This is a genomic window from Silvibacterium bohemicum (assembly GCF_001006305.1).
GTDB lineage: Bacteria > Acidobacteriota > Terriglobia > Terriglobales > Acidobacteriaceae > Silvibacterium > Silvibacterium bohemicum.
Genome location: NZ_LBHJ01000012.1, coordinates 212182 through 269852, shown reverse-complemented (window position 1 = coordinate 269852; position 57671 = coordinate 212182). Strand labels below are relative to the sequence as shown.

The following is a 57671-nucleotide window of genomic DNA, read 5'->3' as shown; positions in this document are numbered from 1 at the left end:
CGACAACGATCTCTGGCCGGTCTTCGCCGACACGCTGCAATGGCGCGAAGTGCTCCTGAATCTGGCCATGAACGCACGCGATGCCATGCCCAACGGCGGAGCCTTTGTAGTCTCGACCCGGCGCGCGCTGCTGGCCGCCGATGACGCCGAGCTCGGCCTGCCTCATGGGCGCTACGTTCATCTCGTTATTCGCGATACCGGCATCGGCATGTCCCCGGAGACGCGTCTGCACGCCTTCGAGCCCTACTTCTCGACGAAATCGCGCGCCAAGAACAGCGGCCTGGGCCTGGCCTCCGTCTACGGCGTGATACGCCAAAGCGGTGGCGGCGTTCGCCTCACCAGCTCTCCCGGCGAAGGCGCCCGCTTCGACATCTTTATCCCCGCGCAGGACGGCGCCTGGTCCGAGGCCGAAAGCGGCCTCGTTCTCCTCGTAGAAGACGCCGACGAGCTGCGCAAGCTCATCCAGGACTTCCTCACCGGCCGCGGCTACGAAGTCATCTCCTGCGGCAGCGCGGAAGCTGCCATGCAGTGGGCCCGCTCTCTCGCCCGTCGCCTGGACCTGATTATTTCGGACATCATCCTTCCCGATGTAACCGGAGACATCCTGGTCGAGCAGGTGAGGCTGCGCCATCCCGCCGCCAAAGTAGTGCTGATGTCCGGCCAGGAGCAGACCCTGATCCACGGTCCCGCAACGGAATACGCCGTGTGCCTGCAGAAGCCCTTCAGCCTCCATCAGCTCGCAAAAACCATTTCGCAGCTGCTGAAGACGTCTCCCGGCCGCCCGATCCTGGGCAAAATTTAAAGCAATTACCTCCACAGAACAAGGGCAGGCACCGTCACTTTGTCGCTGCTCGCTTCGGGAGTTTCCAGTAGTCGCGCTTTTCGATTGCCGCCTCGACAGGAATTAGCAAATCCTCGTAACTAAAGTCGTAGACGTGTTGATCGACTCCCATCACCATCTGGTGCCATATGTTTCCATTTTGGGCACTTCGATTACTGTGACTAAATGCGAAAAGATCAGCCAGCTGTAGACCGGGAGTCTTTCGCATATTGCCCTTGGTAATCGAGCAATCGTTGAGCATAGGGTATTCTTTAAGCGCTTTAGGATTTCGCTTCCAGTCACACACATACCCGCGATAAGGCTCTAAGTCATCGAAGATCAAATGGTATTCACGAGCGCCTATTACCTTACTCCCCCATTCGACACATCTGAAAAACACTTCCCGTATAAGTATGTCGTAGGCGTCTACGGGCACTTGCGGATTATCGTTGCGTGCTTTGTTGTAGTCGTCTAAGGGTATCGTGGCACTGAATATGTAAAGGCCATGGCGGAAAGAATCGCGATTTCCTCCGCGCCGGGAATGTTCGTGAGCTACCGAAGCGAAGTCCTCCATAAGATCGGTTTGGTTCTTGTGCTCGGTGGCGTGGAAAAATGCCATGTGGTATTTGGGAAAAAGCGCAGTCCAATCTCGCTCAAATTTCTGCCATTGTTTCGGAGTGCCACAGGCTGCCGTAAGAGTCACGTGGCTGTACTGTGTGCTGTCGGCTTGGTTCCCTTCGTCAAAGTAGCAATGAAGATCAAGAGCCATAATTAAATGCTCCTCATTTAGTGATTGCGAAGAGTTTGAGAACCCTTAGCCATGAACACATATTCTCAAAACTCTTACTTCTCATCAGGAGATAATTGCCAATTTAAAGTTTGCCGGGCATGGCTTTCGGTTGACAGCATCCAACCGAAGCGATAGGTTTCTTACAGATGCAGATTCACCTTCATCATCGTCAGCACCATCATCATCACGTGACGAGCGTGTCGGCGGATCTGTTCGGCTTGAGTTAGCAGCCAGAATCACAGAATCCTGAAAAAGCCCGCCGGCGCGCAAAGCCCCGGCGGGCTTTTTGCGTTCAGGCCACAACCGAACAGGAAGATGAGGATATGACGGATACAACGATCGATTTCGCGAAGATGGATGGGCTGGTCCCGGGCATCGTGCAGGACGCCCGATCCGGGCAGGTGCTGATGGTGGGCTTTCTCAATGACGTCAGCTACCGGAAGACTCTGGAGACCGGCTTCGTGACCTTCTGGAGCCGCACCCGCCAGAAGCTCTGGATGAAAGGCGAGACCAGTGGCAATCGCCTGCGCGTCGTAGACGCCTCCACCGATTGCGACAACGACACGCTGCTCTTCCGCGTGGAGGTGGAAGGCGATGGACTGGTCTGCCACGAAGGCACGGTAAGTTGCTTCACCCGGTCCATCTCTCTGCCCGTCGCGGCGACCTCCGCCTCTCAGGAGGCACGGTAATGGCCAACAAGCTACGGCTGGGGATTCCCAAAGGCAGCCTGCAAGACGCGACCATCGCTCTCTTCGAACGCGCCGGCTGGCGGATTTACGCGAACGGCCGGTCCTACTTCCCGACCATCGACGACGCCGAGATCGAGTGCATGCTCATCCGCGCGCAGGAGATGTCGCGCTACGTCGAGAAAGGCGTCCTCGACGCCGGCCTGACCGGCATCGATTGGGTCGTTGAAAGCGGCCTCGACGTTGAGAGCGTAACCAGCCTCGTCTACTCCAAGCAGAGCCGGCAGAAGGTGCGCTGGGTGCTCGCCGTGCCCGAAGACTCGCCGTATCAGAAGGCCGAAGACCTGGCCGGCAAGGTGATCGCCACCGAGCTGGTCGAGGTTTCGAAGCGCTACTTCGCCGCCAAGAATGTCGACGTCAAGGTCGAGTTCAGCTGGGGCGCAACCGAAGTGAAGCCGCCCACTCTCGCCGACGCCATCGTCGAAGTCACCGAAACCGGCAGTTCGCTGCGCGCCAATCGCCTGCGCATCATCGATACGGTGATGGAAAGCGAAACCCGCCTCATCGCCAACCGCTCCGCCTACGCGGATACATGGAAGAAACACAAGATCGACAGCCTGGCGCTGATGCTGAATGCCGCAATCTCCGCGCAGGGACAGGTCGGCCTGATCCTGAATGTAGAGAAGGTGAACCTGCCCGCAGTGCTGAGCGTGCTGCCCGCACTGAACTCCCCCACCGTCTCCGAGCTGAGCGACCGCAACTGGGTAGCGCTCAACACCATCCTCGAAGAAGGAGTAGTCCGCGAGGTAATCCCCAGGCTCAAAGCAGCCAAAGCCACAGGGATCGTCGAATATCCGCTCAACAAGGTGGTGCTGTAGAGGAAGCGCGGTGCTGCAGAGGGATGTGGCTGTGGGGATTTGCTGCTGCACAACGATGTGCGCAGGAGAGGGACGTGGGGCTAGAGAGAGGATGTGGTGCTGCTGACATCCCGCGACACAACAACTTTGTCATCCCGACCGGAGCGTAGCGAAGTGGAGGGACCTGCAGTTTTTCACGACGCTCAGTGCAGGCTTTAGCCGGTCCACAAAGAAGCGATTTTGAAGGGGACGGGCTTCAGCCCGTCCGTTAGACTCCCGCGAAAAAGGGGCTTTAGTCCCGGAGGGAAAGACTCGAACAATGAAATTGCTCTCCACCAAAACAAAACTCGCCAGGCAGCGCATCGACGAGCTCATCGCCCGCCGCAGCACCACCTACGAACGAGCGCTGCCCACAGCGAAGCGCATCGTCGACAGCGTGCGCAAAGGCGGAGACCGCGCTCTCCGCCGCTACGCTGCCCAGCTTGACGGATATTCGCAACAGACACCGTTACGAATATCCGAAGCCGAGATTCAGGCAGCCTGGCAGGCCGCTTCCTCCGAACTAAAAAAGGCCCTGGCAACCGCGGAGAAAAACATCCGCAGCTTTGCCCAGCGGCAGCGCCCGAAGGAGTGGGACTTTGCGCCCGCTCCCGGAGTGAAAACCGGACAGCGCATTCGCCCCCTCGGCGCCGTCGGCTGTTACGTGCCCAGCGGACGCTATCCGCTGCCATCCACGCTGCTGATGACCGTGATCCCCGCGCAGGTAGCTGGCGTGGATCGCATCGTCGTGGTCTCGCCCAGGCCCGCGCCCGAAACCCTCGCGGCAGCCGCCATGCTCGGCGTCACCGAGATGTATCGGCTGGGCGGCGCGCAGGCCATCGCGGCCTTGGCCTACGGTACGGAAACGGTTGCGCGAGTCGACAAGATCGTCGGCCCCGGCAACGCCTTCGTCACCGCGGCCAAGAAGCTCGTAGCCTTCGACTGCGCCATCGATATGCTGGCCGGACCAACCGAAATCGTCGTCACCAGCGAGAGCGGCGAAGCAGCGGAGATTGCCGCCGACCTGGTCGCGCAGGCTGAGCACGATCCCGACGCGTTGGCCATCCTGGTAACGACGCAAACTGAACTCGCGCGAGCGGTCATCGCCGAAGTAAAGCAGCGCGTGCGATCCAACAAGATTGCTCGCGAAGCCATCGCCCCCAACGGAGTCGCCATCGTCGCCCAATCAACCGAAGAAGCACAAACCATCACCAATGCGCTGGCCCCGGAGCACCTGACCGTCGACTCCGCGGAAGATCTCGCATGGATAACGAATGCAGGCTCGGTCTTCGTTGGACGCTACTCGGCGCAGCCCCTGGGCGATTATGTCTCCGGCCCCAATCACACCCTGCCCACCAGCGGACTGGCGCGCGTGCGCGGCGGCCTGAGCGTGATGGACTTTTTGAAAATTGTCACCGTGCAGGAATACTCAGTCGAAGGATTGCAGCGTCTCGGCCCCGCAGCCATCGCGCTGGCCGAAGCCGAAGGATTGCTCGGCCATGCCGAAGCAATTCGTGTGCGCTCCACATTAAGGAGAAACAATGCCTGAGCTCACAACGAACAGGCTGGCCCCTCAGCCTCGCGAACTGATTCAGCGCATGAAGGAGTATCACCCGCCTCTGGGCGATCGCAGCGGCGTGCGCCTCGACTTCAACGAGAATACTTTCGCCTGCTCGCCGAAGGTTCTCGAGGCTCTCGGACAGGTCTCGCGTGCGCAGCTCACCATGTATCCGGAGCGCGAGCACGTAGAGGCCATCGCCGCGCAGCATCTGGAACTCAAACCCACGCAGGCGCTGCTCACCAATGGAGTCGACGAGGCCATTCACGTCCTCTGCCAGACCTACCTCGGCGCAGGCGACGAGATGCTGCTCCCCGTCCCCACTTATTCCATGTACGCCGTCTATGCCTCAGGCACCGAAGCGAAGCTCATCGAGGTCCGCGCGGAAGAGGATTTCCGCTTTCCGCTCAACGCGTTATTGGCCAGCATCACTCCGGCCACGAAGATCATTGCCATCGCCAATCCCAACAGCCCCACCGGCCAGGCGGTTCGACGCGACGAGATATTGAAGATCGTCGCAGCCGCGCCACACGCTATGATCCTAATCGACGAGGCTTATTTCCACTTTTACGGCGAGACGGTAATGGATCTCGTCGGGCGCGTACCAAATGTAATCGTGGCGCGCACATTTTCAAAGGTCTATGGCCTCGCCGGGCTACGTCTCGGCCTACTCGCTGCCGACGAAACGGCGATGAAGTGGCTGCGCCGCGTGATCTCGCCCTACAGCGTGAACTCGCTCGCTCTCGCCTGCCTGCCGGCGGCCCTCGAAGATCGCGCCTATCTGGATTGGTATGTGGGCGAAGTGCGAGCTGCGCGCGAGGAATTCACCGCCGCGCTCGCACGGCTTGGCGTAAAGTATTGGCCCTCCGAAGCGAATTTCGTTTTGACAAAGATCGGGGCTAAGCATGCCGCTTTCTCTGCCGCGATGCGAGCGCGAGGCGTGCTGGTGCGAGATAGATCGAGCGATCCGGGCTGCGACGGATGTGTGCGCATCACCATCGGCACGCGCGAACACACAGCCGCGGGCATGAAGGCAATGGAAGCAGCGCTGCGGGAGATTGGTTGGACAGGAGACGAGGCTTGATGGCAACGAAGACGGCGACGAAAACAGGAAAAAAACGCGTAGGCGTGATTGACCGCAAGACAGCGGAGACGGAGATTCATCTCAAGCTCACCATAGAAGGCTCAGGCCGATACAAGGTCTCGACCGGCATCCGCTTCTTCGATCACATGCTCGAGCTCTTCACGCGGCATGGCGCCTTCGATCTCGAGCTGACCTGCAAAGGCGACCTCGATGTCGATCAGCACCACACCGTCGAAGATGTGGGCATCGCACTCGGCGAGGCCGTCGATCAGGCGCTCGGCGATAAGCGCGGCATCCTGCGCGCCGGATACTTCCTGATGACCATGGACGAGACACTTGGCCTCGCCGCCATCGATCTCAGCGGACGCGTGGCCTCCGTGGTAACGACAAAAGTAAAAACGCGATTAGTCGGCGATCTGCAATCCGAGCTGGTCGACGATTTCTTCGAGGGCTTCGCGCGCGGCGCGAGAGCCAACGTGCACTTGAAGACCATGTACGGGCGCTCGAACCATCACAAGGTTGAGGCGCTCTTCAAAGCCTTCGCGCGCGCCCTCCGCGTGGCCTGCTCGCGCGACAAGCAACTCGGCCAGATGCTGCCTTCGACGAAAGGATTGCTGTGATTACGGTCATAGACTACAAGGCCGGCAACCTGACCTCCGTGGTGAAGGCGCTGCGCGCGGTGAGCGCCCACGTCACCGTGACCGAAGATCCGGAAGTGGTGCGCCACGCCGAAAAAATCGTGCTGCCTGGGGTTGGCCATTTCGCCGCGACGGAATTTCTGGAGACGCGCGGAATCAAAGCAGCAATCGTCGAAAGAATCGCTGCGGGCGTGCCGTTTCTCGGCGTCTGCGTGGGTCTGCAGTGGCTCTTCTCCGGCAGCACCGAGGCTCCTGGCATGCCCGGATTGGGAACCTTCGATGCGGTATGCGAGCGATTCGCCGAAGGCCGGAAGATTCCCCATGTCGGCTGGAATTCTCTCAGCGTGCGCGGCGATTCGCGCCTGCTGGCGGCCGTTCCGGATGGAAGCTTTCTCTATTTCACCCACTCATACCGCGCCCCTGTGACAAATGGCACCGTAGCAGTTACAGAATACGGCGGCCCGTTCACGGCAGCCGCCGAAAAGGGAAACGTGATGGGCGTGCAGTTCCATCCCGAGAAGTCCGGCGTCACCGGCCTGCGCATCCTGCGCAATTTTGTGGAGCTGCCATGCTAACCAAGCGCATCATCGCCTGCCTGGACGTGAAGGACGGCCGCGTCGTTAAAGGCGTGCAATTCATCGATCTCGTCGACGCGGGTGACCCTGCGGAGCTGGCTGCGCGGCACGCTCTCTCCGGCGCAGATGAAATCGTTCTGCTCGACATCACCGCCACGCACGAAGAGCGCGGCACCCTCATCGACACCGTGAAGCGCACCGCCCGAAGGCTATTTGTGCCCTTCACCGTCGGCGGCGGCATTCGCACCCTCGACGATGCGACAGCGGTCTTCGATGCGGGCGCGGACAAGGTGAGCGTGAACTCCGCCGCCCTGCGCAGGCCGGAGCTGATCGACGAGATCGGCTCGCGCTTCGGCGCACAGGCAGTGATTGTCGCCATCGATGGCAGGCGCAGCGGCGAAGGCGCCGAGGTCTTCATTGAAGGCGGACGCAAGGCTACCGGCCGCGCCGTCGTCGAATGGGCGCGCGAGGCCGAGCAGCGCGGCGCGGGAGAGATTCTACTCACCTCCATGGATGCGGACGGCACACGCGCCGGCTTCGATTGCGAACTCACCGCGCAGGTCAGCGAAGCTGTGTGCATCCCCGTCATCGCCTCGGGCGGCGCGGGCAACGCGGCACACTTCTCCGATGTGTTTCTGCGCGGCAAAGCCGATGCGGCGCTGGCTGCAAGCATCTTTCACTTCGGCATCGCCGACGCGCGCGTGCTCAAAGAAGAGATTGCGCGCGCCGGGGTAGCGATGAGGCTGCCATGCTGATTCCTTCGATTGACCTGATGGGGGGACGCATCGTGCAGCTGGTGCGCGGCGAAAAGCTGAAGCTGGCCTTCGACGATTTCGAATACTGGATCGAGCGTTTCTCGTCGTATCCCATGGTTCAGCTCATCGATCTCGATGCGGCCATGCGACAGGGCAATAACGCCGCGCTCATCGAGAGGATCGCACGCCGCCTTCCCTGCCAGGTGGGCGGCGGCATTCGCGACGCAGCGCGCGCGCAGGCCCTGCTCAGCGCGGGAGCGCGGCGCGTCATTGTCGGCTCTGTTCTCTTCGATTCTGATGGCGTAAACACAGCGGCCGCGTCTGCCTTCACAGACGCCATCGGAAGCGAGCAGTTCATCGCCAGCATCGATACCAAAGGCGGCCGCATCGCCGTAAAGGGCTGGAAAGAGCAGGTCGAGCTCACTCCCGAACAGGCCATTCGCGATCTCGAGCCCTTCTGCAGCGGCTTTCTTTACACTCACGTCGATACCGAGGGCACCATGCAGGGATTCCCCCTCGAACGCGCTAAAGTCTTGCGCGCCCTCACGCAGCGGCAGTTGATTGTTGCGGGCGGCATCCGCGAACAGGCGGAGATCGATGCGCTCGATGCCATGGGAGTCGATGCAGTTGCCGGAATGGCCGTCTACACCGGCCTGTTGGCTACTTGAGCTTGCGGAAAGTAGCCGGCTTCGCCTCGCGAGCGCGCTGAGCGAATCCAATGACGAAAAACACGCCCGTGATCAGCCCAGGCAGCCATGCCTGGTGGGCGTGTCCGCGTGCAGCGGTGATTAAAACATCGATCAGCCACAGGCATGCGATCAAAAACCAGATGGTCGAGCGGCGCATTTCTTCGCAGAATAGCATCGTATTGGTGCAGATGAGCTAAGCTGGTGGGTCCGCCTGGGCCAAGCGGACGCATTCACGAAATCGAGATGCGACCATGACGACAAAAAAGAGTTCGATACAGCTTGCGAAGCGCCTGGATGAAGTCGGCTTCTCCGACATTGTGCAGATACGGAATAAGGTTCTGGAACTGCGCGCCAGCGGGCAGACCGTCCACGCCTTTCACGGCGGGGAGCCATTCTTCGATACGCCGGAGACGGTGAAATACGCAATGATGAAGGCGCTCGTCGAAAACAAAACTCGCTACGCGCCATCCTCCGGAATCGAGCCGCTGCGCGAGGCGATCGCCAAAAAGCTGCAGATGAAAAATCACATCGACGCCAAGACGGACGACGTCATCGTCACTGCCGGCGGCGCTCATGCGCTCTTCGTCGCCTTCCAGGCCCTGCTCAACCCCGGTGACGACGTGCTGTTGTTTTCTCCCTACTGGACGCCGATCCGCGACATGATCACCGGCGCAGAGGCTCGCGCGCTTCTGGTCCCTACGGGGCCGGCGCGACGCAACGGCCTCACCAAAACCCTGGAAGAGTTTTCCACTCCGCACACCAAGGCCATCTACTACAACACACCGCAAAACCCGTCCGGCACCGTCTTCACGCGATCCGAGGCCGAAGAGGTCGCGGCCTTCGCGAAGAAGCGCGATCTCGTCGTCATCGCCGACGAAGCCTACGAAGACCTGGTCTATGACGGCGACCACGTCTCCATCGCCTCGCTTCCCGGAATGGCCGAGCGCACCATCTCGACCTACACTTTTTCGAAGACCTACGGCATGACGGGCTGGCGCATCGGCTATGCCGTCGCCAGGGAACCTTTCATGTCCGGCCTGCGTAAGCTTGTCTTGTATTCGGTAAACGGCGTGTCGACATTGACGCAATGGGCCGCGCTTGAAGCACTGTCCATCCCGCAAAGCGCCATCGATGCGCGGCGCGACGAGTACCGCATGCGGCGGGACATCCTCGTGGAAGGACTGAATGACGCCGGGCTGAAATGTGAAATACCGGCAGGCGCGTTTTATGCCTTTCCTGAAGTTACAAATCTAAACAAGGACAGCCGGAAGGTTGCGTCGATGCTGCTGGATAAAGCGCATGTGGCAACCATTCCCGGCGTGGTCTTCGGCGCGCAGGGCGAGGGTCATGTGCGTTTTGGATACGCGATGCCCAAGGAAGCGATTGTGACCGGATTGAGTGCGGTGAAAGCCTATTTGAAGTCGCAGCCGAAAGGCGGCCGCTGATTTACATTTTTCTGACGTTTTCTTCACGCACCGGGCCAGGGAGAGAAAGATTCGCGTCTAAATTAGGTCTCCTGCGTCCAATCTTGTGTTCTCCTAGCCATATACGTGCAGCGAAAATCAGTCGAAGAGAATCTTTAATCACATGAATTTCTATTTTCTTTCTTCCCGGATGGCCGCAGCGATCGTTTGCCTGCCTCTAGCTTTAGGCATCGCGCAGGCGCAGGACACTTCCGCGACCGTGCAGACCGCTGCGCTCACGGCAGATGCAATCGGCGCTAATCATCTTCCCGATGCGCCGGACTCCGCCCAGCAACAGGCCCCCGCTCCCACCGCGCAAACCACTACCGACACCAGCCTCGAGGGCAAGCAGACTAAGCGGATCCTGGGCATCGTGCCGAACTTTCGTTCCGTGTCGGTCAACGCCAAACTGAAACCCATGTCCGTGAAAGAGAAGTTTATCGGGGCAACGGAAGACAGCTTCGATTACTCCTCCTTCATCTTTGTCGGACTGCTGGCCGGCGAAGCCCAGGCTGAAGATTCCTACCCCGCGTTTCATCAGGGCGCAGCCGGATACGCGCGCTACTACTGGCATACCTTTGCCGACCAGACAGACGAGAACTACATGGTCGAATTCATCTTGCCGACCGCGTTTCATCAGGATCCCCGTTATTACACGCTGGGCAGCGGCGGCTTTTTCAAGCGCGTCGTCTACTCCTTCTCGCGTGTCGCAATCACGCGGCAGGACGATGGGAAGGAGATGTTCAACTTCTCCGAAGCCATCGGCGCAGGCGCGGCCGCAGGCATCTCCAGCCTCTATTACCCGGGTGTCTATCGTGACTGGACGAAGGTGGGACAACGCTGGGGAACCAGCGTGGCGCTGGATGGCGCAACCTTCGTCTTCAAAGAATTCTGGCCCGACATCAATAACAAATTCTTCCACCAGAAAGACTAGCTTCGTTTCTGTTCGAAACCGCTTCCCCAACTGAAGAAAGCGGCCAATTGATGAAACCCAAAAATCTGTTCTTCGGAGGGAGCGTGAGGCTTCAGCCTCACGAATAGGCCGATAGAATTCAGCGGGCTTTAGCCCCGGACCTTCCGCTTCCTCACACGAGGAAGCGGTTTTCTTTTGCAATTAAGATCATGAAAAGCAGATTGAAGGAGCAAGGCAGGATGCTGAAGGTCGGAGTGCCGTCGTGGATCGATGAACACCTTTTTGCGAAATTTCCATCGGGCGTCTCGATCCAACGCATGGAATCGAACCTCACGCGCGACCTCGAGGTGGAGTTCCTGGTCGCGTATCCATCGGTAAAGGGATTCCAGCAGGCCCTCCCGCATCTTCACGGCTTGCGCGTCGTGCAGGCCATGACCGCCGGCGTGGACTGGTTGAAGAAGCTGGTTCCCGAGGGCCTCGTCCTCTGCGACGGCCAAGGGATGCACAACATTCCGACTGCGGAATGGACGATCACCGCAATCCTGAGCTCGCTGAAGTTTTTCCCCTTCTATCGCGACCTTCAACACACGGGAGAGTGGCAGCGGCTGAGAGAAGCCGACACGACCTATCGCCAGCTCCATCGCAACGAACAGCTCACCACGTTCAAGGTCTTGCAGGAAGAGCTCTACGGCAAGCGTGTGATGATCGTGGGCTACGGGTCGATCGGCAAGTCGATCGAGGAGCGCCTGCTCGCATTCGGCGTTGACATCGTTCGCGTCGCACGCAGTGCGCGCGACGGTGTGGAAGCCATCGAGCGTCTTCCTGAACTACTGCCGCAGGTGGATGTAGTAGTGCTGATCGTCCCGCTCACCGAAGAGACGACGGGCATGATCGGCGCCAGGGAGCTGGCGCTGATGAAACAAGGCGCACTTCTCGTCAATGCCGCGCGCGGGCCGGTGGTGCAGACCGATGCGCTTGTCGAAGCTCTGCAGAGTGGGCGTATCCGCGCCGCGTTCGATGTGACCGACCCCGAGCCATTGCCTCAGGATCATCCGCTCTGGTCGGCTCCCAATCTGCTCCTCACGCCGCACATCGCCGGCTCTACCCCGCGCTCGATGGAGCGCGCCATAACCTTCGCCGCGGAACAGGCAGGACGCTACCAGCGCGGCGAACCCCTGCAGAACGTAGTCACCGGCAACTATTAAAGTTGCTCGTATCTTTTGACATCTTCAGGCTCACTCACAAAAAATTGTCATCCCGAGCGGAGCGTAGCGAAGTCGAGGGACCTGCAGTTTGCCTGTGCAATCACCAATCTTTGCGGTTACAGCCTACATTTTGAATTCAAAAAGAAGTATGTGAACAGAGCCAAGCCGTCTTCTAGATGACTCGCATCAAGAACGGTTTCGTATCACGGCACGGCTTCAGCCCCGGAGTATAACCTCTGCTGGCAGTCATAAATCATCTACCAGACCAGCTCTAATCTCCCGAGTTCAGTGATTGTTTACATAAATTGTCATCGTCATGCATTGCGTGAACGGCTCCTGGTCAGGAAGCGGTCTAACGTTGCCAAACTTACGCCACCGGCATTACTCTTCCGCCATGCGACCCCTTCGGTATTCCATCAACGTCACATTGGACGGGTGCTGCGATCATCGGGCAATGATCGCGGACGAAGACTTGCATCGTAACGCAGTCGAGAACATCAACCGGGCCGATGCCCTCCTCTTTGGCCGGGTGACTTACGAAATGATGGAGGCGGCGTGGCGGCCGGCGGCACAGACGGGAGTGAGGCCCGACTGGATGGTCGAGTGGGGGCTTCCCTTCGCCCGGACGATCCACGCGGCAAAGAAGTACGTCGTATCGAGCACCCTGGACCGGGTCGATTGGAACGCGGAGCTCGTGCGCGGAGATCTGGAGAAGGCCGTTCACCAGCTCAAGCAGGAGCCAGGTAAGGAACTGTTCGTGGGAGGCGTGAAGCTCGCGCAGGCGTTGGCGGAGCTGGGATTGATCGATTTGTACGAGTTGGTCGTGCACCCCAGGCTAGCCGGACACGGGCCGACGTTGTTCGCGGGGCTATCGAAGCATATCGACCTGAGGCTCGTGGACCGGGTGGAGTTCACCTCCGGGGCAGTGGCGATGCGGTATGAGCTGAAAAGATAGCTCTTGGATTTGTTACCCGGGCCGGCCTACTCCTCAGAATTCGCGGCCGGCACAACATGGCTGGGCACCACCGAAGTCAGCTCGGGCGCCGCGTCTACGGGATAGAGAAAGCGCAGCGGTGATTTCACCGCCTGCCCCAGCACATACTTCAGAATTGAAAGCCGCTCGCTCCGCTGCACGTTGTAGGCGCGCAGCGCCACCACCGAGGCGATCGAGAAGCTCACACCCAGATTCAAGACGAATGTGATGCCGATCCCCGCGACAGCCGAGTAAAGCCAATCATGTCCGAAGGCCGCAGTCCCGTAGCGCGCCGCCGCCAGGGCCAGCATGCCGGTGCTGAGCGTAACGTGGCGAACATCGAGCGGCAGGCCGAAGAAGCGGGCGATCTCCGGTGTGAAGCCGAGCAGGAAGCCCAGCACGATGCTGGTGCTCCAGCTGGCGATGTTGTTCTCGAACCATGCTGCGCCGCGCTGCATGCGGCGAATGCCCACACGCTGGCCCACGGGATGCGCGGCAATCGCAGCCGGCAGCCGGTGATAGACAGCGAAGTTTTCGCACCATCCTCCGATCAGCGCGGCCAGCCACAGGATCACGCCGGTCAGCGCCGCATCGATTGCCGTCGCCGAGCTGAAAGGGTGCAGAGTCTCATAGACGTGCCGCGCGGTCTGGTCGGGAAGATAGTGCGCGCTGAACATCTTCTGCCACAGATGCTCGAAGGCGATGGCTCCGGCGCAAACCGCGAAGACATTCCCGATAGCGGCGGCCAGCTGCGTGCGGCTGATGGATGCGGCGAAGTCCGCGATCTTGCTGCGCCGCGAGGCTCCCCGATTCTGTCGAATAATACCGGCGAAGGTTGCCGCCGTCATCGACGGCTGCTTGGTGGCCAGCGCCAGCCCAAAGATCTGCAGCAGCAGAAAGCTGATCGCGTAGTCGATCCCGATTAGAAAGCCTTCCACAAACGGCGGCCAGTGGCTTTCCACCACGCGCAGCTTGAGTGCAGCGGTAAAGACCGTGAGCAACCCTCCGCCAATCGCCGCGAGCCACATCTGGCGATATTCGCGCAGCGAGTGGGCGATATAGTGTTCGCCGCCGTGGCCGGTGCGCTCCACCGTTTTGCGCGCCAGCAGGTTCAGGTTCTGCCGCACCAGCGCCGAAATCCGTGTGTCTTCGAGCAAGCCGGTCACCAGCGTGTTGAGCAGCTGGCGCGCGGCAAACGACGGCTTCGGCGCGGCCTCGTCACCCTGCCGCAGCTCCGGCGCATGATCGACCAGCGTGGCAGCCAGCATCTCCATGCGGTCCAGCGCCGCCTCCATGCTGGTTACGTCGAACATCAGTCCGGTACTGACGCCCGAATCCTCCATGTGCAGGCGCACCTGGTTCAGCTCGTTGCGGCAGGCGCGAATCGACTCCTCCCAGTGATGGAAGTGCGCGCGCTGCTGCTCCGAATTCTCCGAGCGCACAAAGGTGTCGGTGGCGAAGACCAGGCGATAGAAAGGCGGCTGATCCAGATTTTGCGTGCTGCGCTGGCGAATAGCCGGTGTCGCTCCGCGTCCCGCGATGCGCGACGCCAGCAGGCACAGGGACTGATGGATGTTCTCGCGCACCCTCGGCATCGCATCGAGGCCCAGCGAGGGCCACAGCAGCCTGCCCAGGCGCGTAAAGACAAAGCCATCGATGGAGCGGAAGCGCTCCACAGCCTGCGGCGAAGAGAATACCGCCGCAAACAGCCGCGCCGTATCGACATTCTCGCGCGCCGTAGGCAGCAGCCGCTGGAAGATGCGCTGCGTGGTCTCGTGCCAGAGCGCATGCTGCGCGGGAATTCCGGAGTCGGCCAGGAAAGAGATCGAATCCAGCTGCAGCACCACCTCCCGCAGAGATTTCTGGAAGCGGCCGCGCAGGTCGGAATCATGCTCCAGCAGCCTGATCCATCGGATCAGTCCCGCAGTGAAGGCGCGCTCCGTCGGCAGCGTCCAGATCGACGTGAAAAGCACGATGAGGCGGCGGGTCTGGGCGGCCAGGTTATTCGCAGCGCAGAAAGATTCCGTGCGCTTGCGCAGCTCCGACTCCGGACGAGCGAAGACCGGAGTTTGGCGGCGAAACCGGAGTTTGCGAAATGGCTTAAACGTCGGCATTCGGCCAGGAACGGGGCTCCAGAGGTTGAAATGCGTTCTCGACGATATTGTCCGCCACTCCAGGACAACTGTGACAACTGTTAAGCGCCGCAAGGATGAATTTCGGCCGAACCCCGGCGCCAGTCCCCCCGAGCCGCCAGATTACGCACACAAACTTGTCATCCCGACCGAAGCGGAGGGAAGTAGAGGGACCGGCAGTTCTCAACCACTGGCGCTCCAGCCGCCAACGCTTTTCAAACCTGTGCAGACGCCCCCCGCACCCGCCCAGACAGTCTCGTATCGGGGCATGGCTTCATGCCATGCCATAAAACGCCCCACTTTCGGGAGGCGTCAGCCTCTGACGCAGCCGCACCCCCATAACGTTTGCGTTAAAAGATGACTGAAGCGTATCAATCAGATGCAAACTCGGGGCCCGAAGGAGGCGCATCGCCTCGGTTCCACCGCTACCGGATGCTAAACTTGGAATTCCGGCCTGAGTTTCAGCCCCATTTCACCTCGTCGAGATCTCCCTTGCCTGAAGCTAAAAAGAAAGCAGCCTCCGTGAGTTACGCCGATGCCGGCGTCGATATCTCGAGCGGCGATCGCGCCAAGCAGCGAATCAAATACCTCGCCCAGCGCACCTTTTCCAAAAATGTCCTGAGCGAGATCGGCGGCTTCGGCGGCCTGTTCAAGCTGGACACCGCCAAATACAAGCAGCCGATTCTGGTCTCGAGCGCCGATGGCGTCGGCACCAAGCTCAAGCTGGCCTTCGAGCTGGGCATTCACCACACCGTGGGCGCCGACCTGGTCAACCACTGCGTCAACGACATCGGAGTGCAGGGCGCGACGCCGCTTTTTTTCCTCGATTACCTGGCCACCGGCCGCCTCGATGGCGAAGTAACGGAGAAGATCGTCAGCGGGCTCGCCGATGCCTGCCGCGCGAATAGCTGCGCGCTGATCGGCGGCGAAACCGCCCAGATGCCCGGCTTTTATCAGGATGGCGAGTACGACCTGGCGGGCTTCATCGTAGGCGTGGTGGATCGCGACAAGCTGATCACCGGAGCCGGCATCAAACCGGGCGACGTGCTCATCGGGCTGCCCTCCACCGGCCTGCACACCAACGGCTACTCCCTGGCGCGGAAGCTCTTCTTCGAAATCGCCGGCTATAAGCCCGAGCTGTACATCAACGCGCTCAAGGATAAGGCAGGCGCGGCGCTGATGAAGACCCATCGCAGCTACCTGAGCGTGATCCAGAAACTCACCGCCGGCGAGCTGGTCGAGGGCATGGCTCACATCACCGGCGGCGGCATCACCGAGAACCTGCCCCGCATCCTGCCCAAGGGCCTCGCCGCAGTCGTCGACATCGGCTCCTGGCCGGTGCTCCCCATCTTCGAGCACCTGCGCGAGCTCGGCAACGTAGAGCAGGAAGAGATGCTGCGCACCTTCAACATGGGCATCGGCCTCATCGCCGTTGTCAAGCCGGAGAAGTTCAAACGAGTAACCGGACTGCTCGATCGCGCCAGCGAAAAATTCCACGTCATCGGCCGAATCGTAAAAGGCGACCGCAAGGTGATTTACGGCTGAGTAGCGGGCAGCTGAAGTTCGGTCAGCTAAAAAGCGGTTAGCTAAAGGCCGGTCAGCGATAAAGCGGCTAGCAACAGCCAAACCGGGTGCCCCACATCTCGCGTTTGAGATGTGGGAATTTTCCAATCGGGTACTGCGCAGCTAGTGTTCAGTCACAAAACGGCCGGCAACTTAGAGAGAAGAAATCCTCGATCTTAAGGCCGGATGGAGCAGGGACCACCGGCCGCCAACCGTTTCATAGCGAACCGCTTCTTTAGCGAACCGCGTCACCGCCGACCGCTTCTTAGCTGCCCACCCTGCTACCCTGAAAACGATGAGCTCCACAAGCAAACTCGGCATCCTTCTCTCCGGCCGCGGCTCCAACTTCCTCGCCATCGCCGACAGCATCGCGAACGACCAGTTGAAAGGCTGCGAGATCGCCGTAGTCATCTCCAACAAAGCCGACGCACCTGGCCTCGCCGCCGCACAGGAGCGCGGACTGAAAGCCGTCGCCATCGAAGCCAGGGGCCGCAAGCGAGCCGAGCACGATGAAGAGATCGTCGCCACGCTGCGCGCCCACGGCGTGGATTTGGTCTGCCTGGCAGGCTACATGCGCCTGCTCTCGCCCGAGTTCGTGCAGGCCTTCCCGCAGCGCATTCTGAACATCCATCCCTCGCTGCTGCCCGCCTTCCCCGGCCTCGACGCCCAGCAACAGGCCTTCGATTACGGAGTGCAGGTGGCCGGATGCACCGTCCACTTCGTCGACGAGCAGCTGGACCACGGAGTTATCGTGCTGCAGAAGACCGTCACGATCCTCGAAGGCGATGACGCGCACGCACTCTCCGAGCGCGTCCTCGAGCAGGAACACATCGCCTACAGCGAAGCCATCGCCCGCGTCGTCAGCGGCCAATACACAATCGAAGGCCGCAGATACATCAAGCGATAAACCGCGCGCCCCACATCTCGCTTTTGAGATGTGGGAAATCTCAAGGACCGGTAAAAAGTGCCGAAGGCGCAAAATGCCTGGACGGCCAGTCCCATCTCGCTTTTGAGATGTGGGAAATCTCGAGCACCGGTAAAGAAGTGCCGAAGGCGTAAGCCTGGACGGCCAGTCCTCACCGCACCTCCAGCTCACCCTCCAGTTCCTCTACTGACTCCGGCTCCGCCTCGATGACTCCTCCAGCTTTCGATCGCCACGCGTAAACCGCTCCGCCCACAACCCACACCGCAACGACGTACGGCCACAGGTTCGCCGGGAACGCCGGAACGGGATACAGGTTATTCCAGAGCGGCCACAAGAGAAGCGCCGCTCCCAGTCCGGCCAGTAGCATCCATCCGATCCTGCGTTCGCGAAACGCTTCGACACACTCGGCAACGGTCACGCCGAAGTACACCAGCACGATAGCCAATGTAGCCATCGTCGCCAAAGCCAAAGCATACGGAAGGGGACCTGTGCGTGTGATCAGCGCCCAAATGCAGGTTCCCGCCGCGCACAGCCCGGAAACCACCGCCACTGCCGTCCGCGGCGTGCCGTGTTTCGGGTCGAGAGCTGTAAACCATGGCCACCTGTTCCCCAGGCTCAGCGCACGCAGCATCCGCGCTGTTGCCGCCGCACCGCCCAGCGTACCCGCAGCGGTGCTCACCAGCAGGGCCACATCGATGCACAGGGAATAGCTGCGCGACATATACCGCACGGCAAGTACGCTCAGCGGAGACTCCGCGCTCGCCAGATCCGCCACATGGCCAAGCCCGTATCCCATCACCTCCGCATAAGTCACAAACACATAGAATGATCCGGAAAGAACGAGCGTCAATGTAAGCGCCAGCGGGATAGCGTACCGCGAGTTTTTTGTCTCCTGGCTGAGCGTTGCCGCGCCTTCGAAACCTCCGAAGGCCAATGCGGCGAAAACCATCGCATAGCCTATGCCTGCCCAGCCATGCGTCGCATCGGGATGAAACGGAACCCACGACAACCCGACGGAATACAGGATCTTCACCGCCAGCGCGACAATGATCGTCATCGAGAGACCCTCCATCGCCAGCATCACCCGCACCGCGGCCTTTGTGTCCCTCCATGCCATCCAGCCCGCTCCTGCAGTCACAAGCAGCGAGATCCACAGCCATAGATTTGTTCCGTGCACCCCAAGCTTCTCCAGCAGGATGGATCCGGAGATGCCCGAGAGAACCGAAATCCCCGCAGTCGCCGCCATGTAGGCAAAGAGCATCGTCCATCCCGCGGTAAATCCCCACTCCGCTCCAAAGGTATGCGCCAGGTAGGAATAAACGGAGCCGAAACTGCGCACGCGCCTCTCGAATGCCGCGAAACAAGCACCCACGATGAGCATCGCGATCATACCGATCAGGAACGCCAGGGGTGCGGCTGTCCCCGCCGCCTGCACCGCGAAAACCGTATTGAACGACATCGCAAGCGTTGGCGTCAGCATCGCTGTCGACAAGCTGATTGCTTCGATTAAGCCCAGATCTCGTTTCAACGGCACTTGTATCTCCATCTCGATCGTTTGCAGAGCAGGGGACGGCTCAGGGCTTCGCAGCCCGCTGGTCGCGTCTTTTTAGTTTGTTTGAGAAGTCTCAGGACGATGCGGCGTATCTCCGAAGAGCCTTCGGGGATACGCCGGTTTTGGGGCTATTCCTGCGGAAACGCCGGAGCATAGCTGGTAAATTTCGCAACCGGCTCATACCCGATGCGCTTGTAGACGGGATAACCATCCGCGGTCGCGTGCAGCACGGTGCGGACAAGACCGGTCGCCTCGTACGCCTTCTGCAGCGAATACCTCACCACGGCCGAACCGTATCCCTTGTTCCGCACGTCTTCTGCGGCCGCTACCAGGGCCAGGTAAAGCGTGTCGCCCGTCACCATCGTTGTGGCCGTCGCCACCGGACGATCGCCGATGTAACCCACATATGCGTAGGAGTTCTTCCACATCGCCTCATCCAGGATGGACGCGTAACCCACCTCTCGCGGCATATGATAAGCGTCGCAGTTGAGCTCCGTGATGACATTCCCATCTTCCACGCGCTCCATGCGCAGGTCAGGATGGCCCGTTGCCTGCAGCGGAAAGATGTTTCCTGCCATGCCTGTTGTCCCCATCAGAGGCCCGTATCCCCGCTCGGCAAAAATCTTCTCCACTTCGGACTTCGCCGATCCGCTCAGCAGATCGTGGCATACGGTGATCATCCCCGGGCACTTCTTGCCCCTGGAATGCGCGACGGCCTCATCCACGGCGGAGGTCAGGCCCTCTCGGCTGTCGATCTCGCCCACAACGAAGATGTTGTTGTAGACGAGAAGCGGCACATCCGGCCAGCCGATCGCCAAATGATCGCTAACCGCGATCCCCGGGTTGGGAAAGGACTGAGCAAACATCGCCCACGCCGCGATGAACTGCTCATTCGATTCCTGTAGTTCTGTTTTACTCGTCACCTGCACTTTTAATTCCTCCGCGCCACAGCATAAGATCGCAAATCCGGAGCCGTATGCGTCCCGGCAGCCGATTCCGCTGTGTGATTAAAACTCCGGGAGGGTTCGTTTTATTCCTCGGAGTTTGGGAAACTACAGACCTTTCACAAATGCCTGTTCACGACGCGAAAAGACGGCGCGGGTGCCCGATCCTTCGCGGCCGAGATCTGGGGTCACCTGCAAGCTGAAGGGGCTGCGAGATCGCCCGCGTGCTGTCAAAAGGATTGCCGGCAGAAGAAATGGCGAAAGACCGCCAACCGGACTTAAGCGAACCGCCTCTCAGCCACCCGGACCTTGGCCATTCGCTGCCCTCAGGCCGCCTGATCCCGAGCCTCGCCCAGCGTCACCTGCGTGGTCATCTTGCGCCGGCCGCGGTAGAACGTCACCGTGATCGCGTCTCCCACCTGGTGGCGATTCATCACGTCGGCAATGTCCTGGGTGTTCGTCACATCCTGGCCATCCATGTTCACGATGAGGTCGCCGCCGAGATAGATCTGCATATTGCCGAGGTACGCGGTCTGATTGCCTCCCTTTAGGCCGGCGCGATCTGCCGCGCCATTCTGTACCGTGCGCTGAATCAGCACGCCGTAGTCGGCGGCCAGTCCCATCTGCTCGGCAAGGTCGGGACCGATAGGCAGCGACACCACGCCCAGCGACGGACGCCGCACCCGGCCATACTTCTGGAAGTCGCCCAGCACCGCCTTGGCCGTATCGATAGGAATGGCGAAGCCGATGCCCGCGCTCTGCTCCACGTTCTCGTTGGGATTGGTGGCGATCAGCGAGTTGATGCCGATCACCTCTCCGCGCGAGTTCAGCAGCGGGCCTCCCGAGTTGCCGGGATTGATGGCGGCATCGGTCTGGATGGCATTCTCGATAGGCGAGCCCTGCGGATTATGAATCGAGCGAATCGCGCTGATGATGCCCGTCGTCATGGTTCCGGTGAGACCGAAGGGATTGCCGATGGCATAAACCTTCTGCCCCACCACCAGATCATGCGACGAAGACGCAAGCACCGCAGGCACCAGATTCGGAGCGCCGATCTGCAGCAGCGCCAGGTCATGCACCTGGTCGCGCCCGATCACGCGCGCCTTATAGCGATGCTTGTCGACCGTCGTGACCTCGATCTGCTGCGCATCCGCCACCACATGGTAGTTGGTGAGGATGTGCCCTTCCTTATCGAGGATGAAGCCCGATCCCTGCCCCTGCTGCGGCACTACCTGGAAAAAGAAATTCACCGCCTGCATCGACGAGGTGATGTTGACCACCGACGGCAGCGCCTTCTTGTAAACGGAGATGTTGCTGACCTCCTCCGAGTCGTATTCCGGCGCGGCATCGGCCTCGGTCAGAGTCAGCGGCGAGCCGCTGTGCGTGGCGCTTTCCAGCGTGTGCCGCTCCAGGCTCCGCAGGCTGCTGGGAGCGCTCGAGTTGGTTGGCTTGGGTCCACGCGTGGTGAGGTACCAGAAGCCGCCGACGATAAACAGCACGATAACGATTCTGCGGAAGGTCATGGGATTCGCCTATCTCATCTCAACCCTGTCGTTCGAGCGAACGCGCACGACGAAATTTACTCGACGACCAGGGCAGTCTCTTCAATTTTAGCCATTCGCACCGATTTCTATCGGCATCTACGCATTCGATGCCCTGCGCGTTCAGACCCCTCACGTTTCAGACCCCTTCGCGTTTCAGACACGGGCCGTGGCCGCAAGTTCCGCGTAGATCCCCTCCACCTGGCGGCGAGTGGCATCCATCGCTCCGTCATTGCGGATCACGTAATCGGCAAGAGGAATCTTTTCGACCTCAGGAATCTGTGCGGCGATGCGGGAACGGGCGTCCGCCTCCAGCTCCGCGACAGAAAACGGACTCGATTGCCGCTGCATCCGCTCCACATAACGCGCGATCCTTAGATCCTCAGGAGCAGTCACCAGGATGATCCGGTCGAAGCGCTTCCGCCATCCCGGCACCGTACCCTCCCTGTCCGCTTCGAAGATCAGCGCCGACTCGACCATCGCGATTGCGGCGGGATCTTCCGCGAAGATGCGCTCGGCCCACTGCTGCTGGGCCGCGATCACTGCCGGATGCACGATGTGGTTCAGCTCGGCGAGGCGGTTCTGCCCGAAGGCCAGATCCGCCAGGCGACGGCGATTCAGCGTGGCATCAGGATTCAGAACCTCCGCGCCGAAGCTGGCTACGATGGAGTCGTAAACGTGTTGCCCCGGCTCCATGAGCTGGCGCCCCAGAGAATCAGCTTCGACAACATGCGCACCGAGCGAACGAAAAATGCCGGCGACCGTGCTCTTGCCGCTTCCTAAACCTCCGGTCAGCCCCACCCGCAGCATCTTTCTCCCCGTCTCTCGGTACACTGAATCTATGCAGTCGTTGCAGCGCATTCGCGAAGTTCTGGAGCTGATTGTATGCCCCGTGTGCCACGCACGCCTCTCTCTTCCCAGGGCATCGCTCGAGGGTGGAACATCGATCGTGGATGAGACGCCGCTCGTGGAATGTACCGGCTGCGGACGCCGCTATCCGATTGAGGACGGCATCCCCGTCCTGCTCGAAGCACGCAGCTCGATGCAAGAATGATGCCCCGGCTTAATGATGCCGCCCGTGGAAAAACGGGTAGATCATCCGATAGGCAATAAGAGCCGCCGCCAGGATAGCAATGGCCAGCACCACAAGCGTCGAGCCCCAGCTCAGGCCGGATGACCCTTCGTTCTTCGCGTCTTGATTCGATGACATCCTCTTCAAGTTTACTCATGGCCGCGGCATGCCACTTTTGTGGGAGAACTGGCAGCGGACGAAAACCGTATGTTCACTTCCTGCGTACTTTCGTCATAAGCATTGCGAATGGAATAAGCAACCCGTCAAGCCGATAAGTCTCTAACCATGCAAGGCAGCATGGGCCCGGCGAGTTAAAGGAGAGAACCGATGGAAAACAGCAAGATTGAAAAGTTCGGGCTCAACGAATTGACGAATTTACGGAATGAGCTGATGGAGTCCGGGCTCGACTCGTTCCAGGGTGCTCAGGTGCTTTCCAGTTTCTTGAGCGGCCGCGGCTATGGCATCGGCACCGAACAGGCGCGCGCCGCCGTGTTGCGCCTCGAGCATAACGGGTTCTCGTACGACCGCATGCAGCAGGAGCTGGAGCGGGTCGCGTTGGTGATGTGATGCGCGCTCTGCTTCGCTCGCGAAAAAATTTGCGAGCGAGGTTTGCCCCAGCACGCAACTTAGATCCCAATGAAATGCGTTAGTTGCAGCCGCAGCCGCGCTATTCGCGACTAGCTTGGCTCCTGGTATCTCGTAATTATTTGCGACCTTTGCCTAGTTCGCTTCGTCTCATCTACTAAGTCGAGCCATTTGGCCGCTGGCCGGAACCTTCCGGCGTTCGCCCTTCCTTCTATCTATAAACCTAAAAGCTGGCACTACGTTCCCAACGTATAAGAATTATTATCTGCACAGGAGATTTGTCTTTATGAAGCGATTTCAAGCGGGTACCCTCGCATTTGCTACTGCCGTTGTTGCATTTTCAGGTCTTGCAATGGCGCAGGAACAATCCCAAGGCGTAAAGCTTATAGCTGGAAACACGGAATTGATTCGCGCGTTGAGCACCAAGTCGGCCACGCAAGGTCAGGCTGTAGCGGTGAAGCTTACCGGAACCATCAAGACTGCAGAAGGCGTAGAACTGCCGCGCGGCACAGAGCTGCTCGGACGCGTCGACGAAGTCAAGGCTTCTGACAACAAGGGACCATCGACTCTGACTCTCACCTTCTACCAGGCTCACTTGAAGGACGGTAAGACCATCGCCATCAAGGCCACCGTCGCCGCCTTTGCGGCCGCTGGTGACACAGAGCAGCTGCCTGCCGCCGTCGATCCGCACGCCACCTTCGATCAGGTAGCTGGCGGAGCAACCGGCGTCGCGCTGCACAGCTCGGTGCAGGATAAGTCGTCAGCAACGTTCACCGACAGCCGCAGCAACATCAGCCTCGGAGCAGGAACGCAGCTCCTGGTCGCCGTCGGCGCACAGTCGGCGCAGGCCTCAACCTCGGCCGAGTAGTTTGGAACTGGATCACTCGAAGAGCCCGCGAAAGATCGCGGGCTCTTTTGTTTTTACGGAAACCCCGTGTGATTGAAGAAGTACGCAATGTGTTTGAAGACAAACTCACCTTGTTTGAAGAAGAACCCAACGCTTTGTTTTCCGGAGGGAGCGTGAGGCTTCAGCCTCACGAACAGGCCGCTCAAACTCCGCGGGCTTCAGCCCCGGGCCTTTTGCTCCCTAAACTCGATATAACTTTGTCAGCAGTCTGAAGAGCCCTTTGCCCGCTCTTTTTTTTGCGATTGCTTTTAACTGCAGCCTCACAATCCATCACCACGCTTTCCGATGAAGCGCATCACCCACGCCCTCGTGGTGTTTTCCCTTCGCCTTTCCACAACGCCCCTTTAAGATCGCTATGTTCCAATCTCCAGTTCAGGATGGACCATGCGACGTCTCAAAAGCGCTGCCCCATTTCTCGCCGCTCTAGTGCAACTCGCAATCACCTGCGCAGCATTGGCTCAACAAGCGCCGCCGATTGTGCTGCACGCAGCACGGCTTCTTGACGTTGCCGGCGCGCGGATCGTCTCTCCAGGTGAAGTGCTGATTCAAGGCGACCGCATCGTTGCCGCAGGATCATCCGTCGATCACCCTGCTGGCGCGCAAGTCCTCGATCTCGGCGACGCCACACTGATGCCTGGCCTCATCGACGCGCACGTCCATCTCTTCCTGCATCCAGGCGCGGAAGATCTGCAGACGGTCGAAGAGTCTGTGCCGCAACGCACCATCCTCGCGACCCTCGCGGCCAAAGACGATCTAATGGCCGGCTTCACCGCCGAGCGCGACATGGGCACCGAGGGCGCAGGGTCCGCCGACACCGCCGTTCGCAATGCGATCAATCAGGGATTGATACCCGGACCACGCCTGCGCATCAGCGGCAACGCCATCGACATCCTCGGCGGCCACGAAGATGCCAACCGTTACAACCCCGCGCAGCACGTGCTGTCGAATGCGACGTACGCGAATAATCCGGATGAGATCGTGGAAGCCATCCGCGAGCAATTCAAAGAAGGCTCCGACTTCGTGAAGATGTACGAGACCGGACCGGACTCGCTGCACAACGACACCTTCTCCACGCCATACCAATACACCGCTGCCGAATTGAAGGCCGGAGTCGAAGAAGCGGCGCGCGTCGGCAAGAAGGTCGCTGTCCACGCCACCGGCGAGCCCGGCACGCTCTATGCAGCGCAGGCCGGCGTCTCCTCTATCGATCACGCGCTGCAGTTAAGCGCGGAGACCATGCGTATCATGCGCGAGAAGCAGATTCCCGCGGTGCCTACCTTCACCATCTTCGAATACTTCGCCGACCACGCCGCTTCTCCCGCTGCAGGCAAACGCGAACGAGCCTTTCTCGACTATCACGCCGCCGAGTTCAAGAAGCAGATGGCCGCAGGCATCCCTTTCGCAGTGGGATCGGACGTGGGACCTTTCCCACACGGCACGCAGGCTCGCGAGCTGGTGCTCATGGCGCAGTACGGAATGAAGCCCGCAGATGTGCTGAAGGCCGATCTATTGAACGGAGCAAAACTGCTGAGCTGGGAAGGCCAGATCGGCGAGCTCAAGCCGGGATACTTCGCCGACGTGATCGCAGTTCCCGGCAATCCGATCGAGGATATCAGCGTGACTCAGCACGTCGCGTTCGTGATGAAGAACGGAACCATCTACAAACAGAACTAGGGACTCGCCGTCCAGGCGACCGCACTTCGCGCCTCGACAACAAGAATGAAGTTGTCATCCCGACCGGAGCGTAGCGAAGTGGAGGGATCTGCAGTTTGCACGCGCGACAGCCGCGTTTCTCGGACGTAGCCGTCATCCTTACGACCAAAGGGACGAAGAATCTCGACGATGATGGCTACACCACGTCGCTGAGAGTCTTAACGTCGTTCAACACGACGACCCTACGACGCGAATCAACGCACACGGCCGCCAGCCACCTGCGCCAATGCCAGCGTCTTCGTCTGCACCTTCGCCGCCTGCACCGGCACAGCATGCGAAGCCAGCTGCTTCGCCACCGCCTGATAGCAAAACTGCAGTCCCAGAGCCAGCAGCACCACCGAGAGAGCCAGCCGCAGCTGCCGATTCGGCACGCGCGGCGCGACGATCGACCCGGCCACCGCGCCGATGAGTCCGCCGATCACCAGCCGCAGCAGCAGTCCCTTGTCGATGCTGCCATCGGCGAAGTGCAGGCCGCTGCCGATCAGCGTTACGCAGAAGGCGAAGGCTAGATCGGTGCCCACCACCTGCGCCGCGTTCAGTGGAGACAGGCTCATCAACGCCAACGATCCCAGCGCGCCCGCGCCCGACGACGAGAAGCCCACCTCGGCGGCAATGGGAAACATCAGCGCGCCGATGCTCTTGATGCGCGCCGGCTGCCGCCCCGGCAGTGCCTGCGGGCGGAAGTATCGAAAGAGGTGCCACGCCGAAGAGAAGACGATCACCGTGCCCAGCGCTCCGAAAAAGAACGCGTGGCCCCTGAGCGCGCCGAAGCGTTTGAACAGCAGCGTGCCCACGATCACGCCCGGCAGCCCGCCGATCAGCATCACGCCCAGCACCCGCCAGGCAATCTGCCGCCGCCATATCTGCAGCGGAACCACCACCGCCTTCACCGCGGTCGAGTAGGCCAGCGCCGTGCCCACGCTCACCGCAATCGGCACATGCAGCGCCAGGATCAGCAGAGGCGCAGTGATGGTGCCGGCTCCGACGCCGGTGATGGCAATGACAAACGCGATGAGGAAGCCGATCGCCAGTTCCATCTTGTGAGCCTAGTGTCCTTCCGCGTGGCTGCCGGCTGCGGGTTGAATATGAATGCCGCACTCGACCTTGTTTCCACCCCAGCGGCCGGAGCGCGGATCGTCGGAGCTGAGCGGCAGGCTGGTGCAAGGCTCGCATCCGATGCTGGAGTAGCCGCGATCATAGAGCGACAGCAGCGGGATCGCGTGGCGCTCGGCATACTGCCACACATCGCGTGTATGCCAATCGGCAAGCGGGCTCAGCTTGAGCAGATCCTTGCCTGTCGGCAGCGTAAAGCTCTCCGCCGCCTGCAAGTTGGCGCGCGTCTTCGCCTGCTGACGGCGCAGCCCAGTGAACCAGAGAGCATAAGGCTCAAGCGCAGCGAAGAGCGGACCAACCTTGCGCAGCGCGCAGCAGCGGTCGGGTGCAGTTCGATTGAGGATGCCGAACTCCGCCTCCTGCTCCGCGACCGTCTTCACTGGCAGAATGTTTTTGAGATTCAATCGCCACTCTGCCGCAATGCGATCGCGATATTCGTAGGTTTCACGAAAGTGGTAACCGGTATCGAGGAAGAGCACGGGAATCTCGGGAGCAATCTGGCGCACCAGATGAAGAACGACGACATCCTCCGCCTGAAAACTGCTGGTCACGCAGGCGTCGCCGCTATGAGCCTGCAGCTTACTGCGAATCAGCGCGGCTGCCTCCGCAATCTTCTCGTCCAGTGTCGATAACGGCGCGCTCACAGTGCTCATAGCTCCTTCTCCTCGACCTTCGCTGCAAAGCTCAGCGCATCCACTATGGTCTCGATCGATTCGTCTTTGATCTCTCGGCGAGTGAAGTCCGCATCGACGATTTGAATCGTGGGTTGATCGCTCTCCACCAGCACCGTCACACCCGCATGCTGCAGGGCGCGCCATACTTTTTCATCCTGAACACGAGTCCGAACGACGGCATGGCCGAGATCGAGAATGCGCTGTTCAAGCTGTTTAAGGATTTCAACCTTCGCGATAACGATGCTGGGCTGTTCTGAGTTGGTGCTCGTCCGCGTAAGGATGTGCCGGATCATTCCCGCGCCCACGGTCGCATTGCTCGCGGGATCGATGAGGATGAAGCTGCCGGTCGCGCGGCTCTCGTTGTACAGATCGGCGAGCACCGGGCGATCCGTCTCAACTTCGATCAGCCCGATGGCGTTGAGATCGAGCGTCGACGCCGCTTTAGGATCGAGGCTTGCGATATCGATCTGATGGCGAATGGAGCGGACGCGCGCCGGAACCGTGTGGCTGGTGTGCTTCAGCAGATAGCGGCGGTTGATCTCCAAAGGCTGCGCGTGCAGCCACACAATCGCGGCCTCGAAGTGATTCGCGACCTGCGGCGGTGCATCGGCAGCGGCGATCAAATCGCCCCGGCTGATGTCGCGCTCGTCTTCGAGCGTCACCGTAACCGAAAGCGGAGCAGATGCCGACTCCAGTTCGCCATCGAAGGTCACGATGCTCTGCACGCGGCTGGTATGTCCCGACGGCAGCGCGACAATGCGGTCTCCGCGACGCACAGTGCCTGCGGCAATCTGCCCGGCGAATCCGCGAAAGTTTTGATTCGGGCGAATTACGCGCTGCACGGGCAGGCGAAACGCCAGCGCAGCACTCTCTCGCAGAACAGGCGTGGACTCGAGATACTCGAGCAGCGCCGGGCCGTGATACCACGGCATACGGCTGCCGGCGTGGACCACATTGTCGCCCTCCAACGCGCTGATGGGAATCGCATCGACGTTGCGCAAACCCACGCGCGCTGCAAGGTCGGCGAAGTCCCGGCTCAGATCGCGAAAGACTGCTTCGGAATAATCCACCAGGTCCATCTTGTTGATGGCCGCGATGACGCGCGGAATGCCCAGCAGCGATGCGATGTAAGCATGGCGGCGCGACTGGTTCAGAATGCCCTTACGCGCGTCGACAAGTATGATGGCCAGGTCCGCCGTCGATGCGCCGGTGGCCATGTTGCGCGTGTACTGCTCGTGGCCCGGCGTATCCGCGATGATGAACTTGCGGCGCGCAGTCGAGAAGTAGCGATAGGCCACGTCGATGGTGATGCCCTGCTCCCGCTCGGCGCGCAGGCCGTCCGTAAGCTGAGCGAAATCGATAGCCGCGGCAGAAGAGCCCTGGGTGCGGGTAACGGCGCGCACGTGATCTTCGTAAACATTCTTCGAGTCATAGAGCAGGCGGCCGATCAGCGTGGACTTGCCGTCGTCGACGGAGCCCGCGGTGGTGAAGCGCAGCAGGTCCTTGCCCTGTTCGATCGTGAGGAAGTCTTCAATCGAGAAGCTATCCAGCTCGGTTTCTCCCGGTTCTAATACTCTCGCCTGGAATTCTATGGCCGCCGCTACGCTCATCAGAAGTAGCCCTCGCGCTTCTTGATCTCCATCGAGCCTTCCTGGTCATGATCGATGATGCGGTTCGCTCGTTCAGAAGAGCGGAACGAAACCAGTTCGGCAATGATCTTCGGCAGCGTGTCGGCATCGGACCGGATCGCTCCGGTGCAAGGGCTGCAGCCCAGCGAGCGCAGGCGGCAGCGCACCATCTGCTCCTCACCCGGAAGGCCCTGCACAAACGGCTGCTCCACCGGGATCAGGCTGTCGCCGCGCACCAGCATGCGGCGCTCCTTCGCAAAGTACAGCGGCACGATAGGAATCTTTTCGAGATGGATGTAATGCCAAATGTCGAGCTCCGTCCAGTTCGAAAGCGGAAAGACGCGAATGCTTTCGCCCGGGCCGATGCGCGAGTTGTACAGGTTCCATAGCTCCGGCCGCTGCGCCTTCGGGTCCCACTGCCCGGCCTTGTCGCGGAAGGAATAGATGCGCTCCTTGGCGCGCGATTTCTCTTCATCGCGGCGAGCGCCGCCGAACGCGGCATCGAAGCCGTAGTAGCGCAGCGCGTCGAGCAGCGCCGTCGTCTTCAACAGCCCGCAGCAGCGCTGCGTTCCCAGCGCAATCGGATTCGCGCCATCGGCCAGCGCGGCCTCATTGCGCCACACCAGCAGGTCCAGCCCCAGCTCGCGCGTCAGCTTGTCACGGAACTCGAGCATCTCGCGAAATTTGTAACCGGTATCGACATGCAACAGCGGAAACGGAATCGGTCCCGGATAAAACGCCTTCTGCGCCAGCCGCAGCATCACCGACGAATCCTTGCCGATCGAGTACAGCATCACCGGCTTCTCGAATTCGGAGGCGACTTCGCGAAAGATCTGAATGCTCTCCGCTTCCAGCAGCTGTAGATGGCTGAGCGGCGGTGCTTGTTGTTCTGCTACATCGGTAAGAACTGCTGGAGCCATGAGGTTGATATCTCGCTACGTTGATATGCCGTCGCTATCTGTGACGGCCGATTGCCCTACGAGTTGCACTTTCTGCTGCAACAGAAAAAACCCACTCGCCTGGAAGATAGGACGGTGGGCTCGGGGACTGGATCGCTTGAAACTACGATGCGTCTAGAAGGTCAGATACAGAGCTCACAGCCTCGCGGGCACACAACACTCCCGACAACAGGAGTGGAGCTGGCAGCAAGACGGAACTGGCATCACAAATTGCATCTACTGAAAGCTTCGCCCACTCCGGGCCGCTTGTCAATCGATAGCTCCGCCAGGCAGCGGTTCATCCGAATAGGTTTCGTGAATCCGGCTCTGTATCAAAACATGGCTCCTGGCTGACGCGAGCTTCGTATCAGGGCATGGCTTCAGCCATGCCGTAAACGACGCCGAACAAAAGGGCTTCAGCCCCTGAGAAACGCTCTCCCCATCGAGCTCTCGAAAGCCTCAGACGTAATTCGAAATCTCAATCAGATTGCGGTCGGGATCGCGGAAATACACAGACCGCATCTTCCCCATAGCCCCATCGCGCTCGACTGGCCCCTCCTCGACATGCACCCGCAGCTCGCTCGCGTAGCGGATCACCTCATCGAGCGGCGTTTCGGTAACAAAGCAGAGATCGCCGGAACCAGGCGTGGGGTGGCAGGCCTTGGGGTTGAATTCATGCCCGCGCTGATGCAGCTTGATGGCCTGCACGCCGAAGGTGAGCGAGGTGCGGCCGTTGGTGACAACCGCCTCCATGCCCAGCACCTCCGTGTAGAAGACGACGGTCGCGTCGATGTGCGCGACGGTGAGAACGAGATGATCGATCCGATCCAGAGTAAAAGCCATGTGGAGAAGTCTAGTGCGAAAGCTATATTGAAGCTATATTGACCAGCAAATTGAATCTATATCGACTTAGAATGCTACTCTCGCGGAGCTTGACGGGAGCAAATACCCGCTCTATAGTCAGAACCACGATGCGTCTCGCCGCCAGCATGCCTTGTACCTGTTGTACCCGCGCATGTCCGTGTCCGGTGATCGACCTCTTCTAAGCTCTCTTTCTACGTTCCTAGAAGCCTATCCGCCGGAGCCTACTTGGCCCGGCTTTTTAGTTCTCCGCAGACTTAGCCATATGATCTCTACCCATCCATCCCGGCCCACCATCGCGCGCTCCTCGCGCTGTTCTTGTTGTTGATCGCTCGCCAACGACGGCCGTTCCAACCCTCATAACTCATACTTTCGAACATAGATTTCCCGGCCTGTTCCGCTTCTGGAGGTTATCGTGCACTCTCTCTCACGTTCTCTTTATGCTTTGGCTCGTCTTGGGCTATTGAGCCTCGCCTTCTCCGGCTACGCATTGAGCCAGATCGTCGGAGCGTCGATCACCGGCACCGTCCGCGACACCACCGGAGCCGCCATCCCCGCCGCCAAGGTCGAGATTCGCAATACTGAAACTGGTGCCACGCGCGTCATCACCAGTGATGCAGCAGGCCGCTACGCCGCTCCCTCCGTGCCGGTGGGCCCCTATTCGATCAGCGCGGCCAAAGATGGCTTCAGCACGCAGACCCAGACCGGATTGCGGCTGGTGATCGGCCAGAGCGCGGTCATCGATCTCTCGCTTGCCGTCGGCCAGGTACAACAGGAAGTGACCGTCGCGGCTGCTCCGGCAACCGTTGAGCTATCGACGCAGCAGACCTCCGGGCTGGTCGACGAGAGGCAGGTGAAAGAGCTGCCGCTGAACGGCCGCAGCTATGACGAGCTGATGACGCTGAATCCAGCCATCGTGAACTACTCGACCCAGCGCTCGGGAGGCATCGGCACATCGAATGCAGCCGTCGGCAACATGTTCGCGGTCGCCGGGCACCGCCCGCAGGACAATATCTTTCTGCTCAACGGAATCGAATACACCGGCGCGTCGGAGATCAACGTAACGCCCGGTGGAACCAGCGGGCAGCTCCTCGGGGTCGACGCGGTGCGCGAGTTCAACGTAGTCACCGACACCTACGGCGCCGAATACGGCAAGCGCACCGGCGGCCAGGTGAGTATCGTAACCGCATCAGGCACAAATTCTCTGCACGGCTCGGTCTTCGAGTTTCTGCGCAACAGCGCCTTCGACGCCCGCAACTACTTCGACCAGGCAGACATCCCCGAGTTCCAGCGCAACCAGTTCGGCGGATCGCTGGGCGGCCCGCTCAAGAAGAACAAGGTCTTTCTCTTCGGCAACTACGAAGGCTTCCGGCAGAATCTCCATCTGAGCGACGTCACCCTGGTCCCCGATAACCAGGCCCGCCTCGGATACATCCCCAACTCCAGCGGCAAAGAGACCTTCGTCGGCCTCAACGCCGCCTCCCAGGCGCTTCTGTCACTGTGGCCGGCACAAAATGGACCGGACCTGGGCAGCGGCATCGGCGAAGCCTTCAGCAATCCCCTGCAGGTCATCCGCGAAGACTTCGGCACCGCGCGCGCCGATTACAACATCTCGGACAAGGATCTGCTCTTCGGCGTCTACACCATCGACGACAGTGATGCGAACACGCCATCGGCGAATCCGCTCAGCTCAGTCGTTGAAGCCCTCCGCGAGCAGGTGGCCAGCATTCAGGAGCAGCATGTCTTCTCCCCTGCGCTGTTGAATACCGCCCGCTTCGGATACTCCCGCGCCGCCTACGTTTTCACCGGAACCACGCCCGTCGATGTCCCCGGCTGGATCGCCGGCCGGCCCATCGGAGCCATCGTGATCGGCGGCGGCACCGCGCTCAACGGCGCGTCGCAGATCACCGGAGCCGGCACCAACGCCGGCAGCAATCTCTCCACCGCTCGCAACCTCTACACCTACGACGATCACGTCTACTGGACGCGGGGCATTCACCAGATCGAACTGGGTGGATGGCTGCAGCAGATTCAGTCCAACGACAGCCTCGCGCAGGATCAGTACGGGCAGGCATCCTTCACCACGCTGACCACCTTCCTGCAAGGCACGGTCGCGACCTTCACCTCGGTTCCATCGCCCACTGAGCTCGGCTGGCGCTCGCTCGAAGGCGCGGGCTTCGCCCAGGACACGGTGAAACTCCGCCCCAACCTCGAGCTGCGCGCCGGCTTCCGCTTCGAATCCACGAACGGCTGGAACGAGTCGCAGAATCGCGCCTCCAATTACCTCTTCGGACCAAGCGGCGCGCTCGAAACCAATCCGCAGGTGGGACACTCCGCGCTTGCCAAGAATCGCGCGAAGTTTCTCCCGGAGCCGCGCATCGGACTTGCGTGGGACCCCGCCGGACATGGCGACACCGTTGTTCACGCCGGCTTCGGCATCTATCGCGCGCTGCTCGACAACCTCGATTACCGCCTCGACCAGACGGCTCCCTTCAACACCACCAACACGTTGAAGAACGTCGCACTCAGCAGCCTGGACATCGTTCCCGGACAAGCCCCACCCTCCGGCAGCCTGGTATCGCCCAGCGGAGTGCAGCCCGATGCCTACACGCCGACGGTGCTCACATGGTCGTTGAGCGTGCAGCAGAAGATCGCTCCCAATACCTCGCTCACCATCGGCTACGTCGGCTCGCACGGCTACCATCAGATTCTTTCCGAAGACGTGAACGAGCCCATACCCACCATCTGCCCCGCCGCTCCCTGCCCGTCAACATTGGCAGCGGGAACCGTCTACTACCCAAAGGGCGCGCCCTACGCGAATCCCGCTCTGGCCAACTCCACAACCTGGATCTCCAAGGGAGTCAGCTCCTACAACGGTCTTGAAGTCGACGCGAATCACCGCTTCCAGCACGGCTTTCAGCTGCGCGGCGTCTACACCTGGTCGAAGAACCTCGACGACGGCACCGCGTGGAACACCAGCGTAGGCGCGAATGCTCCCGCATTCGTCGAGTTCCCCGCGCGCCCCAAGCTCGATTGGGGTCCGGCCAGCACCGACGTGCGCAATCTCGCCGTCATCAACGGTACTTACGATCTGCCCATCGGGCGCTCCGCGGGCGGCCGCTTGGAACGCACCGCGCTGCAGGGCTGGAGCGTCAGCGAGATCGCCACCTTGCAGTCGGGATTTCCCTTCACACCGCAGCTCGGCTACAACCCCACGAACAACGGAGACAGCCGGAACCCAATCCGTCCGTCGGTCAATCCTGATTTTCACGGCAAAGTGATCGAAGGCGGCCCCACGCAATACTTCAACCCGCTGGCCTTTATCAATCCCGTGGCGGGCACCTACGGCAACTCCGGACGCAACTCGCTGGTGGGTCCGGGATTCGCGAACCTCGACGCCTCGCTGCGCAAGGACACCCAGATCACTGAAGGCCTCAAGGCGCAGTTCCGCGCCGAGTTCTTTAACATTCTCAACCACACAAATTTCGGAACGCCGAATGAAGTCGTCTACTCCGCAGCAGGCACAACACCCTCGCCAACCGCAGGCGTCATCACCTCAACAGCATCGACGTCCAGGCAGATTCAATTCGGCCTCAAGCTGCTCTTCTAGCAGTCGCGGCGTTGCTCACTATCATTCGAGCGACCAAAGGAAGGAAGAATCTCAGCGATGCAGAAAGAAACACATCGCTGAGATTCTTCGCTTCGCTCAGAATGACGAGCAGTGGCCGGCTCCTTCGATCGAGAGGAATCCACAGCATCGCTAACGCCCACCACGAACTTGTCATCCCGAGCGAAGCCGAGGGACCTGCAGTCTCTTTCCGAACGAAGCGAGAACCAGCAAACCGGTGGCCCACATCTCGCCCTTGAGATGTGGGATTCCCCGGAAGCTACACTCGACCGCTATGCCCGATTTCCTACACCCTAAACCCTAAGCCCTAAACCCTGTTTTAAGGATACTCATTCACCTTAGGCGTCACTCGAGGATGAATCGACGTAGCCCCGCCCTGATCGTTGATCACGTTGCTGATCTGGCCGTTCTCCCCCAGCGCCACCGTAATCATGTGATGAAAGCGCACGCCCGGCGTCTTCGGAACCTCGATCGCGCGAGTCAATGTTACGCCCGGATGGCTGAACACGCTGTAGATGCCCAGCCCCCACGCCTCGTGGCTGGTCACGTTGTCGGCGACCTTGTAGGACGCCCATCCGTTCACGCCCTTCGCGCTGGTGTACACCGTCTGCCGCGGCGGATCGTAAGGAATCTCCGACTGGTAGAAATACGTTCTTCCGCCGTTGCCGTTCCATAGCACCTGGTACTGCTCGTGATGCTCCACGAACAAGCCATAGGCGGTCACGTTGTTGCCATTCACCACCAGGCCGTTGTCGCTGAGGTTGCTGATCCAGCCCACGCCCTTGCCGTGATCGGCGCGCCAGATCCAGGTGTGGTCGATGATGGTGTCGTTGCTGTTGACTTCAAGATTCGTATCCGTGCGCCCAACAGCCGCGCCGCCCACCCGAAAGAAGACATCCTGCACCACGATCGGGTTCCCGGCATGGCTCAAGTGGCTTCCTGTGGGACCCACCTGCAGCAGCACCGGAGACCGCGCCTCGCCCGCATCGAAGAGGATGCCCGCCACAGTCACGCCGTCGACATCTGCGATGGTGATCGCGGCCGTGCGCTTCACCGGCTTCAGCGTCGCGAAGCCCAGCCCCAGCACCACCGCGTTAGGCCGCGTCACCTTGATGGAGTCGCTAAGCTCGTAAGTCCCCGGCGTGAGCAGAAGGTCTTTGCCCTTGGCCAGCGCCGCATTGATGCTCTCCGCCGTGTCCTTCTCCGGACGCGCAATGTAAAAGCGGCTGATCGGAAGCAAAGCACCCGCCAGCGCCGCATTGCGCCACGTGATCCCTACGCTGTCCCGGCGCAGCGGAGGCACGCGCACGCTCCACCGTCCCGCCGTATCGACCTCCAGATACGGCTTCTCGCGAACAACCGGCGTCGCGGCAATCTTCGTGTACGGAGGCGCCGGCCACTCGCCCACGGGAGGATGCGGCACGCCGACAAACACCATGTTCCAGTTCGAGCCCGTCCAGCTGCCCCACTCGCTGTTGCGCGAGATCCACTGCTGCTGCGGCCCCGCGCCAACATTGCCATCCACCAGGCTGTCCGACATCCATCCGCCGCTCGCCCAGCCTCCGTTCTGGTGCAGCACAATATCGCCGCGCACATGCATCCGCCGAAACGGCGCAGCCTGCGACACCGCCCATCGCATCGTTCCACCAGTGGGCGTCACGGAAAAGTTTTCCATCGCCCGCCAGAAGGTAGTGGTCGCATTGTTGTTCGACTCGCTCGCATCCGCGCGAACATTCCCGGTGATGTGAACGCCGTCGGGAAGCTTGCCCAGCCCCATCACCTCGGTATAGAAGCCGACGGGAACATCGACCTTGTACTCGCCCGGAAGAAACATCAACGCATAGCGCGCCGGCCCGAACTCGTTGTGTTGTTCGACCGAATAGACCTTGTCGATCTGCGCCTGGATCGCAGCCGAGGACATAGAAGGATTGAAGATCAAAACATTCGGCCCGAAATCCGGCAGCGCTCTTTGCGACGCATGCGCGTGAGCGCCGCCGCCAGTCTGTGCACTTGAAGTCTGCGCAACCGCAACCTGCACTGCACCTGCCGCTCCCATAGAAGCCACCAGCAATCCCGCAATCAACGAACTCTTCAACCCCATCCTGCCAACCTCTCCGCAATTCCAGTGCTACACAGACTCTACCCGACCGATGATTGCACACGCATAATTTCCCAACCCACAAATCCGGGTGCCCCACATTTCGCTTCTGAGATGTGGGGATCTTTCCCTTCTCAGACAAGAAATTCCCCACCCCATACCCCACGCGATACAGTAATGGCAATAAGGCGGACACCATGAGCGACGCACTTCTCTCACCCGATCAACCGATGACCACGCAAGAGGTCGTCGAATGGACCAAGAAGCTCAACTACGGCACCTGGCGCTACCAGAAGTCCTGGAACCCGATGCACATTGTCGACGCCGAGGGCTGCTACTTCACCGACGCCAACGGCAAGCGCTATCTCGATTTCTCGGCGCAGCTCATGTGCTCCAATCTCGGCCACAAGAACGCCGCGGTCATCAAGGCCATCGCCGATCAGGCGCAGAAGCTGGCCTACATCATGCCCTCCTATGCGACCGACGCGCGCGTGGAGCTGAGCCGTCTGCTCCTCGAAGTCCTGCCCGAAGGCATCACCAAGTTTTTCTTCACCACCTCTGGCACCGAAGCCAACGAAGCCGCCTTCAAGATCGCGCGCATGTACACCGGCAAGACCAAGATCATCGCCCGCTATCGCTCCTATCACGGCTCGACCATGGCCTCGATCGCAGCCACCGGCGACCCGCGGCGCTGGGCCATGGAGCCCGGCGGCAAAGGACAGGGCTTTCTCTTCGCGCCTGAAGTCAACTGTTATAAGTGCCCCATCAAGCACACCTATCCCGAGTGCGGCATCGCCTGCGCCGACTATCTCGAACACATGATCGAGAATGAGAGCGATGTCGCCGCCGTAATCGTCGAACCCGTTGTGGGCACCAATGGCGTGCTCGTTCCGCCGAAAGAATATTTCCCCAAGCTGCGCGAGATCTGCGACCGTCGCGGTGTGTTGCTCATCGCCGACGAGGTCATGTCAGGGTGGGGACGCACCGGCGAGTGGTTCGCCGTCGATCACTGGGGCGTGAAGCCGGACATTCTGGTCACCGCCAAGGGCATCACTTCGGCCTATGTACCGCTGGGCCTCTGCGCCACGACAGGCAAGATCGCCGAATATTTCGAAGACCACTTCTTCGCCCACGGACACACCTATGAGGCGCACCCCATCACCCTCGCGCCGGCAGTTGCAGCGATTCGCGAGATGCAGCGCCTCAATCTGATTAACCGCGCGAAGGAAGTCGGAGCCTATCTCGGCGAAAAGCTGAAGGCGTTGAAGCCCAAGCATCCATCGATCGGCGAGGTGCGAGGACTGGGCATGTTCTGGGCCATCGAACTGGTGCGCGACCAGGAGAAGAAGACGCCCTTCAACACCAAGCAGGACAAGGTGGACGGCAAAGCCACGGTCGTCGATCAGGTAGCAGCGGAGATGCTCAAGCGCGGCGTATCCATACAAGCCTGGATCAGCCACTTTGTCATCGCCCCACCCCTCATCATCGAGAAAGCGGAGATCGATACGGCGGTCGACGCATTGGATCAGGCGCTGGCCATCGCCGACAAAGCGCTCTAGCCGCTGGGACGAGCGTTCAAGCTATCCTCGGAATCAATCTATCTCTGACCTTCAAGTGAAAAGACAAAGCCGCGACCAAGGCCGCGGCTTTGTTGTGAAGAGATAAGTCTAGAAGAAGAACTTACCCACCAGCTGGAAGATACGCGCAGGTTCCGGATCCTGGTTAGGATCGGCGGAGTTCGCGGAGCTCAGTACACTGGTGACCTGGCCAAACGTGCTGCTGGCGAAGGTTCCATTCGGCGGTGCAAAGTTCGCATGGTTGAAGGCGTTCGCAGCTTCAATCCTCAGCTGGACATACCGCCGTCCATCCTGAGAGATATGGAAATTCTTCGAGAGCTGCAAGTTGGTGTAGTTGTAACCGGGTCCGTGAATCGTTGAATTGCGCTTCACGTTGCCGTAGGTTCCCACTTGCTCGCTGGAGAATGGGGAAGGATCGAACCAAAAGTTCCCCGAACCCCCTGCAAGCGACTGCGTCTTCCGTGGCGCCAGGCTCTTGGGTTTAAAGTTCGATGTATTTGGTGTATCGCCGCAGCCGAAGTAGCTGAAGCCGTCGCACCAGAGTGACAAATTCTGGCCCTGGGCGATGCCAACCGGGAAACCTGTCTGCAGCGCCGTTACCCCGGCAATCTCCCAGCCCGCAAGTGCCTCGCGTGCGATCACGTTGTTGCGGATGGCATCGAACACAGGAACTTCGTAGATATACGACACCGCGAGTTTATGACGGGCGTCGAAGCTGGAATCACCATAGTTCAGATAGGCAAAGCCCGGCGTGTAGATCTGCGCTTTGCCCGTTCCACTCTGCTGAGTACCGGTTGTGTTCTCGTAACCCGAGCCATTATCCAGCGCATGGGAGTAGGTGTAGGAAAGCGTTCCGCTGAACCCGTGCGTGGAGCCCTTGAGTACGCTTACCTGCAGCGAGTGGTAGCTCGATGCATCTTTGGTCGTCTGCCGCGCCACGCTCAGATACCACGGTATGCCGTTTGGGAGTGTGGGCACAGCACCGCCACCCGAGCCTGGAACGATTGCAGGATCGGCAGTGAATTGCGGGAAGTATTCACGGATGGAGTTAGCGAAGGTTGTGTTGCAGGTATTGGTCGGGCCATACCCTGGCAGGGTCGCACCCGCTAGACAGGCCGCATGGCCGGCCGAGGTAATGTTGTCGCCGTCATACCAGCTGGGCAGGTTGCGGCTGACCGAACCCACATAGCTCACCGTCAGCAGCACGTTGCTGGGTAACGCGCGCTGAACATTGAGGTTGAAATTCTGCGTGTAAGGAACCGTGTAGTTTTTTGGATCGAACGTCGCGAGCTCGTTGAAGTTGTAAAGATCGGCCCAGTCGACTGTGGCGCCGGCGTGAGGAATCGCGAAAGGAAACTGATTCGGGCCGGAGGCGCCGGCGTTCCCCGAAACATCCTGGAACGGGTTGGCGAACGACGGGCTTCCGCCCTGGCCGCCTGCTCCGCGTGAAACAAAGAAGAACGGCGGATCTTCGAGGTTCTGCAGCGACTGTTCTTCTTCGTCGCGGTTGTAGTAGATACCGTAGCCCGCGCGCACCGAGAAGTCATGCGATCCCGGGTTGCCGATCAGCTTGGAAGGACCGTTCGAAGGCGACCAGGCAAATCCAACGCGCGGCCCAAAACGATTGTAATGCGGGGTAGGACCGCCGGCGCGGTTGCAACCAGGATCGCCAGGAAAGGCAAGTCCCGGAGGCGCGCCCGGAAATACCGACGATGCGAAATTCGAGTTCGACCAGCAGTTGATGCCCAGGCCGCCGAATTGATCGTTCAGGTTAGGATGCTCCACATCCCATGAAATGCCGAAGTTCACAGTGAGATCAGGCGTCGCCCTCCAGCTGTCCTGCGCATAGACGTAGGACTCGGCGGCGAGCGCATTGATAAAGCCGTTGCTGGTTTGCTCGTAGCTGTCCGGAACTCCCAGTACGTAATCGATCACCGGGTCGCCCGAGCTGTAGACGCCGGCTCCGTTGAACGAATAAGAGCCGTTATTCAGATAGTCGAAGGGATTGTCCACACGGAATTGCTCATAGGATCCGCCGAACTTCAGCGAGTGGTTGCCGAGAATCTTGGTGAAATTGTCCGTATAACTGAGGTTCGTATCCAGCCGGGGCTGTGGTCCCTCGAAGCTGTTGCCCAGGTTGAAGTACGAGCCTACTGAGATATAAGGAAAACCGGGAGATGAGGTGTTTTGCGGGGTGACGCCCGTAAAGCCGGCAGCGCTCGGCAGAATGGGATTCTGCGGCTCGACCGCCGCGAAGTTGAAGCGATAGTACCCCAGGCGCAGCTCGTTCAGCATTGATGTGCTGAACGTGTGAGTCCACGCGCCGCTGAAGATCTTGAAGTGTTCAGCCTGCACCGAACCGAAGCCCGGAAAGCTGCCGCCGCCGAAAGAGATCGCGGACGTCGACGGGCTCGACTGGAAGACAGATGATGCCCAGATCGTGTCTCGTGAAGTCGGCGTGATGTCGGCGCGAATTACTCCCTGGTCCTCTGCGCCCGTATTGTTTGCGTTAAACGTGTAGAGGTTGCCGTTTACATTGGCTTGCGGAACGTATTTGGCCGTAATCGCGGAGGCTAGTGCGTTCCAGTTGGCAGGCGCAATGTTGATGTTTGCCCCCGACGCTGAACCCGTGCCGTTGAAGCAGTCGGCCCAGGTCTCACCCTTCGGGCAGGTGGTGGTTCCGTTCGAGACCGCAAATGGAAGAGGATTCAGGCTCAGCGAATTATTGCGCTGAACGCCGTCCGCGCCCACGGTCGGGGTATTGTTTGGGGTTTGCAGTGCTCCGTAGTTCGGATCGGCCGAAAACTGTCCGGCAAACTGTGCCGCGTCGAAGGTCTGATTCGTATTCGTGCCTGCCACCACATTGCGATATCCCTGATATCCCAGGAAGAAGAACAGCTTGTTCTTGATCACCGGGCCGCCCAGCGTTCCGCCATAAAGGTTCTGGTGAAACTGGGGACGGTTCAGCGAGAAGTACGGTGTCGCATTCATGAACGTATCGCGATAAAACTCGAAGACGTTGCCGTGGAAGGAATTTGTTCCGCTCTTCGTAATCTCGTTGACGATCGCGCCCGAGTTACGCGCGAATTCCGGATTTAGAGTACTGCTGATAATCACTTCCTGGCCCAGCGCGTCAGGATTCACCGCGATGCCCTCGTTCTGCAGCGGGCCATCGTTGATGTCCACGCCATCCAGCAGGAAAGAGTTCTGCGTAGCCTGGCTGCCGTTGGTCGAGAAGGAGCCGGTGCGGTCGGACGACTCCACTACGCCGGTCTGGAGCTTCTGCAATCCAGCCGGATCGCGGCCGATGAGCGGAATTTCCTCGAGCTGCTGGGCGCTCACAACTTGCTTCAGCTGAGTGTCTGACGTTTCAACCTGAATGCTCGTCCCGGAGACTTCCACAGTTGTGGTGCCGCTTCCGATATCCAGCTTGGCGTCCTGAACGCGATTGTCATTCGCGTTCAGCGTAATGCCATTGGCAGTCTCAGACTTGAAGCCGGTTGCCGAAATCGTGACTGTATAAGGGCCACCCTCTAGCAGCTGGGGCAAAGCATAATAGCCTTTGCTGTCGGTCGACGCTTTGGTGGTGATACCGGTGCTGTCATTCACGACAGTGACTGTCGCATTCGCGATCACCGCGCCCGACGCATCCGTCACCGTGCCATGGATCGCGGCATAGGTATTCTGCGCCTCAGCCCGGTGAGAGAAGAATGGAAGGCAGGAAAGCAGCAGGAGAACCGCGAGGAACCGGCTATGAACACGCACCGTTGCTCCGCAGGAAAGTTTGGCGAAGGAATCGGCCGCCTGATTCGCACTTACGGCTGTCGGAGTGGATGCGGTAGTGGCTCTGCGCCAGAAAGACAAGTTACCCATGGGTATGGAACCTCATTGGAGAAAGTTTTTTGATGCGGGCATGTCACAAAACATTCTGTCTGCCAGTCTCGGTAGCCGAGTGGAGCGAGAACTTCAGAGGCGAACCAGAGAGGAAATCGCGCTTCCTTGCTGCATCGCATTGACTAAGCTGAAGTAGCTCGGGTGTCGGTGAGGGTCGCGCTACGCCGCAGGAATGGGTCGACTGCGTTTCCTGGAGCAAGCAATAAGTTCGTCACAAAAAGACATGCCTGGAATGCCCGAAACTTCCGTTTGCGATGCATAGCCTGCCTGAAACAAATTCTTATTTTGGTGTCTGTATGTGGGTGCTCAGCAGCCGGGACAATACCCACTTGATCGGAGTACTTAGCAAGTAGCTCGCCACTCGAACTGGGAAGAGTAAGACTGTTTTAGCGTTACTATTCGATGAATAGCTCGAAGTTACGGCAAGCCGTTCCTTTTCAGTCATCGAGCCTTGTTTTCACTTCTGCATCGCGATCTTCCCTGCAAAACATCGGAAGAGATGTATTAATTAACTATTAAAGACGTAGGTTGGCGAATTCTCCAGGATTCCATAGTTTCCCTCCGCGATATGCGATTCCTCACATATTGGCTAGGGATCAGCCCCGCAACTCCCATGGACTTTCGCCGGCTTAGGAGCAAAAACAAACAGCCGCGGCGTTAGGCCGTGGCTGTTTGTTTGGGGACTACATCGAACCTTGATCAGGAGGGCTTAGAAGCGAACCTTTCCTCCCAGTAAGACAAAGCGCTGACCGGACTGCGTGGTATTGCCGGGAACACCACCCACCGCGCTCGGAGAGCTGTAGTCATAGCTCCCGAAGGTTGCGGTATTCGCGACAAACGTCTGTGGTGCGCCGCGATACATCTGGTTCAGCACGTTGAAGGCAGCCATCGAGAGCTGGACGTTGACCCGCTCCGTGACCTTCAAGGTCTTCAGAATGGTGGCATCCATCTCGCTGAAGTTGTCTCCATGTTCCACACTGCGTGCCGAGCCCGGATAAGGATTGCCCACCGCCTGGGCGTACGCCATATTGTTGACGATCCAATGGGCCTTGGTCGGATCGATCGGCGTGCCCGGGTTATAGCCGGTTACATTGCCGTTCGCGTCGGTAGTCGTACTGTCAGACCCGTAAGCCACATACACGGGGGTGCCGAGTGTGGGGCTGCCATTCACCACCGGACCGGTATACGGATTCAGATAGGCCACGGTGCCCAGCGGCGCGCTCTTGTTGGAGCGGACCAACCGGCAGGTATCCACTCCTACAGCGACGCTGCTGGAGTTGAACGTCCCGTCGCAGTAGCTGGTGTCGGGCGTGAAGGAGTCGAGGCCGATCGATTGATACGGTGTATATGGCTGTCCCGAATTGTAGCGGTAGACCCCGCTCAGCACGTAGCCATTGGCCACTCGGGAAAGCAGGCCATTGCTCTTCACAAAGTTCGGGAGCTGGTAGGTGAGTTGCGCGCCCAGCACATGAGTGATGCTATTGCCGGATACGCCCCGCTCTCCTGAATCTGTATTCAGCGGATTCTGAGCGTACGCAATCGAGCTGCCGCCGCTCCCGGTGCTGCGGAAGGCGTCGGTCGCGTTGTCCAGCGACTTGCTGAAGGTGTAGGAGATCGTGCCGGTCACGCCGTGCAGGTCACGCGTGGTCAGGTTGGTCTGCAGGCCGTTGTAGTTCGACCATGCTCCGTTTCCTATCGTGGACACGTTGCCGAAATTGCAGTTGGGCCGGCCAAATCCCGTTGCGCCAGGGGTGTCGCACAAGGTTACGGGCGCGAAGTTAGGGAAGTCGGTCTGCACCGGAAGCAGGTCGGGGTTGGCATCGACGCTCTGGAAGTTTTTCTGGGTCAGGCTCCCCACGTAGCGAATCTCCGCAACTGCCGCGCTGCCGACCTGATGATCAAGCGCAAGGGTATACGTCTGCGTATAGGGCGGCCGGAGGTTCTGAGGAACCGTAGTCTGATCGCGCATCCGGGGATCGCCGCCCCGCGGTAGCGACGCCAGGTTCAGGCCGCGGACCGAGCTGTAGCTGATGCTGCCGTTGGAAGGAATGCAGGTGGCGTCGCCGGTGCAGTAAACCACGCCCGCGTTCGATATCGGCGCTGTGTCCTGCACATTGGTTCCGATGTTGTAGAAAGCAGGGTTCTCGTTGATGGCATACCCGGCCTTCACCACCAACTTGCTGTCGAAGCCGGGATTCCAGGAGAATCCCAGGCGGGGCTCAAAGCCCTTCACATACTGCTGGATCGCGGGAAACGTCCGGTCCGCGAGCGGAAGAGACGGGCTCCAGAAGGCCGTGGCCGGATTGGATTCGCGCGCCACCGATTCGTCGTGGAGCACATTGAATGAGGGGCTGAAGTACTCCCAGCGCAAACCGATGTGGGCGGTGAAGGTGGGTGACACCTTCCAGTCATCCTGAATGTAAGTGGCTACATCCGTCTCTTTATATTTGGTGGTGAAATCTCCGTCCGCCAGCGCCACCTGGGCATTGCTGATAGGCTGTCCGGCCCCGGGTGCCTGGGAGATGAAATTGCTGAAGTCGTTAAAGGTGTATACCCCGCCGTAGTTAAATAGGCCGACCTGCGGAGAATTCTGGTAGTCGACCTCGCCGCCGAAAAGGATAATGTGCCGGCCATGCGTCCAGATCGCGTTGTCCTGAACCTGTGTCACCTTCACCACGCGGCCCTGCGGGAAATCGGTATTCAGGCCGAGAGATTCGAATCCACTATTGATCGTGACCTGGGCCGGGCAAACGTTCGGCGCGCTGATGGTGCAGTTGGAGAACCCGCCGCCATCGAAGGCCCCCGTTGCCTGCTGGAACGAATACCGCAGCTGGTCCACCCAGGTATCGCTGAAGGTGTGGCTCCAGTCCGCTCCGATGGTGTGAACCGTGTCCGTTGAATTCGTGTAACCACCGGAGGGAATGTCGCCGGCGGCCGCCGCCAGCACCAGGTTCTGGTAGAAGTATCGTGCGAAGAGGTGATCCCGATCGGTCGGCTGCCAGTCGATGCGGCCAAGGTGCTCCTGGTCATTGTAGGGAGAAGCAACTAGGCGCTGCACAAAAGAGAAAGGTACATTGGTTGCGGTCACGCCTCCCGGGCCGGTGATGTTCTCAGGAGTAATGGCGCCGACCGGGGCCGGGTTCCCGACCGGGATTGCATAAGGACCGGTGGTCTGTAGCGCTGCAACGGCCGCATTGCCGGGAAAGGTGCTCGCCAGTTGGGCGATGCCGGCCGGGGTGGGAGTCAGAGTGGTGGAAGTGGAGGGAGAGACTCCCGACCGCTGACGATCCCAGTAAGTGCTGCCGAAGAAGAACAGCTTGTCCTTGAGAATCGGACCGCCGAGCGTTCCGCCATAGCGATTCTCATCTGACCGGGGGAGAACTGGAACCGCGCATCCTGTATTGGGATTCTGACCCGGCGCGCAGAAGCCGAAGATCGAGCTCTTCTCCTGGTTCTCGAAGGAGCTCAGAAACTGCCCCTGGTAATACTCGAATCCGCTGCCGTGGAACTCGTTGGTTCCCGATTTGGTGAGGTAGTTTATGACCGCACCCGAATTTCTTCCGTACTGCGCGCTGAAATCGTCGGTGATGATCTGGATCTCCGCAATCGCATCCTGGTTGCCGAAGAAGATCTGAGGTCCGCCGATGGTGTTGTCGTTGTCCGACTGACCGTCAAATTCAAAATTGTTATAGCGGCCGCTCTGTCCGTTCACCGAAAAATTGTCGCCGTTGGTGTTGGAGAAGTTATCAGCGTGTGTGCTGACCACGCCCGGAATCACTTCCGCCACTGTATCGAAGGCGTTATTCAACGGGCTGTTCTCCAAAGTCTGCCCGGAAAAGGTAGTCGATACCTGGGAGTCCGATATCTGCAGCAGCGGCGACGTATTTCCCGTGATGATGACGCTTTCCGTGGCCGTGATGCTCAGCTCCACCGATTTCAGGTCCGTGGTCACACCGGAGACCACGACCACCGAATCGATATTTCCCGGGCTGAAGCCGGAGGCAGAGACCCTCAACTTATAGGTGCCGATCGGAACTGCGTGGAACGCAAACACGCCGCTGCTCTGAGAGGCGGCTTTGATGGTCGTACCCTTGGCGATATCCGTAGCCGTGATTTCGGCATTCGAAACGACCGCGCCCGTCTGATCGGTTACCGTACCTGTAATACTGCCAGTCGTAATTCCCTGGCCGCTCGCTGTTGATACGCAAATAACCAGACTGAAAAAAACAACAACGGTCACAAAGAAATTCTTGTATCTCATAAGCTCCTCAACGGAAGGCGTAAACGATCGTCTCGCGCGCTCAAAAACCGCCCGACCGATCGGCCCGATCCGGTGGCTGCATCTGTTTCCGATCCCTAATTCGAACCGGCTGCGCTCATGCGGTGATAGGATCCGCAAGACATGACAACTGTTTGGCAGAGGAACTAGCAATCGCACTGCCAACGCCAATACACATCGGCAGATTTGAGAGGATTTTTCCGCTCGAAAATGGACACTCGAGACCTAAATGTGGAGATAACTAAGGAATAACTCCATGCCCTGAAGTGTTACAGATTAATTATTTTTTTTTGCGAGCCGTTTATGGCGTGCGTGGCATCCCGGATCGGAAGTTCAAGGGAGCACATTTCTACTATTTTTTATATACATATCCGTCCTCATCTATGGGAAATGGGCTCTATTTCAAGAAGTCGATCGCTATCTCGTTCTTTCGATAGACTTGCTCGATGAAACTGGCTCTGGTTTCCATAGCGGTCCGGACCAAGAGTGAGCGCTTCGACACGCTGACTTCGGACTACGCCGGACGCGTTGAAGCGTATGCGCCCATTGAAATAATGGTGTTTAAGACCAGCGAGTCTTTTTTCGATTCTCTGGACCGGCAGAAGTCGCGTATGGGAACCATGCTGGTCCTCCTCGATCCGCGTGGAAAACAGCTCTCCTCTGCGGACTTGGCAGGTTGGATCGGGAAAAAGCGCGATGAAGGGCAACAACATCTCGTCTTCGCGATCGGCCCGGCGGACGGCTGGTCGGATGCCGAGCGGGCGCGGGCGAACCTGCTGCTCTCCCTGGGGCCGATGACCCTCCCCCATGAGCTGGCGCGGGTGGTCCTGAGCGAGCAGATCTATCGCGCATTTACAATCCTCAGTGGGCATCCGTACCACACCGGGCATTGAGAATTCTGGCTCCCGGCAGCGGATGCACGCGCGTTACAGATAGGAAGGGAATGGATGTCCTGGTTTCGCAGGGAAGACAACAAGATCGAGGATACCGGCGCTAAGACGGTCCGCACCGAAGGGCTTTGGGTCAAGTGCGAAGCCTGCGAGCAGGTGATCTGGAAGGCCGATCTCGAGGCCAATCTCTGGGTATGCCCGAAGTGCGGCTTTCATTTCCGCATGGGATCGCTGGCGCGTATCGAGATGCTTCTCGAACCCGGCTATGAGCTCATCGACGGCGATCTGCAGTCCACCGACCCTCTGCAGTTCTCCGACCTAAAACCTTATAAGAACAAGCTGAAAGACGCGCAGAAAAAGACCGGCCTCAACGATGCGGTCCGCAATGCGGTCGGCGTGCTCGGCGATCATCCTGTGGTGCTCAGCGTGATGGAGTTCGCCTTCATCGGCGGCAGCATGGGCGCTGTTGTAGGAGAGACCATTGCCCGCGCTGTAGATCGCGCCCACGATACGCGGCAGCCATTGATCATCGTCTCGGCATCGGGCGGCGCACGCATGATGGAAGGCATCATCAGCCTGATGCAGCTGGCCAAGATATCGACGGCGCTGGCGCGGCTCGACGACGCCAGGGTGCCTTATATCTCGCTGCTGACCGACCCCACCACCGGCGGCGTCACGGCCAGCTTTGCCATGCTTGGCGATCTGAATATTGCCGAGCCCGGCGCGCTGATCGGCTTCGCCGGAGCCCGCGTAATCGAGCAGACCATCCGGCAGAAGCTGCCCGAAGGCTTCCAGCGGTCGGAGTTCCTGCTGAAGCATGGCTTCCTGGACGCGGTCGTCGATCGCAAGGATCTGAAGAATTACCTCAGCCGGGCTCTCCACTTCATGAAGGCGGCATAGAACATAAGACAGACGGCGTAAGCGGCGAGCCGCGGCCTCGCCGGCCGGTCTCTTCGATCCACATCCTGAAGGCCCGAGGGCCTCTGATGAGAGGAGCTCGCGTGTGCACCCCGGATAGCATAGCGTCGGGATAGCACAGCGCTCTGAAACGATGTCGATCCACTAAAATCATCGTATGTCTTATGCTGCAGCCATCGAAGGTCTTTATGCGCTCGCCGGCGAGTTGCACGCCGCTCCGGGGCAGCCTCGCCGCAAGTTCGAGCTGAACGAGATGCGCGTGCTCGCTGAGGCGCTGGGTCATCCCGAGCTCAAGTTCCCTTCCGTGCTGGTTGCGGGCACCAACGGTAAAGGATCGACATCGGCGACACTCGCCTCGATCCTCAGCACAGCGGGATATCGCGTTGGCCTCTACACCTCGCCGCATCTTTCTCGGGTGAACGAGCGGGTGCAGATCTTCGACCCGAAGACTGCCGGCGCTCCCATCTCCGATGACGACTTCGCTGCGCTCTACTTCCGCATTGACGATTGTGCGCGCAAGCTTGTGGAAGAAGGCGAGCTGGGCGCCTATCCCAGCTTCTTCGAAGCCATGACCGCGCTGGCCTTTCTTGCTTTCGCCGAAAAAAAGGTAGATATAGCAGTGCTGGAGGTGGGCATGGGCGGCCGCCTGGACGCGACGAACATCGTCGAGCCGCTGGTCTCCGTCATCGCCGACATCTCTCTCGACCATACCGAGTGGCTGGGCGCGACCATCACCGAGATCGCGCGCGAAAAAGCCGGTATCCTGCGGCCGAATGGCGTGCTGGTGACGCTGCCGCAGCATCCTGAAGCCAACCAGGCGATTGGCGAGGCGGCTGTATCGCAGGATGTGCGCGGAGTGAGCGCAGCCGAGTATGTGCCGCCGTACACCGATGTCGACGCGTTCGGAAAATATAGTCTGAACGTGCTCGGCGAGCGCATCGAAGTGGCATCGCCGTTGATCGGCGCGCACCAGCAGAGGAACGTTGCACTGGCTATCGCAGCGGCCTGCGAATTACGTAACAATCACGGTTACAATATTACAGCGACACAAATCGCCGAGGGAATTCGCGAGACACGCTGGCCGGGCCGGCTGGAACGATTCTCCGCCGCGGGCCGCGCTGATGTGCTGCTGGACGTGGCGCACAATCCTGCCGGCGCATGGGCTTTGCGGGCCGCGCTCTCCCATCTCGACCCCGAGCCCAAGGAGATTGTCGCCGTCTTCAGCTGCCTGCGCGACAAGGCCATCTCCGAGATTGCACAGATTCTCTTTCCGCTCTTCAATAGAGTGGTTTTGACCGAGGTACCCTCGCCCCGCGCCGCCTCGCTCGAAGATCTGCAGGCCGCCGCGGAGAAAACCGGCGTCTCCTTCGAGACCATTGCCGATCCAAGTGCCGCATTGCAGCAGGCGATTGCATCGACGCCAGCCAACGGCCTGATCGTGGTGACGGGTTCGGTCTACCTGATTGGCGCGTTGCGGGAAAATTTGGCAGGGGCCGGCTCAGGATATGGACATGAAGGAGCTTAAGCCGCGTCCCAATCCGATTCCCAAGCTGGAATGGCTGGTGAATTACGGCCTTCGCGCCCCGGTCTTCTTCCTCTCGACGGGATTCTTCGGGAGCCTCTCGCTCGTCGCTTCCCTCTGGGATAAGAGCGGCAAGCAACAGCACGCGATTGCGCAGGTCTGGGGACGCACAGTCGTCAGGATTAGCGGCGCGAGGATCACCGTGGTGAATGGCGAACGGCTGGATGGCCGGGTCGCCATCTATGCCTCCAACCACCTCTCTTATTCGGATACGCCGGTGATCTTCGGCACCCTGCCTTTTCAGTTCCGGATCGTCGCCCGCCACGAGCTCTTCAAGCTGCCCTTCATCGGCTGGCATCTCACCCGCTCAGGACAGGTTCCGGTCAATGTAACGAATCCGCGGGCCTCGATTGCCAGCCTGAGCAGTGCGATTCGCACCTTGAAGGCAGGTATGCCTGTATTCATCTTTCCCGAAGGTGGAAGAACGCAGACCGGACACCCGGAAATCTTCCTGAACGGGCCGGCCTTCATGGCCATCCGGGCGCAGGTGCCCATCATTCCCATCGCCCTGATCGGCACCCATGAGCTGCTGCCGATTCACACCTCGCTCTTTCATCCCGTCCCGGTGACGGTCGCGGCCGGCGAGCCGATCGAGACTACCGGCTACACGATGCGACAGATCGATGAGCTGACGGCGCGGGTCAAAGACGAGATCTGCCGGCTCTTCTACGAACACTCCTATCTCGAACAGCCGGCGCATCCGCAGCTGGAGGCGATTACGCTGAAGGACTCCCAATGAAAGCACCGCGCATCGCGATTCCCGAACCGACCTTGAACGATACCGAATACAACGAGCGCTCCTGGCCGCAGTATGCGCAGGCGGTCGAGGCTTCGGGAGGCATTGCGGTCAAGATTCCCCTGTCGGCTCTTCCTGCCGAAGTGGCACGTCTGGCCTCTTCCTGCGAGGGCGTGCTGCTGCCGGGAAGCGGTGCGGATGTCGATCCGGAGAAATACGGCCAGGAGCGTATTCCGGAGTGCGGTAAAGCAGATCCGGCGCGCGAGGCTGTGGACGAATTGCTGATGCAGGATGCCGCCAACCTCCACAAGCCGATTTTCGGGATCTGTTATGGGCTGCAGACCTGGAACGTCTGGCGCGGGGGCTCCCTGATGCAGCATCTGCAGACCGGAGTGAATCATGCGCCGGGACGCACCATTGTCGAGGCACATCGGGTATCCATAACCGAGGGATCGCAGCTCGCAGGGCTGGCCGCGGACGGGGAATTGGCGGTCAACAGCAGTCATCACCAGGCGATCGACCGGCCCGGAGATGGGCTGCGCGTAGTCGCCCGCAGCACCGAGGACGGGGTGATCGAGGCGGTCGAGGGGACAGGGGACCAATTTGTCGTCGCCGTCCAATGGCATCCCGAGAGAAGCTTTGCGGACGATCCCGCCTCCAAGGCGCTCTTCGACAACTTCGTTCAGGCAGCGGCCACGTGGCAGCCCCGGCCGATACGGGAGTCGGTTCCGGAATCGGTGGCAATGGAATCAGCTCAGGAAACGAAGTGACTGCCGGGGAGATTGAAAGCTCGGTAGCGGAAGCTGGGTTAAATCCTCTGGCTCCTGGGGTGAGCGCGAAGTTCGCCCAATATCTGGAGCTGCTCCTCAAGTGGAACGCGAAGCTCAACCTGACGGCGATTCGAACGCCGGAAGACATTGTCCGGCGGCACTTTCTCGAGTGTATTCAATGCGCGCAGCTGATTCCCCCTGTCGCATCCCTTTTGGATTTCGGTTCGGGAGCGGGCTTTCCGGGGATACCCGTAGCGCTCTTGCGGCCGGAGATTTCGGTGACCCTCGGAGAATCTCAGGCTAAGAAAGCCGCATTTCTCCGTGAAGCGACTCGCAGCCTTGGATTAAGCGCATCAATCTTCGATGGACGTATCGAGGCCATGCCTCCGTCGCAACAGTTTGAAGTCGTGACACTCCGGGCCGTGGACAAGATGACTGCGGCCTACGCCGCTGCCTTTGAGCGGGTTGCGCCGGGCGGGTGGTTGATTGTCTTCGCCACCAGTGGGACTGCTGAAAGAGATACTGCCTATTTCGCACCGATCGCGTGGGAGGCTCCGGTTCCGATGACCGGGATGAGCGACGCTTTTCTCCTCCTGGGTAGGAAATCGGAATAATTGTTCCACGTGGAACAATGCAACTCACTCTGCTGCTACACCTGACTATCGTTACCTTCAGACGAATGTTCCACGTGGAACATTCGTCCAAAATGCATCCAGATTTCAGAACGATTTCCACATTCCTTCCTAATCCTTTCCGTCTATTTACAAATCTCTCAACAGCACGAATCTCCAGTAACCACGCGGTGTTTCCGGTTTTCATCAGCTGGGTGCAAATAAATCTTCCACAGATTTATCCCGGTTCTTCACAGGCCATCTGCATTGCATTTCTGGCCTCCCCGTCGCTACTCTCATATCTTCATGGGAAAAGTGCTGGCGGTGGTCAATCAGAAGGGCGGAGTCGGAAAGTCCACGACCGCCATTAACCTTTCCGCGGCGGTGGCTCTCGAGGGACTGAAGGTTCTGCTGATCGATTGCGATCCCCAGGCCAACTCCACCGGCGGCTATGGATTCGCGAAGGATGAACAGCGAAAATCCATCTACGACATCCTTGTAGGGGACGCCACCCTCGCGGAGAGCCTGCAAAAAACCGAAATCGACACGCTCCAGCTCATTCCTTCGAGCAAAAATCTGATTGGCGCCAATGTCGAGCTGATTCAGCACGAGCGCCGCGCCTATCGGCTGAAGGAAGCGCTCGATCCCGAGAAAACAGCCTACGATTATGTGCTGCTTGATTGCCCTCCGGCGCTCGATCTCCTCACTCTGAACGCTTTGGTCGCCTCCGACGGCCTCCTGGTCCCGATGCAGGCGGAGTATTTTGCTTTGGAAGGCATCAGCGAGCTGATGCACACCCTGGAGCGGGTAAAGGCCGCCTTCAATCCCGGCCTCGAAATCGAGGGCGTTCTGCTGACCATGTATGACGACCGCACCAATCTGGCGCAGCAGGTCACGGAGAACCTCCGCGAATTCTTCAAGGAGAAGCTCTTCAAGACGGTAATCCCGCGCAATGTGCGGCTGGCCGAGGCGCCCAGCTACGGGAAGCCGGTTCTTCTTTATGATCCGAAATCACGAGGATCGGAGAGCTATTTCGACCTGGCGCAGGAGCTGCTCGGCCGCCACAAGATCGAAAGTCCCCGTGCCAAGGAGCGCAAGAAGGCTGCAGCATCGCGGCCCGAGGTCAAAGTCCGCTTCTGGCCGTACGGCTGAGGTCCGGGCGTCTGGCAAGTGAATTGGCGAAATGAATTTAGCTTAGGAATGGAAGCGCCATGGCAAATGCTGTAGAGAATCCGAAACGCAGGGCGCTGGGCCGAGGCCTGGAGTCGCTGCTCCCGCGCCTCTCGGCCACAGCGGAAGCGCCGGCCGCGCCGCCGCCTCCGGCAGTCGCCGAGGGCACGCCGCGCGAGATACCGGTCGGCGAGATCGACCGCAATCCCTACCAGACCCGGACCCGCTTCGACGAAGCGCAGCTGGCGGAGCTGGCCGCGTCCATTGCGGCAACGGGCGTCGTTCAGCCCATTCTCGTCAGGCCGCAGGCCAATGGACGCTTCCAGCTGATTGCCGGCGAGCGCCGCTGGCTGGCTTCGCAAAAGGCGGGCAAGGAGACGATTCCGGCAATCCTGCGCCAGGTCTCCGACGAACAGGCGATGGAGATGACCATCGTCGAAAACCTGCAGCGCACCGACCTGAACCCGATGGAACAGGCGCGGGCCTACGAACGGCTAAGCCGCGACTTCAAGATGACGCAGGAGCATATGGCCCAGCGCACCGGCAAAGACCGCGCCTCGGTGGCCAATTTTCTGCGGCTGCTCCGGCTGCCGGAGCAGGTGCAAGGCAAGGTCGAGGCCGGCGAGCTGACCTTCGGCCACGCCCGCGCGCTCCTGGCGCTCGAGAATCCCGAAACCATTGTCAGCGCCGCGCAGAAGGTCGGCGCGCTCTCCATGTCGGTACGGCAGACGGAGAGCTACGTTCAGGGAATCCTGAACCCGGAAAAACGGGATAAGGGCAAAGGAAAAGAGAACAAAGAGGCAGCCGATCCCAATGTACGTGAAGCCGAGGAACGCCTGACCCGCAAGCTCGGCCTGAAAGTCCATATCGAGGACAAGAACGGACGCGGGCGGGTGATCATCGAATACGCCAAGCTCGAAGACTTCGACAGCATCTTTGGCAACCTGCTCGCACCGTAGCCTCAGGTTTCAAGACAAGCAGCGTTCCGGTTTCACAGGAATCGATTAAACTGCTTTCAACTTTCATGACCTTCGATCGTCGGCCTTTTCTCCTGTCCATGGGCTGTATTTTCTTTACGCTTGCAGCCCAAGCTCAATCCGCCTCGCTACCGTCCAATACCCAGCCAATGCCGAAGAACCCCGCGGATATCCTGGCCGCGGCGGCCAAAATCAATGGCCTCGACTCGCCTGAAGCGAAACCATGGCACATCAAGATCGCCTATCAGGTTTTCGACGGCGAAGGCAAAGTTGGGCACACTGGTACTTTTGAAGAATGGTGGGCCGGACCCAAGAAGGATAAGAGGGTCTACACCAGCTCGACCTTCAATCGAACGGAGTATGTAACCGAAGCCGGAACCTTTCGGGTCGGGGATGAGGTTGGACCGCCGCTCGCGGAATCGCTTGTCAGGCAGCGCCTGGTGAGTCCGATGCCGGGTTCAGAGGACACGGACAACGCAGAACTGCAGCGCCGCGACAACCCCTTTCCCAACACCAAGCTCACATGCATAGAGTTGGTAAGGAAGATCGATCACCAGCTGGGTCCGTCTCCCGTTGGCTTGTTTCCTCTCTACTGTTTCGATCCCAGCGCTCCCATGCTTCGCTTCAGTGGATCATTCGGCCTTCTGAACACCCTCTATAAGAAGGTTGGTATGCTGGGCGGACGCTATTTAGGGACAGATGTCTCCATCTCCGATACCGGGAAGCCTTTCGTCGATTTTCATCTGGCCGAGGGTAATCTGATGACGACCGTCGACGAGTCAATTTTTGCTCCGCCGGCGAATGCAATCGCGTTACCGGAGCAGTCGGTAACAGTTGAGGGGAAGGTTCTTGCGGGCCGCAAACTGAACGGATCGGCGCCGCGATATCCAGCCGCCGCGAAGAGCGCGCGGATCTCAGGTACGGTGATCCTCTCTGCCTTGATCGGAGAGGACGGGCGCATTCACGAGCTGCGAATAAAGTCTGCGCCTGATGTCTCACTGGCTCTTTCAGCGATCGAGGCAGTACGTGACTGGACTTACGCCCCTTATACGCTGAATGGTCATCCGGTCGAAGTGAGCACCGAAATCCGGGTCATGTATCGATTAAGCGGCGGATAGGCCTGAGAGAAACTATGAGTGAACTTGCACAACTCGCAACCGAGGCGCGCAATCCGGCGACGGAGAATCTGGACAGTCTTTCGACGGCGGATCTGGTTCGCGCCTTTCATGACGCGGATCGCGAAGCCACAGCGGCGGTCGAGCGGGAGCTGCCGCAGATCGCTGCGGCCATCGATGCCATCGTCGAGCGTTTGCAGGCAGGGGGACGGCTCTTCTATCTGGGCGCTGGGACTTCGGGGCGGCTGGGGGTTCTGGACGCGTCGGAGTGTCCTCCCACCTACAACACGCCGCGGGAGATGGTGCAGGGGATCATCGCGGGCGGCGACGTTGCGCTGCGGAACTCCGTGGAGCGGGCTGAAGACGACGAGGCCCAGGGGCGGGCCGATCTTTCCGAGCGCGGCCTCTCAAATAAGGACGCGCTGGTGGGTATCGCCGCCAGTGGGCGCACGCCTTACGTGCTGGGCGGGATCAAGTATGCGCGGGAGCTTGGCGCGTTGACCATCGGCCTGAGCTGCGTCCCGGGATCGAAGCTGGCGCAGGCGGCGGAGCTGGAGATTACGCCGGCGACCGGCCCCGAGGTGGTCACCGGCTCGACGCGCATGAAGGCTGGCACAGCGACCAAGCTGGTGCTGAACATGCTCTCGACGGGAAGCCTGGTGCGGCTGGGATATGTCTACGGCAACCTGATGGTGAACGTGCAGCCGACCAACGCCAAGCTGCGCGACCGCGCGGCGCGGATCGTCGCCGCGGTGACCGGCATCGACACGGCGGCTGCCGAGACGCTGCTCGATCGTGCAGGGTCGGTGAAGACGGCCATCGTGATGCAGAAGCTGGGGTTAGACCGCGCGACCGCAGAAGCACGGCTGGCCGCTGCGGAGGGTAGGCTGCGCGCTGCTTTGGCGGATGCTGCTCAGAGCTAGTGTCTGGAGCGCTCAGCTTGTTTCCATCGAACGTTGTGGCTCCGATAAGAAACTGCAGGTCCCACCGCTTCGCTTCGTCGGGATGACAAGTTTATGTTTCATGCAGGGAATCGATAGCTTGGGAGACTCGGGATCGTTATGCCGCAGACGAATTTTCGGATCACAGCTCGTCATTCTGAGTGAAGCGAAAGAATCCCGGCGAACATTGCGTAGCATTGGATCATTCGCGCGCAATCCATCTTGCCGTTGAATCGTCGGTATAGGAGCTTCTTCACGATAGAAACAGGGTTCATCGACGCTTGATGCCGCAGATTAATGGTTCTGCTCCTTCCTTGCCGCGAGATAAGATAGCCGCTGCAACCTGTCATGACCAAGCGCATCTACCATCCCGATCTGGTGCTGACCGAGCGCGGCTTTGAGTCTGGCCGTGCCGTTGTGGTGAACAACGACGGACGTATCGAGGCCATTGTCCCGGCGAAAGAATCGGAAAAGCATGAGGCCGTACGCCTTGTGGGCAAGGCCCTTCTGCCGGGTTTCGCCAACGCCCACTCGCACACCTTTCAGCGGCTGATTCGCGGACGCACGGAGACGCGCGGGGCGAGCGGCGACGACTTCTGGACATGGCGCGAGGCGATGTATCGCGCGGCCAACAGCGTGGATGCCGACGATGTGTATCACGTGGCGCGCATGGCCTTCCTGGAGATGGTGATGGCCGGCACCACGACGGTGGGCGAGTTCCACTACCTGCATCGTGCGCAGGACAGGTCTGCTTATCCTGACCCCAACCTGCTGAGCCGGAAAATTATCGCGGCAGCCGAGTCCGTTGGGCTGCGCATTGCGTTGCTGCGCGTAGCTTATGCGCGCGCCGGATACGAGCTGCCTCCGCATGCCGGGCAGGCGCGGTTTTACGAGACGCCGCAGGAGTATCTGGAGAACACGGCAGTACTGGCGGCCGAGTTTATGGGCGAGAAGGTATGGGTGGGCGTTGCTCCACACAGTATTCGCGCCGTGCCGCTTGCGCAACTTGAGGAAATCGCAGCGTGGGCGCGTGAGCGCGGGCTTGTGGTCCACATGCACGCTGCTGAACAAGTGGCCGAATTGGCGGCCTGCAGGCGCGAGTACGGTGCGACACCGATTCAGCTTCTTGCAGAGCGCGGGCTGCTCTCATCGAAGATGACGCTGGTGCATGCCATCCACATCACCGAAACAGAAATGGACGCGCTGGCGGCGGCGGATACGGTGATCTGTTCGTGCCCGACCACCGAGCGTAATTTAGGCGACGGCATCATCGACGCGGCCAGGGCGGCGCA

General features: G+C 59.9%; 47 protein-coding genes and 1 pseudogene (2 of these 48 only partly in view). 32 read left to right on the top strand and 16 right to left on the bottom strand.

From position 1 onward, the window contains the following. Positions 1 to 802 carry the 3' end of an ATP-binding protein gene (locus XX99_RS17565; protein ID WP_082125673.1) on the top strand. It extends 839 nt beyond the left edge of the window, so the window shows 802 of its 1641 coding nt (coding positions 840–1641); its start codon lies beyond the left edge, outside the window; it ends in the stop codon at positions 800 to 802. A gap of 34 nt (positions 803 to 836) precedes the next feature. Here XX99_RS17565 and XX99_RS17560 read toward each other — a convergent pair whose 3' ends face one another. Then, complete coding sequence (locus XX99_RS17560; protein WP_050060698.1) at positions 837 to 1589, bottom strand: DUF3800 domain-containing protein; 753 nt, start codon at positions 1587 to 1589, stop codon at positions 837 to 839. 338 nt (positions 1590 to 1927) lie between these two features. Here XX99_RS17560 and hisI point away from each other — a divergent pair. The 8 genes and pseudogenes from hisI to XX99_RS17520 form a co-directional block, all read left to right on the top strand. Further along, a pseudogene (gene hisI, locus XX99_RS17555) lies at positions 1928 to 2299 on the top strand (phosphoribosyl-AMP cyclohydrolase); the annotation flags it as partial. Further along, a complete protein-coding gene (gene hisG / locus XX99_RS17550; RefSeq protein ID WP_050060696.1) occupies positions 2299 to 3174 on the top strand; it encodes an ATP phosphoribosyltransferase in 876 nt (291 codons plus the stop codon). The pseudogene hisI and the gene hisG, both read left to right, overlap by 1 nt. A gap of 298 nt (positions 3175 to 3472) precedes the next feature. Continuing rightward, positions 3473 to 4741 carry a histidinol dehydrogenase gene (hisD, locus tag XX99_RS17545; RefSeq protein WP_050060695.1) on the top strand — a complete coding sequence of 423 codons (1269 nt, stop codon included), beginning with the start codon at positions 3473 to 3475 and terminating at the stop codon, positions 4739 to 4741. After that, positions 4734 to 5834: a histidinol-phosphate transaminase gene (gene hisC, locus XX99_RS17540; RefSeq protein WP_050060694.1), complete on the top strand. Its 1101-nt coding sequence runs from the start codon at positions 4734 to 4736 to the stop codon at positions 5832 to 5834. The genes hisD and hisC overlap by 8 nt, the downstream gene beginning before the upstream one ends. Beyond that, on the top strand, positions 5834 to 6454 hold the full coding sequence (hisB, locus tag XX99_RS17535; protein WP_050060693.1) for an imidazoleglycerol-phosphate dehydratase HisB: 621 nt from the start codon (positions 5834 to 5836) through the stop codon (positions 6452 to 6454). The genes hisC and hisB overlap by 1 nt, the downstream gene beginning before the upstream one ends. Then, positions 6451 to 7047: an imidazole glycerol phosphate synthase subunit HisH gene (hisH, locus tag XX99_RS17530; RefSeq protein WP_050060692.1), complete on the top strand. Its 597-nt coding sequence runs from the start codon at positions 6451 to 6453 to the stop codon at positions 7045 to 7047. The genes hisB and hisH overlap by 4 nt, the downstream gene beginning before the upstream one ends. Beyond that, positions 7041 to 7802 carry an imidazole glycerol phosphate synthase subunit HisF gene (gene hisF, locus XX99_RS17525; RefSeq protein WP_050060691.1) on the top strand — a complete coding sequence of 254 codons (762 nt, stop codon included), beginning with the start codon at positions 7041 to 7043 and terminating at the stop codon, positions 7800 to 7802. The genes hisH and hisF overlap by 7 nt, the downstream gene beginning before the upstream one ends. Continuing rightward, on the top strand, positions 7796 to 8470 hold the full coding sequence (locus XX99_RS17520; protein WP_050060690.1) for a 1-(5-phosphoribosyl)-5-[(5-phosphoribosylamino)methylideneamino]imidazole-4-carboxamide isomerase: 675 nt from the start codon (positions 7796 to 7798) through the stop codon (positions 8468 to 8470). Before hisF ends, XX99_RS17520 begins: the two co-directional genes overlap by 7 nt. Here XX99_RS17520 and XX99_RS17515 read toward each other — a convergent pair. Further along, positions 8463 to 8648, bottom strand: a complete 186-nt coding sequence (locus tag XX99_RS17515; protein ID WP_050060689.1) for a hypothetical protein — start codon at positions 8646 to 8648, stop codon at positions 8463 to 8465. The two genes, XX99_RS17520 and XX99_RS17515, sit on opposite strands and share 8 nt — an antisense overlap. Positions 8649 to 8742: 94 nt before the next feature. Between XX99_RS17515 and XX99_RS17510 the strand changes: the two genes are divergently transcribed. The 4 genes from XX99_RS17510 to XX99_RS17495 all read left to right on the top strand — a co-directional run bounded on the left by XX99_RS17510 (position 8743) and on the right by XX99_RS17495 (position 13027). Continuing rightward, positions 8743 to 9936 carry a pyridoxal phosphate-dependent aminotransferase gene (locus tag XX99_RS17510; protein ID WP_050060688.1) on the top strand — a complete coding sequence of 398 codons (1194 nt, stop codon included), beginning with the start codon at positions 8743 to 8745 and terminating at the stop codon, positions 9934 to 9936. Between the two features lie 142 nt (positions 9937 to 10078). Beyond that, positions 10079 to 10888, top strand: a complete 810-nt coding sequence (locus tag XX99_RS17505) for a hypothetical protein (protein ID WP_221302495.1) — start codon at positions 10079 to 10081, stop codon at positions 10886 to 10888. Positions 10889 to 11106: 218 nt separating this feature from the next. Then, entirely contained in the window at positions 11107 to 12072 is a 966-nt protein-coding gene (locus tag XX99_RS17500) for a 2-hydroxyacid dehydrogenase (protein WP_050060687.1), read from the top strand. A 316-nt stretch (positions 12073 to 12388) separates the two neighbouring features. Beyond that, positions 12389 to 13027: a dihydrofolate reductase family protein gene (locus XX99_RS17495; protein ID WP_311732238.1), complete on the top strand. Its 639-nt coding sequence runs from the start codon at positions 12389 to 12391 to the stop codon at positions 13025 to 13027. Positions 13028 to 13053: 26 nt separating this feature from the next. Here XX99_RS17495 and XX99_RS17490 read toward each other — a convergent pair whose 3' ends face one another. Beyond that, on the bottom strand, positions 13054 to 15159 hold the full coding sequence (locus XX99_RS17490) for a hypothetical protein (RefSeq protein ID WP_050060685.1): 2106 nt from the start codon (positions 15157 to 15159) through the stop codon (positions 13054 to 13056). Between the two features lie 450 nt (positions 15160 to 15609). On the opposite strand from XX99_RS17490, the gene purM reads away from it, so the two are divergent. Then, the gene (gene purM / locus XX99_RS17485) at positions 15610 to 16722 is read left to right on the top strand and encodes a phosphoribosylformylglycinamidine cyclo-ligase (protein ID WP_082125672.1); all 1113 of its coding nucleotides are present in this window, start codon (positions 15610 to 15612) and stop codon (positions 16720 to 16722) included. Positions 16723 to 17035: 313 nt separating this feature from the next. Beyond that, positions 17036 to 17647, top strand: coding sequence for a phosphoribosylglycinamide formyltransferase (purN, locus tag XX99_RS17480; RefSeq protein WP_050060683.1), 612 nt, complete (start codon positions 17036 to 17038; stop codon positions 17645 to 17647). Positions 17648 to 17816: 169 nt separating this feature from the next. On the opposite strand, the gene XX99_RS17475 is transcribed toward purN, so the two are convergent. The 4 genes from XX99_RS17475 to coaE form a co-directional block, all read right to left on the bottom strand. After that, on the bottom strand, positions 17817 to 19199 hold the full coding sequence (locus XX99_RS17475) for an APC family permease (RefSeq protein WP_184085030.1): 1383 nt from the start codon (positions 19197 to 19199) through the stop codon (positions 17817 to 17819). A gap of 146 nt (positions 19200 to 19345) precedes the next feature. Continuing rightward, entirely contained in the window at positions 19346 to 20140 is a 795-nt protein-coding gene (locus XX99_RS17470; protein WP_156186052.1) for a GNAT family N-acetyltransferase, read from the bottom strand. Positions 20141 to 20487: 347 nt separating this feature from the next. Continuing rightward, on the bottom strand, positions 20488 to 21684 hold the full coding sequence (locus tag XX99_RS17465) for a S1C family serine protease (protein WP_050060680.1): 1197 nt from the start codon (positions 21682 to 21684) through the stop codon (positions 20488 to 20490). Between the two features lie 174 nt (positions 21685 to 21858). Continuing rightward, the gene (gene coaE / locus XX99_RS17460; RefSeq protein WP_050060679.1) at positions 21859 to 22512 is read right to left on the bottom strand and encodes a dephospho-CoA kinase; all 654 of its coding nucleotides are present in this window, start codon (positions 22510 to 22512) and stop codon (positions 21859 to 21861) included. Between the two features lie 31 nt (positions 22513 to 22543). Between coaE and XX99_RS17455 the strand changes: the two genes are divergently transcribed. Beyond that, entirely contained in the window at positions 22544 to 22756 is a 213-nt protein-coding gene (locus XX99_RS17455; RefSeq protein WP_050060678.1) for a Trm112 family protein, read from the top strand. A 9-nt stretch (positions 22757 to 22765) separates the two neighbouring features. On the opposite strand, the gene XX99_RS27335 is transcribed toward XX99_RS17455, so the two are convergent. Continuing rightward, positions 22766 to 22912: a hypothetical protein gene (locus tag XX99_RS27335; RefSeq protein ID WP_156186051.1), complete on the bottom strand. Its 147-nt coding sequence runs from the start codon at positions 22910 to 22912 to the stop codon at positions 22766 to 22768. 189 nt (positions 22913 to 23101) lie between these two features. On the opposite strand from XX99_RS27335, the gene XX99_RS17450 reads away from it, so the two are divergent. From XX99_RS17450 to XX99_RS17440, 3 genes are all read left to right on the top strand, one after another. Then, positions 23102 to 23341, top strand: coding sequence for a hypothetical protein (locus XX99_RS17450; RefSeq protein WP_050060677.1), 240 nt, complete (start codon positions 23102 to 23104; stop codon positions 23339 to 23341). Between the two features lie 304 nt (positions 23342 to 23645). After that, a complete protein-coding gene (locus XX99_RS17445; RefSeq protein WP_050060676.1) occupies positions 23646 to 24227 on the top strand; it encodes a hypothetical protein in 582 nt (193 codons plus the stop codon). A 423-nt stretch (positions 24228 to 24650) separates the two neighbouring features. Beyond that, on the top strand, positions 24651 to 25940 hold the full coding sequence (locus tag XX99_RS17440; RefSeq protein WP_050060675.1) for a metal-dependent hydrolase family protein: 1290 nt from the start codon (positions 24651 to 24653) through the stop codon (positions 25938 to 25940). Positions 25941 to 26173: 233 nt separating this feature from the next. Here the strand turns inward: XX99_RS17440 and XX99_RS17435 are convergent, their stop codons facing one another. The 5 genes from XX99_RS17435 to XX99_RS17415 form a co-directional block, all read right to left on the bottom strand. Continuing rightward, positions 26174 to 27016: a sulfite exporter TauE/SafE family protein gene (locus XX99_RS17435; protein ID WP_082125670.1), complete on the bottom strand. Its 843-nt coding sequence runs from the start codon at positions 27014 to 27016 to the stop codon at positions 26174 to 26176. Between the two features lie 9 nt (positions 27017 to 27025). Further along, on the bottom strand, positions 27026 to 27745 hold the full coding sequence (locus XX99_RS17430; RefSeq protein ID WP_050060674.1) for a phosphoadenylyl-sulfate reductase: 720 nt from the start codon (positions 27743 to 27745) through the stop codon (positions 27026 to 27028). After that, positions 27742 to 29376, bottom strand: coding sequence for a sulfate adenylyltransferase subunit CysN (cysN, locus tag XX99_RS17425; protein ID WP_050060673.1), 1635 nt, complete (start codon positions 29374 to 29376; stop codon positions 27742 to 27744). Before cysN ends, XX99_RS17430 begins: the two co-directional genes overlap by 4 nt. Beyond that, the gene (gene cysD, locus XX99_RS17420; RefSeq protein ID WP_050060672.1) at positions 29376 to 30314 is read right to left on the bottom strand and encodes a sulfate adenylyltransferase subunit CysD; all 939 of its coding nucleotides are present in this window, start codon (positions 30312 to 30314) and stop codon (positions 29376 to 29378) included. The genes cysN and cysD overlap by 1 nt, the downstream gene beginning before the upstream one ends. A 477-nt stretch (positions 30315 to 30791) precedes the next feature. Further along, a complete protein-coding gene (locus XX99_RS17415; RefSeq protein ID WP_050060671.1) occupies positions 30792 to 31175 on the bottom strand; it encodes a VOC family protein in 384 nt (127 codons plus the stop codon). A gap of 433 nt (positions 31176 to 31608) precedes the next feature. Here XX99_RS17415 and XX99_RS17410 point away from each other — a divergent pair, with 433 nt between their 5' ends. Further along, positions 31609 to 34803 carry a TonB-dependent receptor gene (locus XX99_RS17410; RefSeq protein WP_231581460.1) on the top strand — a complete coding sequence of 1065 codons (3195 nt, stop codon included), beginning with the start codon at positions 31609 to 31611 and terminating at the stop codon, positions 34801 to 34803. A gap of 337 nt (positions 34804 to 35140) precedes the next feature. Here the strand turns inward: XX99_RS17410 and XX99_RS17405 are convergent, their stop codons facing one another. After that, positions 35141 to 36922, bottom strand: coding sequence for a coagulation factor 5/8 type domain-containing protein (locus XX99_RS17405; RefSeq protein ID WP_197081903.1), 1782 nt, complete (start codon positions 36920 to 36922; stop codon positions 35141 to 35143). A gap of 194 nt (positions 36923 to 37116) precedes the next feature. Here XX99_RS17405 and XX99_RS17400 point away from each other — a divergent pair, with 194 nt between their 5' ends. Continuing rightward, a complete protein-coding gene (locus XX99_RS17400) occupies positions 37117 to 38478 on the top strand; it encodes an aminotransferase family protein (RefSeq protein WP_197081902.1) in 1362 nt (453 codons plus the stop codon). A gap of 108 nt (positions 38479 to 38586) precedes the next feature. Here XX99_RS17400 and XX99_RS17395 read toward each other — a convergent pair whose 3' ends face one another. Together XX99_RS17395 and XX99_RS17390 are read right to left on the bottom strand one after the other, a co-directional pair. Then, positions 38587 to 42369, bottom strand: a complete 3783-nt coding sequence (locus XX99_RS17395) for a carboxypeptidase-like regulatory domain-containing protein (RefSeq protein WP_050060669.1) — start codon at positions 42367 to 42369, stop codon at positions 38587 to 38589. A 730-nt stretch (positions 42370 to 43099) separates the two neighbouring features. Further along, on the bottom strand, positions 43100 to 46651 hold the full coding sequence (locus tag XX99_RS17390) for a TonB-dependent receptor (RefSeq protein WP_050060668.1): 3552 nt from the start codon (positions 46649 to 46651) through the stop codon (positions 43100 to 43102). Between the two features lie 464 nt (positions 46652 to 47115). Between XX99_RS17390 and XX99_RS17385 the strand changes: the two genes are divergently transcribed. The 11 genes from XX99_RS17385 to XX99_RS17335 form a co-directional block, all read left to right on the top strand. Further along, entirely contained in the window at positions 47116 to 47562 is a 447-nt protein-coding gene (locus tag XX99_RS17385) for a 23S rRNA (pseudouridine(1915)-N(3))-methyltransferase RlmH (protein WP_050060667.1), read from the top strand. Between the two features lie 54 nt (positions 47563 to 47616). Further along, the gene (gene accD, locus XX99_RS17380) at positions 47617 to 48459 is read left to right on the top strand and encodes an acetyl-CoA carboxylase, carboxyltransferase subunit beta (protein WP_050060666.1); all 843 of its coding nucleotides are present in this window, start codon (positions 47617 to 47619) and stop codon (positions 48457 to 48459) included. 175 nt (positions 48460 to 48634) lie between these two features. Continuing rightward, a complete protein-coding gene (locus XX99_RS17375) occupies positions 48635 to 50002 on the top strand; it encodes a bifunctional folylpolyglutamate synthase/dihydrofolate synthase (protein ID WP_050060665.1) in 1368 nt (455 codons plus the stop codon). Next, positions 49989 to 50798, top strand: a complete 810-nt coding sequence (locus tag XX99_RS17370; RefSeq protein ID WP_050061128.1) for a lysophospholipid acyltransferase family protein — start codon at positions 49989 to 49991, stop codon at positions 50796 to 50798. Before XX99_RS17375 ends, XX99_RS17370 begins: the two co-directional genes overlap by 14 nt. After that, entirely contained in the window at positions 50795 to 51565 is a 771-nt protein-coding gene (locus XX99_RS17365) for a gamma-glutamyl-gamma-aminobutyrate hydrolase family protein (RefSeq protein WP_050060664.1), read from the top strand. Before XX99_RS17370 ends, XX99_RS17365 begins: the two co-directional genes overlap by 4 nt. Then, entirely contained in the window at positions 51562 to 52179 is a 618-nt protein-coding gene (gene rsmG, locus XX99_RS17360) for a 16S rRNA (guanine(527)-N(7))-methyltransferase RsmG (RefSeq protein WP_050060663.1), read from the top strand. The genes XX99_RS17365 and rsmG overlap by 4 nt, the downstream gene beginning before the upstream one ends. A 303-nt stretch (positions 52180 to 52482) precedes the next feature. Beyond that, the gene (locus XX99_RS17355) at positions 52483 to 53328 is read left to right on the top strand and encodes a ParA family protein (RefSeq protein ID WP_050060662.1); all 846 of its coding nucleotides are present in this window, start codon (positions 52483 to 52485) and stop codon (positions 53326 to 53328) included. 59 nt (positions 53329 to 53387) lie between these two features. Next, positions 53388 to 54305: a ParB/RepB/Spo0J family partition protein gene (locus tag XX99_RS17350; RefSeq protein ID WP_050060661.1), complete on the top strand. Its 918-nt coding sequence runs from the start codon at positions 53388 to 53390 to the stop codon at positions 54303 to 54305. Positions 54306 to 54472: 167 nt separating this feature from the next. Beyond that, complete coding sequence (locus XX99_RS17345; protein WP_184085027.1) at positions 54473 to 55441, top strand: energy transducer TonB; 969 nt, start codon at positions 54473 to 54475, stop codon at positions 55439 to 55441. Between the two features lie 14 nt (positions 55442 to 55455). Further along, the gene (gene murQ / locus XX99_RS17340) at positions 55456 to 56361 is read left to right on the top strand and encodes an N-acetylmuramic acid 6-phosphate etherase (RefSeq protein ID WP_050060659.1); all 906 of its coding nucleotides are present in this window, start codon (positions 55456 to 55458) and stop codon (positions 56359 to 56361) included. A gap of 366 nt (positions 56362 to 56727) precedes the next feature. Continuing rightward, positions 56728 to 57671, top strand: partial view of a formimidoylglutamate deiminase gene (locus XX99_RS17335; protein ID WP_050060658.1) — the 5' portion only. The gene runs 436 nt beyond the window's last position; 944 of the gene's 1380 nt are visible here — the first part of the coding sequence; its start codon is at positions 56728 to 56730; its stop codon lies off the right edge, out of view.

Bases quoted from the DNA above. Each gene is read 5' to 3' on its own strand.
- XX99_RS17390 (WP_050060668.1), bottom strand. From the start codon at position 46,651: ATGAGATACAAGAATTTCTTTGTGACCGTTGTTGTTTTTTTCAGTCTG.
- XX99_RS17515 (WP_050060689.1), bottom strand. From the start codon at position 8,648: ATGCGCCGCTCGACCATCTGGTTTTTGATCGCATGCCTGTGGCTGATC.
- XX99_RS17505 (WP_221302495.1), top strand. From the start codon at position 10,079: ATGAATTTCTATTTTCTTTCTTCCCGGATGGCCGCAGCGATCGTTTGC.
- XX99_RS17465 (WP_050060680.1), bottom strand. From the start codon at position 21,684: ATGACCTTCCGCAGAATCGTTATCGTGCTGTTTATCGTCGGCGGCTTC.
- accD (WP_050060666.1), top strand. From the start codon at position 47,617: ATGTCCTGGTTTCGCAGGGAAGACAACAAGATCGAGGATACCGGCGCT.
- hisB (WP_050060693.1), top strand. From the start codon at position 5,834: ATGGCAACGAAGACGGCGACGAAAACAGGAAAAAAACGCGTAGGCGTG.
- XX99_RS17370 (WP_050061128.1), top strand. From the start codon at position 49,989: ATGAAGGAGCTTAAGCCGCGTCCCAATCCGATTCCCAAGCTGGAATGG.
- XX99_RS17560 (WP_050060698.1), bottom strand. From the start codon at position 1,589: ATGGCTCTTGATCTTCATTGCTACTTTGACGAAGGGAACCAAGCCGAC.
- hisF (WP_050060691.1), top strand. From the start codon at position 7,041: ATGCTAACCAAGCGCATCATCGCCTGCCTGGACGTGAAGGACGGCCGC.
- purN (WP_050060683.1), top strand. From the start codon at position 17,036: ATGAGCTCCACAAGCAAACTCGGCATCCTTCTCTCCGGCCGCGGCTCC.
- XX99_RS17430 (WP_050060674.1), bottom strand. From the start codon at position 27,745: ATGAGCACTGTGAGCGCGCCGTTATCGACACTGGACGAGAAGATTGCG.
- XX99_RS17510 (WP_050060688.1), top strand. From the start codon at position 8,743: ATGACGACAAAAAAGAGTTCGATACAGCTTGCGAAGCGCCTGGATGAA.
- XX99_RS17375 (WP_050060665.1), top strand. From the start codon at position 48,635: ATGTCTTATGCTGCAGCCATCGAAGGTCTTTATGCGCTCGCCGGCGAG.
- cysN (WP_050060673.1), bottom strand. From the start codon at position 29,376: ATGAGCGTAGCGGCGGCCATAGAATTCCAGGCGAGAGTATTAGAACCG.
- hisG (WP_050060696.1), top strand. From the start codon at position 2,299: ATGGCCAACAAGCTACGGCTGGGGATTCCCAAAGGCAGCCTGCAAGAC.
- XX99_RS17345 (WP_184085027.1), top strand. From the start codon at position 54,473: ATGCCGAAGAACCCCGCGGATATCCTGGCCGCGGCGGCCAAAATCAAT.
- XX99_RS27335 (WP_156186051.1), bottom strand. From the start codon at position 22,912: ATGTCATCGAATCAAGACGCGAAGAACGAAGGGTCATCCGGCCTGAGC.
- XX99_RS17445 (WP_050060676.1), top strand. From the start codon at position 23,646: ATGAAGCGATTTCAAGCGGGTACCCTCGCATTTGCTACTGCCGTTGTT.
- hisC (WP_050060694.1), top strand. From the start codon at position 4,734: ATGCCTGAGCTCACAACGAACAGGCTGGCCCCTCAGCCTCGCGAACTG.
- purM (WP_082125672.1), top strand. From the start codon at position 15,610: ATGCTAAACTTGGAATTCCGGCCTGAGTTTCAGCCCCATTTCACCTCG.
- murQ (WP_050060659.1), top strand. From the start codon at position 55,456: ATGAGTGAACTTGCACAACTCGCAACCGAGGCGCGCAATCCGGCGACG.
- XX99_RS17450 (WP_050060677.1), top strand. From the start codon at position 23,102: ATGGAAAACAGCAAGATTGAAAAGTTCGGGCTCAACGAATTGACGAAT.
- XX99_RS17440 (WP_050060675.1), top strand. From the start codon at position 24,651: ATGCGACGTCTCAAAAGCGCTGCCCCATTTCTCGCCGCTCTAGTGCAA.
- XX99_RS17365 (WP_050060664.1), top strand. From the start codon at position 50,795: ATGAAAGCACCGCGCATCGCGATTCCCGAACCGACCTTGAACGATACC.
- XX99_RS17395 (WP_050060669.1), bottom strand. From the start codon at position 42,369: ATGGGTAACTTGTCTTTCTGGCGCAGAGCCACTACCGCATCCACTCCG.
- XX99_RS17350 (WP_050060661.1), top strand. From the start codon at position 53,388: ATGGCAAATGCTGTAGAGAATCCGAAACGCAGGGCGCTGGGCCGAGGC.
- XX99_RS17385 (WP_050060667.1), top strand. From the start codon at position 47,116: ATGAAACTGGCTCTGGTTTCCATAGCGGTCCGGACCAAGAGTGAGCGC.
- cysD (WP_050060672.1), bottom strand. From the start codon at position 30,314: ATGGCTCCAGCAGTTCTTACCGATGTAGCAGAACAACAAGCACCGCCG.
- XX99_RS17455 (WP_050060678.1), top strand. From the start codon at position 22,544: ATGCAGTCGTTGCAGCGCATTCGCGAAGTTCTGGAGCTGATTGTATGC.
- XX99_RS17400 (WP_197081902.1), top strand. From the start codon at position 37,117: ATGAGCGACGCACTTCTCTCACCCGATCAACCGATGACCACGCAAGAG.
- XX99_RS17355 (WP_050060662.1), top strand. From the start codon at position 52,483: ATGGGAAAAGTGCTGGCGGTGGTCAATCAGAAGGGCGGAGTCGGAAAG.
- XX99_RS17500 (WP_050060687.1), top strand. From the start codon at position 11,107: ATGCTGAAGGTCGGAGTGCCGTCGTGGATCGATGAACACCTTTTTGCG.
- XX99_RS17495 (WP_311732238.1), top strand. From the start codon at position 12,389: ATGCATTGCGTGAACGGCTCCTGGTCAGGAAGCGGTCTAACGTTGCCA.
- XX99_RS17405 (WP_197081903.1), bottom strand. From the start codon at position 36,922: ATGGGGTTGAAGAGTTCGTTGATTGCGGGATTGCTGGTGGCTTCTATG.
- coaE (WP_050060679.1), bottom strand. From the start codon at position 22,512: ATGCTGCGGGTGGGGCTGACCGGAGGTTTAGGAAGCGGCAAGAGCACG.
- XX99_RS17435 (WP_082125670.1), bottom strand. From the start codon at position 27,016: ATGGAACTGGCGATCGGCTTCCTCATCGCGTTTGTCATTGCCATCACC.
- XX99_RS17415 (WP_050060671.1), bottom strand. From the start codon at position 31,175: ATGGCTTTTACTCTGGATCGGATCGATCATCTCGTTCTCACCGTCGCG.
- XX99_RS17490 (WP_050060685.1), bottom strand. From the start codon at position 15,159: ATGCCGACGTTTAAGCCATTTCGCAAACTCCGGTTTCGCCGCCAAACT.
- XX99_RS17520 (WP_050060690.1), top strand. From the start codon at position 7,796: ATGCTGATTCCTTCGATTGACCTGATGGGGGGACGCATCGTGCAGCTG.
- hisD (WP_050060695.1), top strand. From the start codon at position 3,473: ATGAAATTGCTCTCCACCAAAACAAAACTCGCCAGGCAGCGCATCGAC.